Annotated in this window: 53 protein-coding genes, 1 tRNA gene and 1 pseudogene (1 of these 55 running past the window's edge); 42 read left to right on the plus strand and 13 right to left on the minus strand. The window is 61.9% G+C overall.

Annotated features, from left to right (window positions below; all coding sequences use genetic code 11):
- The 4 genes and pseudogenes from AUJ55_00310 to AUJ55_00325 form a co-directional block, all read right to left on the minus strand.
- Positions 1-193, minus strand: a pseudogene (locus AUJ55_00310) (competence/damage-inducible protein A).
- Positions 186-494: a hypothetical protein gene (locus tag AUJ55_00315; GenBank protein OIO61297.1), complete on the minus strand. Its 309-nt coding sequence runs from the start codon at positions 492-494 to the stop codon at positions 186-188. The pseudogene AUJ55_00310 and the gene AUJ55_00315 overlap by 8 nt, the downstream one beginning before the upstream one ends.
- Before the next feature lie 53 nt (positions 495-547).
- Positions 548-1,465 (minus strand): UDP-3-O-[3-hydroxymyristoyl] N-acetylglucosamine deacetylase, encoded by a 918-nt coding sequence (locus AUJ55_00320; GenBank protein OIO61298.1) that lies wholly within the window; start codon positions 1,463-1,465, stop codon positions 548-550.
- A 148-nt stretch (positions 1,466-1,613) separates the two neighbouring features.
- Positions 1,614-3,068: a hypothetical protein gene (locus tag AUJ55_00325; GenBank protein ID OIO61299.1), complete on the minus strand. Its 1,455-nt coding sequence runs from the start codon at positions 3,066-3,068 to the stop codon at positions 1,614-1,616.
- A 243-nt stretch (positions 3,069-3,311) separates the two neighbouring features.
- Between AUJ55_00325 and AUJ55_00330 the strand changes: the two genes are divergently transcribed.
- From AUJ55_00330 to AUJ55_00410, 17 genes are all read left to right on the plus strand, one after another.
- Positions 3,312-4,610, plus strand: a complete 1,299-nt coding sequence (locus AUJ55_00330) for a succinate--CoA ligase (GenBank protein OIO61300.1) — start codon at positions 3,312-3,314, stop codon at positions 4,608-4,610.
- A complete protein-coding gene (locus tag AUJ55_00335) occupies positions 4,594-5,592 on the plus strand; it encodes a succinyl-CoA synthetase subunit alpha (GenBank protein ID OIO61301.1) in 999 nt (332 codons plus the stop codon). The genes AUJ55_00330 and AUJ55_00335 overlap by 17 nt, the downstream gene beginning before the upstream one ends.
- 69 nt (positions 5,593-5,661) lie before the next feature.
- Positions 5,662-6,453 carry a citryl-CoA lyase gene (locus AUJ55_00340; GenBank protein OIO61302.1) on the plus strand — a complete coding sequence of 264 codons (792 nt, stop codon included), beginning with the start codon at positions 5,662-5,664 and terminating at the stop codon, positions 6,451-6,453.
- A 139-nt stretch (positions 6,454-6,592) separates the two neighbouring features.
- Complete coding sequence (locus AUJ55_00345; GenBank protein OIO61303.1) at positions 6,593-6,949, plus strand: NADH-quinone oxidoreductase subunit A; 357 nt, start codon at positions 6,593-6,595, stop codon at positions 6,947-6,949.
- Positions 6,940-7,422, plus strand: coding sequence for an NADH dehydrogenase (locus tag AUJ55_00350; protein ID OIO61304.1), 483 nt, complete (start codon positions 6,940-6,942; stop codon positions 7,420-7,422). The genes AUJ55_00345 and AUJ55_00350 overlap by 10 nt, the downstream gene beginning before the upstream one ends.
- A 12-nt stretch (positions 7,423-7,434) precedes the next feature.
- Positions 7,435-7,986, plus strand: coding sequence for a hypothetical protein (locus AUJ55_00355; GenBank protein OIO61305.1), 552 nt, complete (start codon positions 7,435-7,437; stop codon positions 7,984-7,986).
- 8 nt (positions 7,987-7,994) lie between these two features.
- Positions 7,995-9,167, plus strand: a complete 1,173-nt coding sequence (locus AUJ55_00360; GenBank protein ID OIO61306.1) for an NADH dehydrogenase — start codon at positions 7,995-7,997, stop codon at positions 9,165-9,167.
- A gap of 16 nt (positions 9,168-9,183) precedes the next feature.
- Positions 9,184-9,657: a hypothetical protein gene (locus tag AUJ55_00365; protein ID OIO61307.1), complete on the plus strand. Its 474-nt coding sequence runs from the start codon at positions 9,184-9,186 to the stop codon at positions 9,655-9,657.
- Positions 9,633-10,934 carry an NADH-quinone oxidoreductase subunit F gene (locus tag AUJ55_00370; protein OIO61308.1) on the plus strand — a complete coding sequence of 434 codons (1,302 nt, stop codon included), beginning with the start codon at positions 9,633-9,635 and terminating at the stop codon, positions 10,932-10,934. The genes AUJ55_00365 and AUJ55_00370 overlap by 25 nt, the downstream gene beginning before the upstream one ends.
- Positions 10,934-13,039, plus strand: a complete 2,106-nt coding sequence (locus tag AUJ55_00375) for a hypothetical protein (protein OIO61309.1) — start codon at positions 10,934-10,936, stop codon at positions 13,037-13,039. Before AUJ55_00370 ends, AUJ55_00375 begins: the two co-directional genes overlap by 1 nt.
- A 76-nt stretch (positions 13,040-13,115) precedes the next feature.
- The gene (locus AUJ55_00380) at positions 13,116-14,162 is read left to right on the plus strand and encodes an NADH-quinone oxidoreductase subunit H (GenBank protein OIO61310.1); all 1,047 of its coding nucleotides are present in this window, start codon (positions 13,116-13,118) and stop codon (positions 14,160-14,162) included.
- Between the two features lie 13 nt (positions 14,163-14,175).
- Complete coding sequence (locus AUJ55_00385; GenBank protein ID OIO61311.1) at positions 14,176-14,664, plus strand: NADH-quinone oxidoreductase subunit I; 489 nt, start codon at positions 14,176-14,178, stop codon at positions 14,662-14,664.
- 62 nt (positions 14,665-14,726) lie between these two features.
- On the plus strand, positions 14,727-15,329 hold the full coding sequence (locus AUJ55_00390) for a hypothetical protein (GenBank protein ID OIO61312.1): 603 nt from the start codon (positions 14,727-14,729) through the stop codon (positions 15,327-15,329).
- Positions 15,330-15,337: 8 nt separating this feature from the next.
- Positions 15,338-15,643 carry an NADH-quinone oxidoreductase subunit K gene (locus tag AUJ55_00395; protein ID OIO61313.1) on the plus strand — a complete coding sequence of 102 codons (306 nt, stop codon included), beginning with the start codon at positions 15,338-15,340 and terminating at the stop codon, positions 15,641-15,643.
- A 27-nt stretch (positions 15,644-15,670) separates the two neighbouring features.
- Positions 15,671-17,596 (plus strand): NADH-quinone oxidoreductase subunit L, encoded by a 1,926-nt coding sequence (locus AUJ55_00400; protein ID OIO61314.1) that lies wholly within the window; start codon positions 15,671-15,673, stop codon positions 17,594-17,596.
- 33 nt (positions 17,597-17,629) lie between these two features.
- On the plus strand, positions 17,630-19,129 hold the full coding sequence (locus AUJ55_00405; GenBank protein OIO61315.1) for an NADH-quinone oxidoreductase subunit M: 1,500 nt from the start codon (positions 17,630-17,632) through the stop codon (positions 19,127-19,129).
- Between the two features lie 20 nt (positions 19,130-19,149).
- On the plus strand, positions 19,150-20,631 hold the full coding sequence (locus tag AUJ55_00410) for a hypothetical protein (protein OIO61316.1): 1,482 nt from the start codon (positions 19,150-19,152) through the stop codon (positions 20,629-20,631).
- A 65-nt stretch (positions 20,632-20,696) separates the two neighbouring features.
- Here the strand turns inward: AUJ55_00410 and AUJ55_00415 are convergent, their stop codons facing one another.
- The 3 genes from AUJ55_00415 to AUJ55_00425 are packed head-to-tail and all read right to left on the minus strand — an operon-like array spanning position 20,697 to position 22,855.
- Entirely contained in the window at positions 20,697-22,223 is a 1,527-nt protein-coding gene (locus AUJ55_00415; protein OIO61317.1) for a hypothetical protein, read from the minus strand.
- A 30-nt stretch (positions 22,224-22,253) separates the two neighbouring features.
- On the minus strand, positions 22,254-22,502 hold the full coding sequence (locus AUJ55_00420) for a hypothetical protein (protein OIO61318.1): 249 nt from the start codon (positions 22,500-22,502) through the stop codon (positions 22,254-22,256).
- Positions 22,503-22,516: 14 nt separating this feature from the next.
- The gene (locus AUJ55_00425) at positions 22,517-22,855 is read right to left on the minus strand and encodes a histidine triad nucleotide-binding protein (GenBank protein ID OIO61319.1); all 339 of its coding nucleotides are present in this window, start codon (positions 22,853-22,855) and stop codon (positions 22,517-22,519) included.
- Between the two features lie 73 nt (positions 22,856-22,928).
- On the opposite strand from AUJ55_00425, the gene AUJ55_00430 reads away from it, so the two are divergent.
- From AUJ55_00430 to AUJ55_00455, 6 genes are all read left to right on the plus strand, one after another.
- Positions 22,929-24,290, plus strand: a complete 1,362-nt coding sequence (locus AUJ55_00430; GenBank protein ID OIO61320.1) for a hypothetical protein — start codon at positions 22,929-22,931, stop codon at positions 24,288-24,290.
- Positions 24,291-24,351: 61 nt separating this feature from the next.
- Positions 24,352-25,497 carry a hypothetical protein gene (locus tag AUJ55_00435; protein OIO61321.1) on the plus strand — a complete coding sequence of 382 codons (1,146 nt, stop codon included), beginning with the start codon at positions 24,352-24,354 and terminating at the stop codon, positions 25,495-25,497.
- A 65-nt stretch (positions 25,498-25,562) separates the two neighbouring features.
- Entirely contained in the window at positions 25,563-27,980 is a 2,418-nt protein-coding gene (locus AUJ55_00440) for a DNA gyrase subunit B (protein ID OIO61322.1), read from the plus strand.
- Positions 27,981-28,020: 40 nt separating this feature from the next.
- Positions 28,021-29,559: a murein biosynthesis integral membrane protein MurJ gene (locus tag AUJ55_00445; GenBank protein OIO61323.1), complete on the plus strand. Its 1,539-nt coding sequence runs from the start codon at positions 28,021-28,023 to the stop codon at positions 29,557-29,559.
- 15 nt (positions 29,560-29,574) lie between these two features.
- The gene (locus tag AUJ55_00450) at positions 29,575-34,251 is read left to right on the plus strand and encodes a hypothetical protein (protein ID OIO61324.1); all 4,677 of its coding nucleotides are present in this window, start codon (positions 29,575-29,577) and stop codon (positions 34,249-34,251) included.
- Between the two features lie 337 nt (positions 34,252-34,588).
- Entirely contained in the window at positions 34,589-35,542 is a 954-nt protein-coding gene (locus AUJ55_00455; protein ID OIO61325.1) for a hypothetical protein, read from the plus strand.
- Positions 35,543-35,602: 60 nt separating this feature from the next.
- Here the strand turns inward: AUJ55_00455 and AUJ55_00460 are convergent, their stop codons facing one another.
- Both AUJ55_00460 and AUJ55_00465 read right to left on the minus strand, forming a co-directional pair.
- Positions 35,603-35,896, minus strand: a complete 294-nt coding sequence (locus AUJ55_00460; protein ID OIO61326.1) for a hypothetical protein — start codon at positions 35,894-35,896, stop codon at positions 35,603-35,605.
- A gap of 318 nt (positions 35,897-36,214) precedes the next feature.
- Positions 36,215-36,568 carry a hypothetical protein gene (locus tag AUJ55_00465; GenBank protein ID OIO61327.1) on the minus strand — a complete coding sequence of 118 codons (354 nt, stop codon included), beginning with the start codon at positions 36,566-36,568 and terminating at the stop codon, positions 36,215-36,217.
- A 274-nt stretch (positions 36,569-36,842) separates the two neighbouring features.
- Here AUJ55_00465 and AUJ55_00470 point away from each other — a divergent pair, with 274 nt between their 5' ends.
- The 14 genes from AUJ55_00470 to AUJ55_00535 all read left to right on the plus strand — a co-directional run bounded on the left by AUJ55_00470 (position 36,843) and on the right by AUJ55_00535 (position 50,250).
- On the plus strand, positions 36,843-38,054 hold the full coding sequence (locus AUJ55_00470) for a hypothetical protein (protein OIO61355.1): 1,212 nt from the start codon (positions 36,843-36,845) through the stop codon (positions 38,052-38,054).
- Complete coding sequence (locus tag AUJ55_00475; GenBank protein OIO61328.1) at positions 38,051-38,491, plus strand: deoxyuridine 5'-triphosphate nucleotidohydrolase; 441 nt, start codon at positions 38,051-38,053, stop codon at positions 38,489-38,491. The genes AUJ55_00470 and AUJ55_00475 overlap by 4 nt, the downstream gene beginning before the upstream one ends.
- 51 nt (positions 38,492-38,542) lie before the next feature.
- Entirely contained in the window at positions 38,543-38,956 is a 414-nt protein-coding gene (locus AUJ55_00480; protein ID OIO61329.1) for a hypothetical protein, read from the plus strand.
- A gap of 143 nt (positions 38,957-39,099) precedes the next feature.
- Positions 39,100-40,329, plus strand: a complete 1,230-nt coding sequence (locus tag AUJ55_00485) for a threonine synthase (protein ID OIO61330.1) — start codon at positions 39,100-39,102, stop codon at positions 40,327-40,329.
- A 69-nt stretch (positions 40,330-40,398) separates the two neighbouring features.
- Entirely contained in the window at positions 40,399-40,677 is a 279-nt protein-coding gene (locus AUJ55_00490; protein OIO61331.1) for a molybdopterin synthase sulfur carrier subunit, read from the plus strand.
- Between the two features lie 34 nt (positions 40,678-40,711).
- Entirely contained in the window at positions 40,712-40,951 is a 240-nt protein-coding gene (locus tag AUJ55_00495; protein OIO61332.1) for a FeS-binding protein, read from the plus strand.
- A gap of 28 nt (positions 40,952-40,979) precedes the next feature.
- Positions 40,980-41,912 carry a cysteine synthase A gene (locus AUJ55_00500; GenBank protein OIO61333.1) on the plus strand — a complete coding sequence of 311 codons (933 nt, stop codon included), beginning with the start codon at positions 40,980-40,982 and terminating at the stop codon, positions 41,910-41,912.
- Between the two features lie 33 nt (positions 41,913-41,945).
- A complete protein-coding gene (locus AUJ55_00505; GenBank protein ID OIO61334.1) occupies positions 41,946-42,755 on the plus strand; it encodes an adenylyltransferase in 810 nt (269 codons plus the stop codon).
- Between the two features lie 88 nt (positions 42,756-42,843).
- Positions 42,844-43,647, plus strand: coding sequence for a phosphoadenosine phosphosulfate reductase (locus AUJ55_00510; GenBank protein ID OIO61335.1), 804 nt, complete (start codon positions 42,844-42,846; stop codon positions 43,645-43,647).
- A gap of 70 nt (positions 43,648-43,717) precedes the next feature.
- On the plus strand, positions 43,718-45,961 hold the full coding sequence (locus tag AUJ55_00515; GenBank protein ID OIO61336.1) for a hypothetical protein: 2,244 nt from the start codon (positions 43,718-43,720) through the stop codon (positions 45,959-45,961).
- 111 nt (positions 45,962-46,072) lie between these two features.
- The gene (locus AUJ55_00520; protein ID OIO61337.1) at positions 46,073-47,242 is read left to right on the plus strand and encodes a sulfate adenylyltransferase; all 1,170 of its coding nucleotides are present in this window, start codon (positions 46,073-46,075) and stop codon (positions 47,240-47,242) included.
- Positions 47,243-47,307: 65 nt separating this feature from the next.
- Positions 47,308-48,582, plus strand: coding sequence for a hypothetical protein (locus AUJ55_00525; protein ID OIO61338.1), 1,275 nt, complete (start codon positions 47,308-47,310; stop codon positions 48,580-48,582).
- Between the two features lie 85 nt (positions 48,583-48,667).
- Complete coding sequence (locus tag AUJ55_00530) at positions 48,668-49,717, plus strand: hypothetical protein (GenBank protein OIO61339.1); 1,050 nt, start codon at positions 48,668-48,670, stop codon at positions 49,715-49,717.
- Entirely contained in the window at positions 49,714-50,250 is a 537-nt protein-coding gene (locus tag AUJ55_00535; protein OIO61340.1) for a hypothetical protein, read from the plus strand. Before AUJ55_00530 ends, AUJ55_00535 begins: the two co-directional genes overlap by 4 nt.
- Positions 50,251-50,266: 16 nt before the next feature.
- Here AUJ55_00535 and AUJ55_00540 read toward each other — a convergent pair whose 3' ends face one another.
- The 4 genes from AUJ55_00540 to AUJ55_00555 all read right to left on the minus strand — a co-directional run bounded on the left by AUJ55_00540 (position 50,267) and on the right by AUJ55_00555 (position 53,438).
- Entirely contained in the window at positions 50,267-50,998 is a 732-nt protein-coding gene (locus AUJ55_00540; GenBank protein ID OIO61341.1) for a hypothetical protein, read from the minus strand.
- A 150-nt stretch (positions 50,999-51,148) separates the two neighbouring features.
- Entirely contained in the window at positions 51,149-51,589 is a 441-nt protein-coding gene (locus AUJ55_00545; protein OIO61342.1) for a hypothetical protein, read from the minus strand.
- 563 nt (positions 51,590-52,152) lie between these two features.
- A complete protein-coding gene (locus AUJ55_00550; protein OIO61343.1) occupies positions 52,153-52,716 on the minus strand; it encodes a hypothetical protein in 564 nt (187 codons plus the stop codon).
- 152 nt (positions 52,717-52,868) lie between these two features.
- Positions 52,869-53,438 carry a hypothetical protein gene (locus tag AUJ55_00555; protein OIO61344.1) on the minus strand — a complete coding sequence of 190 codons (570 nt, stop codon included), beginning with the start codon at positions 53,436-53,438 and terminating at the stop codon, positions 52,869-52,871.
- A 172-nt stretch (positions 53,439-53,610) separates the two neighbouring features.
- Between AUJ55_00555 and AUJ55_00560 the strand changes: the two genes are divergently transcribed.
- The 5 genes from AUJ55_00560 to AUJ55_00580 all read left to right on the plus strand — a co-directional run.
- Positions 53,611-53,686, plus strand: a tRNA-Ala gene (locus AUJ55_00560).
- Between the two features lie 105 nt (positions 53,687-53,791).
- Positions 53,792-54,079, plus strand: a complete 288-nt coding sequence (locus AUJ55_00565; protein ID OIO61345.1) for a hypothetical protein — start codon at positions 53,792-53,794, stop codon at positions 54,077-54,079.
- Between the two features lie 10 nt (positions 54,080-54,089).
- Positions 54,090-55,511, plus strand: a complete 1,422-nt coding sequence (locus AUJ55_00570) for an aspartyl/glutamyl-tRNA amidotransferase subunit A (protein ID OIO61346.1) — start codon at positions 54,090-54,092, stop codon at positions 55,509-55,511.
- Positions 55,511-56,962, plus strand: a complete 1,452-nt coding sequence (gene gatB / locus AUJ55_00575) for an aspartyl/glutamyl-tRNA amidotransferase subunit B (GenBank protein OIO61347.1) — start codon at positions 55,511-55,513, stop codon at positions 56,960-56,962. Before AUJ55_00570 ends, gatB begins: the two co-directional genes overlap by 1 nt.
- A 136-nt stretch (positions 56,963-57,098) precedes the next feature.
- On the plus strand, positions 57,099-57,671 hold the 5' portion of the coding sequence (locus AUJ55_00580; protein ID OIO61348.1) for a bifunctional phosphoribosyl-AMP cyclohydrolase/phosphoribosyl-ATP pyrophosphatase. It continues 126 nt past the right edge of the window; only the first 573 of its 699 coding nucleotides appear in the window; the start codon lies at positions 57,099-57,101; its stop codon lies beyond the right edge, outside the window.

Consider the following 57,671-nt stretch of genomic DNA (forward strand, 5'->3'; position numbering starts at 1 on the left):
CCCCCTCCCCCACCCGCGCCGCCGCCACACGTACAGCATCGACGATGGTCTGACGCACGTCGGCGATGGTGCGGACTTCAAGCAATCGCACACCCCTGGCGCGCAGGGCGCGGGCCAGGAAGGCGCTGTTGGTGTCTTGGGTGTAGCCGGCCAGGATCTCGTTACCGATGATTAAAACCACCGCGTCAGTCAAAACGGTTCAACCTCCGTTTGCCGGGGGGAATGTAGACCGAGCAATCGCGCCGCACGATGTACTGGCAAGAGAGCCTGGCCCCGTCGACAAGACGATCAGGGGGAACATGGCGTAGGTCAAGAGGGGTGGGTGCTTCGGCATCGCGGATCGTGACAAAGCACTTGCCGCATTCCCCAGCCCCGCCGCAGTCCGAAGTGATGAAAATTCCCGCTTGGCGGGCTGCGGCGATCAAGCGCGTGCCAGGCTCCACGGCAATGGTTTGGCCGTTGTGCTCAAAGGTGACGATGTTGAGGGGGGGCATTGTGGGGTGCGGCGGTCAGGCAGGAAGGGGGGTCCGTCCGTGGACCGCCTCCATCAAATCGTTTGGGGGTGGAGCGCGGTTTCAGTCTTTGCCGGAGTAGATGTCCCAACCTCTTTGGGAACCTGAACCAGATCATAGGCGCTTTCGTCGGCCAGCAATCCGCGCAGCAGACGATTGTTCAAGGCGTGACCAGAGCGTTCCGCCTCGAAGACCCCGATGACTGGATGACCCAACAGGTACAGATCGCCCACCGAATCGAGAATCTTGTGCCGCACGAATTCGTCGGGATAACGCAGTCCCCCCTCGTTTACGATGCGGTAATCATCAATGACGATGGCGTTATCGAGGCTGCCTCCCTGGGCCAGACCCATCGATTGCAAGGTCTCAACCTCTTTCAGAAACCCGAAGGTGCGTGCTCGGCTGACCTCACGAATAAAACTGGTCTCGTTCAAACGGACTTGGGCCGTCTGGTTACGCAGCATCGGGTGGTTGAAATCGATGGCAAAGCGGATAGAGAACCCCTCCCCCGGAAGGAACGAGGCGACCTTGCCCTCGGCCTCGACTTGGAAGGGCTTCTTGATTTTGATGAACAGGCGCGGCGCTTTTTGCTCCTCGATTCCGGCACACTGAATCAGAAAAACGAATGGGGCACTCGATCCGTCCATGATCGGCACCTCATCCCCATCGATGTCGATGAAAACGTTATCAATCTGCAGTCCGGCCAAGGCGCTCATCAAATGCTCAACCGTGCCGACCCGGCCATGTTCGTTGCCCAGCACGGTGCAAAGCATGGTGTCGACCACATGGTCGGCACGGGCGGGAATCAAGGGCGCGCCGGGAAGATCGACTCGGCGAAACACCACTCCGGTGTTCACGGGGGCGGGGCGCAGGGTCAGGTTCACCTTCCGGCCCGAATGAAGACCGATGCCGGAGGCGCGCATGCTGTTTTTTAAGGTTTTTTGCCGAATCATGGGTTCGTCCCGTCTACCGCATATTCCGCCGAGCACAACATCGGGCGGACAAGAAGGCGGAAGGCTAGCGAAAAAGCCAGCCCAAGCCAATGAAAAACCAAGTGAAGTTGGAGCATAGCGGCCCCAGGATTCAGCAACGCGACCGCAATCACACAGTGTCACGCAGCCTCGCCTGAAGCACCAAAAGCCGCGATTCGGTAAAAGCCTCCATGGTGTAACGCAGCCCTTCACGGGTGTTGCCGCTGCGTTTGCTGCCGCCATAGGGCATGTGGTCGACCCGAAAGGTGGGGATGTCGTTGTGGATCACCCCCCCCACCTCAAGCTGCCGCCAAGCCCGCATCAGCCGCTCGACCGAATCGGTGAACACACCCGCTTGAAGTCCGAAGGGGCTGTCGTTGATGGCGGCTAACCCCGTATCGAAATCGGGCACGGGGATGACCGAAACGATGGGGGCGAAGACCTCTTTGCATACCACGTTTAACGAAGCGTCGGTCCCCGTCAGAACGGCGGGAGCAAGCAGCGCGCCATCGCGGGTGCCGCCGCATACCAACCGTGCACCCGCCGCGACCGCTTCGGCAATCCACGCCCCGGCCTGCCGGGCAGCCTCCACCGAAATCATCGGACCGATCTGGGTGTGAGGATCCAAGGGATCACCTATCGCAAGCGCCCGGGTATTTTCGGCAAGCAACGCCACAAACCGCTCATAGGCTTGGCCCACAACATAGATACGTTGTAACGAGATACAGACTTGGCCCGCATTGGCAAAAGCGCCCAAAACGGCGCGTCGTGCGGCTTGTTCCAGGTCGCTTCCTTCGTCGATCAGCAATCCGGCATTGCCCCCCAGCTCGAGCAGAACCTCTTTGGTGGGGAGTTGACCCTTCATCGCCCAACCGATGGCGGGGGAGCCTGTAAACGAGACCACCCTAACCAGGGGATGGGCGACCAGATGTTGGACACTTTCGTTGGGGCAGGTGACCACATTCACTACACCTGGGGGGAGGCCCGCCTCGTGCAGGATCTCCCCCAGCATCAGTGCCGTCATCGGGGTGCGGGGACTCGGCTTGACCACGCAGGTCGCGCCGCAGGCCAGCGCGGGGGCCACCTTGTGCAGCACCAAATTCAACGGAAAGTTGAAAGGGGTGATGGCGGCGACCACGCCACGCGGGAAACTGGCCACCAATCCCTGGCGTCCCCTGCCCGCCTCGGTCCAATCAAGGTCGAGCCACTGCCCCTCCATGCGCCCGGCCTCCTCACCGGCAACCCTCACAACCTGAATTGACCGGGTCACCTCGGCTTCAGCGTCTGAAATCGGTTTGCCTGCCTCCAAGGCGATACAACGGGCCAAATCGTGAAGCCGAACCTCCAACCCGCGACGAACCCGCTCCAAAATAGAGCGACGCACGTCGTTGGGCGCGCGCGACCAGCTTTGAAACGCGGCATGTGCCGACGCAACTGCGGCGTTCAGGGTCGAAACATCCCCAAGGGCCACCTCTCCCAGGATGGATCCGTCCCACGGCGAGGCGACAGTGAGGGTGCGCTCGGGATCGGGGATGACCCGCGTTCCGTCGAGCCAAAGGGGCAAGGTTAAGGTCAATTCGTTCATCGATTCGCTCCAACGATAATCGCTAAAAAAGTACGCTTTTTTGGGGGGTTCGGACCATTGCTTTCCCTTGACAACCCCAGGTCGGTTCTTAATCTTCCGACTTCTCTTGACAGCCATCACGGAAAATTCAACCTTCACTCGGGAGCGGGTCAAGGGGTGGTGTCAGAGCACGGATGCAACCGGCTTGGCAAACACAAAGCGTACGTTTCTTTTTCATATTTCGAATGGTTCAGGAGTTCGGCCGTGAATCTTTACGAGCACGAAGCGCTGTCCCACATCTACAAGCCGCACGGGGTTCCCCACCCGGCGTACATTGTGGTGACGCAGCCTGGGGACGATGTGGCCAAGTTCGCCGACGAACGCGGCGGCGCCGTGGTCAAGGCGATGGTGTTGGTCGGCAAACGCGGCAAGGCGGGGGCGGTTAAGGTTGTTAAAGACGGCGCCCAGGCCAATGCCGAGGTCGAGCGCATCATGAACATGCTGGTGTACGGCGAAAAGCCGGTTGCCATCATGGTGTGTGAAAAAGCCGACATCGTTGCCGAAATGTACTGCTCGTTTACCTACTCCACCGCCAATCGCGGCCCCGTGGTGACCCTGTCGATGCAGGGCGGCATGGATGTGGAAGAGATCGATCCGGCCAACATCAAGGTGTTCCCCTTGGCCGCCCAACCCGAGTTGCCCGCCTACCAGGTGCGCGACATGCTGGTGGAGATCGGGTTTACCGAGAATTTCGGCGATTTGTTGCGCGAAGCCTCCCTGACCATCTCCAAGATCTACAAGGCCTTCTGGGAGAGTGAATCCCGCCTGCTGGAGATCAACCCCCTAGCGGTCGTGCGGGTGCAGAAGAAGAACCGCAAAACCGGCGAGGTGGAGTCGGCGCTGACCATTCGCGCCCTCGATGCCGTGGTAACCCTGGATGACGACGCCAGCGTCCCCCCTCAAAAATACTTCGGGGAACGTTCGGCCTATATGCGCGACCCGACCCAGCGCGAGATCGATGCGGTGCAGATCGACCGAGACGATCACCGGGGCAAGGCCGGTTCCTACGTCGAGCCCGAAGACATGGGCGGCGACATCGCCATGATGACCTTCGGTGGCGGCGGTTCGGCGGTGACTATTGAGACCTGCTATGACGTGGGTTTGCGTCCGGCAAACTTCACCGATATCGGCGGCAACCCCCCTGCCGAGAAGATGTACAAAATCGGCCGCATCATCCTCTCCAAGCCCGGCATTAAAGGGGTCTTGGTTTGCGGTGGTACCGCCAACAATACCCGCATCGACGTCACCCTCGGCGAGGGTCTGGTCAACGCCATTGATGATCTGGCCAAAGAGGGCAAGCTCGACCGCGACCTGATCTGGGTGGTGCGTCGCGGTGGTCCCGAGGCCGAAAAAGGTCTGCGCTTGCTGGGTGAATGTTTTGCCCGTAACGGCATCAAGGGTCGGATTTTTGACTCCGAACTGCCGCTGACCGAAGCGCCGGTCATCCTGCGCGACCTACTCGTGGAACACACCGGCTATCAGCCGGATGCTTCGGCGAATTGAGGGGGATCATCCGATGAAGGGCACCAGCATTCTTAATAAGAACACCCGCCTCGTCGTGATCGGGGCGACCGGTCGCGAGGCGAGCCAGGTCATCCGCGAGTCCGAAGAACTCTATTCCGGTTTCGTAGCAGCGGGGGTGACCCCCGGTCGTGGCGGCCAGACCGTGGAGCCCAACGTTCCGGTCTACAACACCGTCAAAGAGGCGGTCGCAGCTGACCCCTCCATCAACGCAGCCTTGGTTTATGTCCCCCCTTCCTCGGTGAAGGACGCCGCCCTTGAGGCGCTGGGCAACGGCATCAAGGTGGTTTTCATCGTCACCGAGCACACCCCGGTACGCGATGCAGCCGAGATCTATGAGGCCTCCAAGCGTTATGGTGCCCGCGTGGTCGGTGGCACCTCCTTGGGTTGCATCATCCCTGGTCTGGCCCGCATTGCCGCCATTGGCGGTAAGGACCCTAGTGGCTCCCTGGTTCCCGGTAGTGTGGTGGTGCTCTCGAAGTCGGGCGGACTGACCACCACCACCGCCGAGATGCTCAAGCGTCGTGGTTGGGGCACCTACATGGCCATGGGGATCGGCGGCGACATCATCGCCGGTACCATCTACTCCGATCTGATGGAGGAGTTGGAACAAGATCCCAACTGCAAGGCGTTGGTGATTTTGGGAGAGGTTGGCGGCTCCTATGAAGAGCAGGCCGCTGCGGCGGTTAAGGCCGGAAAATTCACCAAGCCGATGGCCGCCTTCATTGGCGGCGAGTTCCAAGAGCATCAGGAGGGAGTCGCCTTCGGTCACGCCGGTGCGGTGGTGGAGCGCGGTATGGGCAAGGCCTCTGATAAGAAACGGGCGCTGCGCGGCGCCGGCCCCAACGTGCGGGTGGCCAAGTACTACCATAACCTGGTCGATTGCATCGAAGAGCTGGGGGTCCCCCGCGACTTTGCCGATTCGACCGGCGACGAGATCAAGCCGAAGTTCGCCTCGATCTGATTCGAGCCTTCAAAGCCTCAATTTGGCGGGCGGCGTTGCCGCCCGCCTTCTTGTCTAAGGGTGAACCCCATGTCTCTGCATTGGCGCACCGCGATTACCAAAAACGAAGCAGGCGAGATCCACGTCCGCGGCTACGACGTGATGGACTTGGCCGGCAACCTCCGTTTCGGCGAGGCGATCTACCTGATTCTTAAAGGTGAGCTCCCCTCCGCCGGTGAGGCTGCGATGATGGATGCGATCTTCGTCTCCATGATCGATGCCGGTATCGCTCCCCCTTCGGTGGTAGCGGCCCGCACCGTGTTTTCGGGCGGCAACTCCTATAACAGTTCGGTGGCGGCGGGGATTTTGACCCTGGGTGATTACCACGGCGGCGCAATTGAGCAATGCGCCAAAACCTTTGGCGAGGTGGTCGATGCCGCTCCCGAAGGGGCCGACATGAAAGATCTGGCCAAAAAGACCGTGGCGGAATTCGCCGCGATCAAACGCCGTTTCCCTGGGTATGGCCACAAGATCCACAAAGAGGGTGATCCCCGGACCGTACGCCTGCTTGAGGTGGCCAAGAAACACGGTTTCGGCGGTCGCTACATCGACTTTGCGACCGCAGTGGGCGATGAACTTGCGAAGAGCGGCAAACAGTTGCCCTTGAACGTCGATGGCGCCGTCGCGGCGGTTATTTGCGACATGGGATTCGATTGGCGGATGGGAAAAGCCTTCTTCCTGATTGCTCGTGTCCCTGGTCTATGTGCCCACGTCTTCGAGGAGTGGATGCGCGAAAAGCCATTTCGTCGTTTGCCATCCGATCAGCACGAGTACGATGGGACCGAAGACCGTTCCCTGCCCGAAGCGTTTGTGCGCGGCTGATTTGAATTTCCCAGTGTTTGTCTTGCGTTGACCGAGACCAAGCGGAACCGCATGATAGGTTCGTCCGTTCCGGGTCGCTGTAAAAGGCGCGGAAAATCTTGGTTTTGTCTGTTTCGGTTGAAGATGGGGGTCCACAGGTATGCTTGAGCTTTACCTGCCGGTATTTCTCTTTGTAATCCTCGCCACCGTGCTTGGTGTGGTGCCGATTGCCCTTTCGTACGTCGTGGCGCCGCAAAAGCCCGACCGCGAAAAGCTTTCGCCCTACGAGTGCGGCTTCGAAGCCTTCGAGGACGCGCGGACGAAATTCGATGTGCGGTTCTATCTGATCGCCATCCTCTTCATCGTCTTCGATCTCGAAACGGCGTTCCTCTTCCCGTGGGCGGTGGTCTTCACCGACATCGGGATCTTCGGCTTCGTCGAGATGGTGCTCTTCCTGGTGATCTTGATCGTCGGCTACGCCTGGGCCTGGAAGAAGGGGGCTTTGGAATGGGAATAACTGAAGGGGTGTTTGAGCAGGGCTTTGTGACCACCACGGTCGACAAAGTCATCAATTGGGGTCGCACCAGCGCCCTTTGGCCGATGACCTTCGGTCTGGCCTGCTGCGCGGTGGAATTCATGCACGCTGGCGCCGCTCGGTATGACTTTGATCGGTTCGGCATCATCCCCCGTCCGAGTCCTCGCCAGTCCGATGTGATGCTGGTGGCCGGTACTTTGGTCAACAAGATGGCCCCCGCCCTGCGCCGGGTCTACGACCAGATGCCCGAGCCCCGCTGGGTGATCTCTATGGGTTCATGCGCCAACGGCGGCGGCTATTACCACTACTCCTATTCGGTCGTTCGTGGTTGCGACCGGGTGGTTCCCGTTGATATCTACGTGCCGGGTTGCCCCCCGACGGCCGAAGCGCTGCTGTACGGTTTTATTCAGCTGCAGCGCAAGGTCCGACGTACCGAAACGATCGCGCGCATCTGAGGCGGAGGAGCAATGGCAGATTATCAGGCCTTGGCCAAAGTGATTAAGAATCGGTTCGGCGACGCCGTGACCGTTTCGATTCATCGTGGCGATGAACTCAATGTGGAGGTGAGCAAGGAGCAATGGGAGCCCCTTGCCCGCTTCTTGCGCGACGACCCCAGTTGCCGCTTCGAGATCCTTACCGACCTGTGCGGCGTCGATTTTCCCCAGCGCGAACAGCGCTTCGAGGTGGTCGTTCATCTGCTGTCGATCAGCCTGAATCAGCGTATCCGTTTCAAAACCAAGGCTGGCGAATGGGATCCCGTCTCCACCCTGGTCGAGACTTGGAACAACGCCAACTGGTTTGAGCGCGAAGCCTTCGATCTGTTCGGCATTCTGTTCGAGGGCCATCCCGACTTGCGCCGTCTGCTCACCGATTACGGCTTCGAGGGGCACCCCTTGCGCAAGGACTTCCCTCTCTCCGGCGAGGTGGAATGCCACTGGGACGAGCAGCAGCTGCGGATGGTGTACACCCCGGTTCAGATCAAGCCCCGGGAACTTCGCTTCCAGGACTATCAGGACTGAGGTAAGCCATGTCCCAGATCAAAAACTACACCCTGAACTTCGGTCCCCAGCATCCTTCGGCCCACGGGGTGCTGCGTTTGGTGCTTGAGCTCGACGGCGAGGTCGTGGTGCGCGCCGATCCTCATATCGGCTTGCTCCATCGCGGTACCGAAAAGCTCATGGAGCACAAGACCTACCTGCAAAACCTCCCCTACTTTGATCGCTTTGACTATGTCTCGATGATGGCCAACGAGCATGTCTACTGTTTGGCGGTCGAAAAGATGTTGGGGATTCAGATTCCGGAGCGGGCCTCTTACATCCGGGTCATCTACTCCGAGATCACCCGTATCCTGAACCACCTGATGTGGGTTGGCGCCCATGCGCTCGATATAGGCGCCATGGCGGTCTTCCTCTACTGCTTCCGGGAGCGTGAAACCCTGTTCGACTTCTACGAGGCGGTCAGTGGGGCGCGGATGCACGCCGCCTACTTCCGTCCCGGAGGGGTGGCCAAAGATCTTCCCGAGGGGCTGGCCGAGCGTATTTGGCAGTTCACCGAGGAATTTCCTGGCTATATCGATGAATACGATGGCCTGTTGACTGAGAACCGCATTTGGAAGCAGCGCACCGTGGGAATCGGTGTGGTTTCTAAGGAGCGGGCTTTGTCGATGGGCTTCACCGGCCCGATGCTGCGCGCTTCCGGGGTGGCTTGGGATCTGCGCAAGGATCAGCCCTACGAGGTCTACGACCGGCTCGACTTCGACATTCCGGTGACCGAGGGGGGTGACTCCTACGACCGGTACCTGATTCGCATGGAGGAGATGCGCCAGTCCAACCGCATCATTCGCCAATGCCTGGAGCAGATGAAGCCTGGCCCCGTGAAAATCGACGACCACACCATCGTTCCTCCGACCCGCGGTCGCATCAAAGAGGACATGGAGGCGCTCATCGAGCACTTCAAGCTCTACACCGAGGGGTATTCGGTGCCGGCCGGGGAGACCTACGCCGCCGTCGAACATCCCAAAGGTGAGATGGGGGTCTACATTGTGGCCGACGGGAGCAATCGCCCCTATCGGATCAAGGTGCGCAACCCCGACTTCGTCCACCTGATGGCGACCGACGAATTGTGCCGGGGCCACATGGTGGCCGACGTAGTCACGGTCATCGGCACCCTGGACGTGGTGTTTGGATCGATCGACCGCTGATCGACTGAGGAGCGACGTGGGTTCACATCAGCCGAGCCAGCATTGGCAGGGGGAGCGACTCCAACAGGCGCAAACGGTGGTCGCCCGTTTTCCCCGCCCCTCCTCTGCTGTGATCCCCCTGTTACATGAGGCTCAAGATCGGGACGGCGCCATCGGCGTCGAGGCGGTGGAGTCGATTGCCGCCCTGACCGGGGAGCGCCCCCTTGATGTGTGGGAGGTGGTGTCGTTCTACACCATGTTCCGAACCGGTGAGGTGCCCAACCATGTGCTTTCGGTTTGCACCAATATCGCCTGCTGGCTGCGCGGTGGGATCGAGCTGCACGAAGCGTTGAGCCGTGCGGTAGCCGAAGGTGTCTTGGTGGAAGAGGTGGAGTGCCTCGGGGCATGCGGCGGCGCGCCGGTTGTGGCGGTCAATGGTCGTTACGTCGAGAACGTAGCGCTGCGCGGAAGTGAAGAGGTGATGGCATGGTTGGAAGGGGAGCTCAAGTGAGCGATCCCCGTCCCCAACAGGTCAACGGCCTGCTGCTGCGCCATCACCGGCCCGACGTGGCGCCGACCCTGGCTGGATACCGCTCCGATGGCGGCGGGGTAGGACTAGAAAAAGCCCGCGCCATGGATCCGCGCGATGTCATCAACGAGGTCAAGACCTCGGGGCTGCGCGGTCGCGGCGGTGCTGGGTTTCCCACCGGTTTGAAATGGGGATTCATCCCCCGGGATGGTGAAGGTCCCCGCTATGTGGTGTGCAACGCCGACGAGGGGGAGCCTGGAACCTTTAAAGACCGGGATATCCTGCGCTTCGATCCCTTCCGTTTGCTGGAGGGTCTGGCGATTGCGGGACATGCCATTGGGGCGCAGCTCGGGTTTATCTACATTCGAGGCGAATACCTGTTTGAAGCCCAGGTGGTCGGGCGAGCCATCGAAGAGGCCCGTGCGGGGGGGATGTTCGGCGAGTGTTTCGACGTGCTGATCTACCGGGGTGCCGGGGCCTACATCTGCGGTGAGGAGACAGCGCTGCTCAATTCGTTGGAGGGCAAGAAGGGTCAGCCACGGCTTAAACCCCCCTTCCCCGCGACCAGCGGTTTGTACGGGCGACCGACCCTGGTCAACAACGTCGAAACCCTGACCTGTTTGCCCGACATCATGGCTTTCGGGGGCGAGTGGTACGCCGGAATCGGTACTCCCAAGAACAGCGGAACCAAGATTTTTTCGTTGTCGGGCCATGTGCGTCGGCCCGGTAATTACGAGTTGCCCCTCGGAACCACTCTGCGCACCCTGGTTGAGGACTGCGGCCAGGGGGTGCTCGACGGTCGCAACGTTCAGGCGATCATCCCCGGGGGCGGTTCGGCGCCGATGTTGACTGCCGCGCACCTTGACACCCCAATGACCTACGATGACATGACCCGCTTGGGGACCATGCTCGGGTCGGGCGGTGTGGTGGTGATCTCCGACAGCGCCTGTATTGTCGGGGCGGTGACTCGACTGGCTAAGTTCTACGCCCACGAATCGTGCGGACAGTGTGTCCCCTGCCGCGAGGGGACCGGTTGGATGGCGCGGTTGCTGGCCCGCATCGAGGCCGGTATGGGGAGCGAGGAAGACCTCGAAAACCTAGAGCGTCTCACCGGAATGGTTCCGGGGATCACGATTTGCGCGTTGTCGGATGCGGCGGTGGGACCGGTAAAGTCGGCCCTGACCTACTTTCGTTCCGCCTTCGAGCGCCATGTGCGGGAGCATAGCTGTCCTCAGCGCCGTGCGGCGGGGGGACGGTAATGGCCACCATCAGTGTGAATGGCCGCGAGGTCATCGTTCGCGACGGTTTGCCGTTGATCGAGGCGTGTCGACAGGCGGGGGTGGAGCTGCCCCATTTTTGTCATCACCCCGATCTCAAACCGGCGGGTAATTGCCGGATGTGTCTGGTGTCGGTCGACCGCATCCCGCGACCGGTGACCGCATGTTCGTTGCCGGTTTCCGATGGCATGGTGGTGAAAACCTCGACGCCCGAACTTGAAAACGCTCGGCGTGGGGTGCTGGAGCTGTTGCTCATCCACCATCCGCTCGATTGCCCGGTGTGCGATCAGGCCGGAGCCTGCCGGTTGCAGGATTACGGCATGGGGATGGGGCCGCAGCGCACCCGGTATCACGAGGAGCGCCGCCGGGTAGCCGATAAGGATTTTGGGCCTTTGGTGGGGACCGACCTGTCGCGTTGCATTTTGTGCGCCCGTTGCGCCCGATTTATGGATGAGATCGCCGAAAGCGACGAACTTGGCATCATCAACCGGGGAGACCGCTCCGAGTTGGTGAAAGAGAGTCCGGGCGGATTCGACAGCAACCTGTCGGGCAACATCATCGACATCTGCCCGGTGGGCGCCTTAATCGACCGCCCCAGCCGGTTCCGCGCCCTGAGTTATCAGCTGCGTGGTCGAGAGAGCCATTGCACCCAATGCTCGTTGGGATGCCGGATCAAACCCGGGGTGTTGGAGGGGGAGATTCTGCGGGTGAGCGCCGTTCAGGCCCCGGCAATCAACGGTCATTGGATGTGCGACCGTGGGCGGTTTGCCCACCTGGGCATGAATCGGGACCGGGTCCTAACACCAAAGATCCGTGGGCGGGACGGTTGGCGAGAGACCTCCCTCGAAGAGGCGGCTCTTCATGTCGACCGCGGTCTGCGTGCCCTTGATACGGTTGGGTTGATCGGCGGCGGGCGGATGGATGTCGGCTCGGCTTGGCTGCTGCAACAGTGGATGCGTCAAGGGCTGGAATCGGGCAATCTCGATTGCCGGATTGGAAGGGGAAGCCATGAGGACGACGGCGAAGCGATCTCGCTGGGCGACTACGGGTTGCCTCTGGGATTGCCCAAAATCGAACAAGCACCTGCGATTCTGATCGTTGGCTCAGGACTTAGCCGCGACCTGCCGATGCTCAATGATCGGGTACGACGGGCACAGAGGGCAGGGGCTTGGGTTGGTTCCTTAAGCGATGCCGCAAGTGAAACGCATATGCTCGCCGGTTTGATCGGCGCCATGCGTAGTCGGATCGGATCCGAGGCGATGGCACAGTGGGGTGAGCAATCGGGGCATCCGCCCGAGGGGTTGCCCGTCGAAGGGCAGCTGCTGGTGCTGGTGACCCGCGAGGTCGAAGCCCACCGGCAGGGTGCGTTGATTCGCCGTCTGCTCCGCTCTTGGTCTGACCGCGATGCCCAGTTGTTGGTGGGGTATCCCCATCCGGCCATGGGCCGCACCGCGGGGGTGCTGGCCGGTTTGCTCCCCTGGATGGGACCGGCAGGTCGGTTGCTGCCACGCAAGGGCAAGGGGATGGGTTTTGCCGAGATGACCCGACCCGCGCAGGAGGGGGGGGTCGAAGGTCTCGTGTTAGCGGGGGTCGACGGTTTCGGGGATGGTATCGACCCCGAATCTCTGGTTGCGATGGTGCAGTCCCGCCCGTTCACGGTGGTGTTGGCCTCCCACTGGGAGCCTTGGATGGAGCAGACTCAGGTGGTGTTGCCTTGGGCCACCCCCGAAGAAAACGGGGGGGACTTTGTCTCCATCGAGGGGCGGGGGCTTCGGCTTGATCCGGTGGTTCCTGCAAAAGGGGCCTCGCGACTCAGGGTACTCAACGCCCTGTTCAAGGCGGGCAACCGCAAGGATTGGAGCTTGAGCGAACTGAAGAACGAAACCGAAGGGCTGCTGTTGGGGATTGGAGAGCCCATCGAGTTGGATGAATGTGCCCCCGGCCTGGGCGAGGCGACCGCCTCAGCTTTGTGGCCGGAGGTTCCAGAAGAGATTGTGGTAGGACTGGGTGGGGCGGCGCCGCTGCGCAGCCCCGAGATTCGTCGGGTCGATGTGCTGGCCGAGGCGATGCAGCGCGGTTTGATTTGACGTAGAGCCACCTATCGGCATCTGCCGATGGCATGAATCGACAGACGAATCTGTTTCGGGCTTGAAGGAGCTATCGATGTCCTACTCCGAGTTGTTCGGTAACGGCGTGTTGCCCACCATCTGGGCCATTCTGAAAATCCTCGTCGTGGCCTTGCCGATCATGGGTGTGGTTGCCTATTTGACCTTGGCCGAACGCAAGGTGATCGCCTACATGCACATCCGCTTGGGGCCGAATCGAGTGGGGCCCAAGGGGCTGCTGCAACCGATTGCCGACGCCATCAAGCTGATTACCAAAGAGACGATCATTCCGACCTCAGCCAACCGGATCGTGTTTGTGTTGGCGCCGATCATCGCCTTGATTCCGGCCTTGATGGCTTGGGCGGTTATCCCCTTCACCGAAACCACCCTTTTTGGGTTGTTTCCTGAAAGTCGGGCCCTTTCGATTACCGATCTGAACGCTGGGGTGCTTTACGTCTTGGCTATCTCGGGGCTGGGGGTCTACGGCCTGATCATCGCCGGTTGGGCGTCAAACTCGGTGTACGCCATCTTCGGCGCCATGCGTTCGGCCGCGTTGATGATTAGTTACGAAGTTGCGATGGGTTTCACCATCATCCCGGTCATCATGCTGGCCGGTTCGATGAATCTGGTCGACATTGTCCACGCCCAACAGGGGGGGCTGCTCAATTGGTACTTCATCCCCTTGTTCCCGATGTTCATCGTCTACTTCATCTCGGTGGTGGCCGAAACCAACCGCGCCCCCTTCGACGTGGCGGAAGGCGAATCGGAGATCGTGGCCGGGTTCCACGTCGAGTACTCCGCCATGATGTTCGGCCTGTTCTTCTTGGCCGAATACGCCAACATGATCCTGGTGTCGGCGCTGGCGACGTTGCTCTTCCTGGGCGGTTGGATGCCGATCCTCGATGTCGCCCCCTTCAACCTGATACCTGGCTTCATCTGGTTTGCGTTGAAGACCGCTATGTTCCTGTTCATCTTCCTCTGGCTGCGGGCCACGTTCCCCCGCTACCGGTACGACCAGATCATGCGTCTGGGCTGGAAGGTTTTCCTCCCGTGGTCGCTGGCCTGGATTTTCGTGACCGGCGTCGGCATCCACCTGTTCCGTTGATTGGAGGACGCCGATGAGCCTCTTGAACCGTTGGACCAAAACGTTCCTGATGACCGAGCTGCTGCACGGGTTGTCGATCACGGGGCGCTACTTCTTCAAAAAGAAGTTCACGATTCAATACCCTGAGGAGCGGACCCCCCTCTCCCCCCGTTTCCGCGGCCTGCATGCCCTGCGCCGCTACGAGGATGGGGAGGAGCGTTGCATCGCCTGTAAATTGTGCGAGGCGGTCTGTCCGGCGCTGGCGATCTCGATCGAATCCGAGGAGCGGGACGACGGCAGTCGTCGTACCACCCGTTACGACATCGACCTGAACCTGTGCATCTTCTGCGGCCTGTGTCAGGAGGCCTGTCCAGTCGATGCAGTGGTCGAGACCCAGGATTTCGAATACGCCTGCGATGACCGTAAGAAGCTCTACTACACCAAGAAGATGCTGCTGGAGGTGGGTGACCGGATGGAGGCCTCCATCGCCCGCAACATCGCCCTGGATGAGCCCTACCGATGAGTCCAGTCGTTTCCGGTACCCTTTTGGCCCCTTGTCGTCACAAGGTCCGCTAAGGAGCCTGCATGTTCAGCGAATATTTCTTTTATCTGTTTTCTGCGGTGATGGCCGTGTCGGGATTCATGGTGATCACCGTGCGCAACACGGTGCATGCCGTGATGTGGCTGATTGTGGTCTTCCTCAACGCAGCGGGGTTGTTCTTCCTGCTCGAACAGGAGTTCATCGCCCTGATCCTGATCCTGGTCTACATCGGGGCGGTGGTGGTGCTGCTGCTCTTCGTGGTGATGATGCTCGACGTCAACATTTCGAAGGTGCGTGAGGGCTTCACCCACTACCTGCCCTTGGCGGTCACCTTGGGCATCTTCCTAGTGGCTGAGGTGGCGTTGGTGGTGGGCGATAGCCTGATCTCCCCCGAGGCGCTGCCCATTCCGGCCCCCAAGGGAGCCGATTATTCAAATACGACCGAGGTGGGTTTGCAGCTCTATACCACCTACCTGTTCCCCTTCGAGGTCGCCTCAGTGATCCTCCTGGTCGCCCTGATCGGCGCGGTGGTCTTAACCCACCGTCCCGCCCAAAAAGGTGCGAAGTACCAGAAGATTTCGGAACAGGTTGCGGCCGGGCCTGCGCGTCTGCGCAAGGTCTCCTCCAAGCAAAAGATCAACGCGTAAGGGGAGTCATCATGGCGCTGTCCAGCTATTTGTTGGTCGCGGGGGTGCTCTTCGCCATTGGGGTGATCGGCATCTTCCTGAACCGGAAAAACATCATCGTTTTGCTGATGGCCATCGAGCTGATTCTGCTGGCGGTCAACATCAATCTTGCCGCCTTCTCCCACTTCCATCAGGACGTAGTGGGCCAGATCTTCGTCTTCTTTGTGTTGGTGGTGGCGGCTGCGGAAGCGGCGATCGGCCTGGGCATCATCGTGGCGATCTTCCGGACCAAGCAGACCATCGAGATCGAACGCCTTGCCGATCTGAAGGGTTGATCGGGCAGACCGGGAGCCAATGAGAACATGAGCCAGTCCACCCTCTATTTACTGATTCCACTGATTCCGCTGCTTGCGGGGACCATTGTGGGGCTCTTCGGATCCCTCAAGCCGGTTCTGCCTAAGGCGCTCGCCCACTGGTTGACCTGTGGCGGCATGGGGCTTTCCGCGATCCTGGCTTGGGTTGCCTTCTTCGATATCGTCGGGGGCAATCTCTTCCACGGTGTGGTCTACACCTGGGCAATCTCAGGTGACCTGCAAATCGATGTCGCCTTCCTCGCCGATCGGCTGACGGCGGTCATGCTGATTACGGTGACCACCCTATCGTTCTTCATCCACGTCTACACCATCGGCTACATGGAGAAAGACCCGGGGTACGCACGGTTCTTCAGCTACATCTCCCTGTTCACCTTCTTCATGTTGATTCTGGTGCTGGCGGATAACTTCTTGGTCTTGTTCTTCGGTTGGGAGGGGGTGGGGCTGGTCTCCTACCTGCTGATCGGATTTTGGTACAAGCGCGAAAGCGCCAACTACGCAGCGTTTAAGGCCTTCATCGTCAACCGGGTCGGCGACTTTGGTCTGGCCTTGGGGATCATGGCGATCTACCTCTACTTTGGCACCCTGGAGTACAGCTTCGTCTTCGAGCACGCGGCGGAGTACATCGGCTCGACGGTCAACATTCCTCTCTTCGGTGAATCCGAAATCATCACCGCAATCTGCCTACTGCTCTTTGTTGGGGCCATGGGTAAGTCGGCTCAGGTCCCCCTGCATGTTTGGCTGCCCGATTCGATGGAGGGCCCAACCCCCATCTCGGCACTGATTCATGCCGCCACCATGGTGACCGCCGGTGTGTTTTTGGTCGCCCGCTGTTCCCCGATGTTTGAACTGTCTCAGGTAGCGCTCGACACCGTGGCGGTGATCGGCGCCCTGACCGCCTTTCTGATGGCGGCCATTGGCCTGGTGCAGAACGACATCAAACGGGTCATCGCCTACTCGACCTGTTCGCAGCTCGGCTACATGTTTTTTGCGTGCGGCGTGTCGGCTTACGCAGCGGGTATCTTTCACCTGATGGCCCACGGCTTCTTCAAGGCGTTGCTCTTCTTGGGGGCCGGTTCGGTTATCCACGCCATGAGCGACGAGCAAGACATGCGCAAGATGGGCGGCCTGCGTAAGTACATGCCATTCACCTTCTACACCTTTGCCATCGCCTCGTTGGCCCTGGCCTTCGCCCCCTCGAAAGAGGTGATCCTCGCCTCGGCTTTTTCGGCCCACACCGCCGCAGGTCAGTTCGCCTGGACCCTCGGGGTGCTGGCGGCGCTGATGACCGCCTTCTACACCTTCCGCATGCTTTTCATGACCTTCTGGGGCAGCGAGCGGATGGATGAGGAGACCAAACACCACCTGCACGAGTCACCCAAGGTCATTACCGTGCCCTTGGTGATCCTGGCGGTGGGGGCGCTCTTGGCTTTCTACTTCGGTCACGGTTTGGTTGAGGCCGACTGGTTCGGCGAGGCGATTGTGGTCGCCGCTGGTCACGAGGCGCTGGAGCACGGTCATCACCTGGCCTTCGGCTTGACCTACCTGCCCGCCCTCCTCGGGGCGATGGGGATTGCGCTGGCCTACTACATGTACGTGGTCAACACGGCGCTGCCTGGCGTCATTGCCACGGTAGCCCGTCCAGCCTACGAGCTCCTTCAGAACAAGTACTACTGGGATGAGCTGTACGTGGCGATGTTTATGGTTCCCTCGCAGCGCCTGGGGTCGTTCTTGGCCCATAAGGTGGATATGGGGGGCATCGACCGCGCGGTGGATGGCATGGCGGCATTCGTTGGGGTTTGGGCGGCGCGGCAGATGGGCCGCTTCCAAACCGGGCTGCTGTATCAGTACGCCTTCGTAATGATTCTCGGCCTGTTTGTCACCGCCAGTTACTTTGTCTTCTTCCACCACGGCTGATCGGGTCCAACCGGGACGATTCTGGAGAAAACGATGAATAATGCGTTCCAGCTGCCCATCCTGAGCATCTCCATCTGGTTCCCCATTCTTATGGGGATCCTGCTGATGGCGTTGGTGCGGGGTAACGGGGAGGCGGCCAAACGGAATGCTCGTTGGATGGCGCTGATTATTTCCATCTTCGAGTTTCTGATCACCCTGCCACTGGTCTTGAAGTTTGACCGGAGTACCTCGGCCTTTCAGTTTGAGGAGTCCGCTCAGTGGATTCCCGATTACGGGATCAACTATGTCCTGGGGGTTGATGGCATCTCGGTGATGTTCATCCTGCTGACCTCGTTCGTGACCATCTTTGCTATCCTGGCCTCGTTAGAGGTTATCCAGGATCGGGTGAAGGAGTTCATGGTCTCCTTCCTGATTATGGAAGGGTTGATGATCGGGGTTTTTGCCGCCCTCGACGCCGTGATCTTCTACATCTTCTGGGAGGCGATGCTGATCCCGATGTTCATCATCATCGGGGTCTGGGGTGGGCCGAAGCGTATCTACGCAACGGTGAAGTTCTTCCTCTACACCTTCGCCGGTTCGGTTTTGATGCTGGTCGCCTTGATGTACATGTACTTCCAGGCGGGTCAGACCATGTCGATTCCCGCCTTGATGGATGTGCCGCTAACCCTGACCGAGCAATGCTGGTTGTTCGTCGCGCTGCTGATCGCTTTCGCGGTTAAGGTGCCGATGTTCCCGGTCCATACCTGGTTGCCCCATGCCCACGTTCAGGCCCCTACCGCCGGTTCGGTAATCCTGGCGGCGATCATGCTGAAGATGGGCGGATACGGCTTCCTGCGGTTCTCGCTGCCGATGTTCCCCGATGCGTCGACCTATCTGGCTGACGTGGTCATCGTGTTGTCGCTGATCGCTGTCATCTACACCGCTTACGTGGCGATGATGCAGACCGACATGAAGCGGCTGGTGGCCTATTCCTCGATTTCGCACATGGGGATCGTCACCCTCGGTTTCTTTGTGTTCACCCAGCAGGGGATCGAGGGTGGGATCATGCAGATGATCTCCCACGGTTTTGTTTCGGCAGCGCTGTTCTTGATCGTCGGGGTGATGTACGACCGGCTCCACACCCGTGAAATCGGGGCCTACGGTGGCGTGGTCAACTCCATGCCCGCTTTTGCTGCCCTGGCGATGGTCTTTTTCATGGGTAACGTCGGGCTTCCCGGTACCACCGGGTTCGTCGGCGAAATCATGGTGCTGATCGGCACCTTCCAGGTGAACAAGTTGGCGGCGGTTCTGGCGACCACGACGTTGGTGCTTTCGGCGATGTATACCCTGTGGTTGTTCAAACGGGTGCTCTTCGGCGACATCGTCCACGAAGGGGTCCGTACCCTGAAGGATCTCAGCACCCGCGAGTGGTGGGTTTTGGCCCCGCTGGCCGTCGTCACCATCTATTACGGTCTGTTCCCCAACGCCATCTTCGACATCATGCACGTCTCGGTGGAGCACCTGATCGATCAGGTTGCCACCGGCAAAATGTGATGCGAGAGGAATAAGCTCCGATGCCAAACGATTTTCCGATTCCGAGTCTTGCCCCCCTCGCCCCCGAGCTCTTTTTGCTGGCCGCGGCGTGCATCCTGCTGCTTGCCGATCTTTGGATCCCCAAGGATCGCAAGGGGATCACCGGTTACATTGCACTGGGGATCGTGGTCGTCGCTGCCGCCTTGACCCTGCTGCAATTTGGCGACCCGGCGGTGACCACCTTTGCCGCTCGCACCGGTGCACAAGGGATGGTGGTGATCGACACCTTCTCCAATGTGTTCAAGATCATCCTCTACGGAGCGACGATCCTGACGATTTTGATCGGCATGGACTTCCTTGAGGCCGAAAAACAGCATCATGGCGAGTACTATGTGCTCTTGCTGTTCGCCCTGCTCGGCCTGATGTTCATGGTTTCGGCCAACGACCTGTTGGTGGTTTACCTTGGCCTGGAGCTCTCGGCATTGTCGATTTATGTGCTGGTCGGCTACTTCCGCGAAGAAAAGCGTTCCACCGAGGCCGCCCTGAAGTACTTCGTGCTCGGCTCGCTGGCATCCGGCTTTGTGCTTTACGGCATGAGCCTGATCTACGGCGCCACTGGGGCGACGATGCTGCCAAGCATTGCGGCGGCCATCGGCGGATTTGAAGGGCATCACCTCATCCTGAGCTTTGGGCTGGTTTTCTTCCTGGCCGGGTTCCTGTTCAAGATTTCGGCTGCCCCCTTCCACATGTGGACTCCCGATGCCTTCGAGGGGGCTCCCACTCCGATTACCGCGTTCATGGCGGTCGCCCCCAAGGCGGCAGCATTGGCGGTGATGATGCGGGTGCTGGTCGATGCGCTGCCCAGCATGTCGGATCAATGGAGCTCGATCTTGATGGTGGTGGCGGTGCTGACCATGTTTGTCGGCAACGTTGCGGCCATTGCCCAGACCTCGGTCAAGCGGATGCTGGCCTATTCCTCCATCGCCCACATCGGTTTTGCGCTGTTGGGTTTGGTGGCGGCCAACGAGCTGGGCTATATGTCGGTTGTGCTCTACATGGTGGTCTACCTGCTGATGAACTTCGGCGCTTTCGGCGGGCTGATTATGCTGCGCCGAGGCCAGATCAGCGGCGAAAAGCTGGACGATTTCAGCGGATTGGCTGCCGAGCGTCCAGGTGTTGGTCTGATGCTGCTAATTCTCTTCTTCTCGTTGGCGGGGGTACCCCCCACCGTGGGCTTCATCGGCAAGCTCTACCCGATTCTTGCGGTGGTCCAGGCCGGTCACATCTACGTGGCGGTGCTGGCGGTGCTCGCCTCGGTGATCGGCGCTTTCTTCTACCTGCGGGTGGTGTGGTACATCTACTTCAACAAGCCCGAGGTGAAGTTCGAGAACGTCAACCTCTCCCCCGCCATGGCCGGTGTGATCGGTCTGTCGGCGGTGACGGTCCTGTGGTTTGGCATCGCGCCCTCCACCTTGGTCACCTTGTCGACTGCAGCGGTCAATGGCGGTTTGATTTTGCCTTGAGGCGGATGCAAGCGAGCCAAAAGGGGCCTTCGGGCCCCTTTTTTTATGACCTCAAGCGGCGGTTGTTAGGGATTGGTGATGGAGGCAAGGGAGGCCTTGGGGCGGAATTGCAGCGCCTCGGCGATGTGGGTGGCGGTGATGCGTTCCTCTCCACTCAGGTCGGCCAGGGTCCAGGCAACTCGGATGAGCCGGTGCAGCGCTCTGCCCGAAAGGTGAAAGCGATGGGCCGCTTGAGTGAGTAATCCCTTGGCTTCGGGGGCCAGCGGTTCGGGAAGCAACAGCTCGACCGGAACGGCGGCGTTGTTAAGCCCCGCGCCCCAACGCATTTGTTGACGTGCCCTGGCTTGGGTGATGAGGGGCAAGGGATCGGGTTCGTCGAGGTTGGCGCTTACCCCATCAAGCAGCTGTTCAGGCGGGATGCGGTTGACGGTGCAGAACAGATCGATGCGGTCGAGGAAGGGGCCCGAGAGTCGCTGAGCGTAGCGGTCAACCTCGAAAGGGGCGCAGCGACAAGCGATCTGTTCGTCCCCCAGGTGGCCACAGGGGCAGGGATTCATAGCGGCGACCAACTGAAACCGGCTGGGGAAGGTGACCCGCTGCGCCGACCGGGAGATCGTCACCTCCCCCCCCTCCAGCGGCTGTCGCAGCGCCTCCAAGGTGGAGCGGCGAAACTCCGGTAGCTCGTCCAAAAAAAGAATACCCCGATGTGATAGCGAGACCTCACCGGGTTGAGGGGGGTTGCCACCTCCGACCAGGGCGATGTCGGAGGCGGTATGGTGGGGGGCACGAAACGGGGGTTGGGTGGCGGTGGCGGGATCCAGCGCTATGCCCGCCGCCGAGCGGATTGCCAGCGATTCGATCAGCGGCTCGCCGCTCAAAGGGGGAAGCAGGTCGATCAAGGCGCGGGCCAGCAGGGTTTTGCCGGTGCCGGGGGGGCCGGAGAGCAGCAGGTTATGGCCCCCGGCGGCGGCCAAGGTGAGTGCCCGCTTGGCCATCAACTGCCCCCGGATATGTCCCAGGGGGTTCACCTCACCGAGCTCCCCTTCCGGAGAGAGGGCCTCTTGTCCAACCTCTTCGGGGGGCTCTCCCCGCACGATGAAGCCGACCGCATCACCCAAACTGCCCACCGGCTCGAAGGGGAGCCCCGCCACCAGGGAAGCCTCGAAGCGATTGGCCTGGGGCATGATGAGAATGCTACCGCGCCGCTGCGCCATCAAAGCGGCGGGTAGAATGCCCGGCACCCCCCGCACCGAACCGTCCAGGGCCAGTTCGCCCGCGATGATCGCCCCCTGCAATCTCTTGGCGGGTAGGTGGCGAATGGCGGCGAGGAGTCCCAGCGCAATGGGCAGGTCGAGCTGGCTTCCCTCTTTAACCAGATCGGCGGGGGCTAGATTGATCGTGATGCGCAGCGGCGGCAGGTCGACCCCGGTAGTGGTCAGGGCGCTGCGCAGTCGCTCGCGCGATTCGCGCACCGCCCGTTCGGCCAGCCCCACAATGGTGATGCCGACGACCCCACGGCTGGCGTGGACCTCGACGGTGACCGGAACCGCCTGGGCTCCCTGCACAACGTAAGATTCGAGTTTGGCATACATGGCAAAGTCCCTTTCGCCCTGGTCGGGGGGTTACGCCTGAGAACCACCCTCTTCCAGCGCTTTGAGCCGTTTTTCTAGCTCGGCGATGCGCCGAGTTGCCTGAGCCAACAGCGCCTGCTGCACCTCAAGCTCCTCGCGGGTGACGACATCGAATTCCGACAGCTTCAGGGTGACAATCTGGCGAATGCGCCGCTCGATCTCGTCGCGGGTATCACCCAGGCGATCGAAGCCTGCGGCGATTCCCTTGACCAGCTCGTCCAGCATGGGATTGGGAATCATGAAAGCCTCTTGAATCAGAAGGTCAGCGGTTTGCCGCCAAGAATATGCAGGTGGAGGTGGAACACGACCTGCCCCCCCCACTGATTAACGTTAACCACGGTGCGGTACCCCTTTTCGGCGATTCCCTGTTCACGCGCCATGCGGGCGGCGCAGGCCAGCATCGCCCCGAGCAGGACGGGATCACTGGCCGCCTCGTTGAGGGTCGGATGATGCGCCTTGGGCAGCACGAGCAGGTGGACCGGCGCCTTGGGGGCAATATCTTTGATGACGACCAGACGATCATCCTCAAAGACCTTCTCACTGGGGATGGTCCCGGCGATGATACGACAGAAGATACAATCTTGATGGTCCATGGAATTCCTCTTGTGGACGCGACCTACGATTCGAGGCGGTGACTGGTGCAAGTTGAGCTGATCGAGCGAGCCGATGGCTGATACCCCGGAACAGATTTGGGATCAAGCCCGCAAGCTTCTACTCGACCGGATCGACCCCGATCAATTCGAGCGTTGGATCGCCCCAATCCAGCCCGCCATGACGGGCGACGCCCTGGAGCTTGCGGTCCCCAACCCCTTCTATCTGCGTTGGATCAAGGAGCGTTACCTGCGCCAGATCGAGCGCTGTCTAGAGGAGAGCGGCTGGGCCGGGGTGGTCGGGCTGGTGGTGGGGAGCAAACCAACCCCTGCGGCGCCCCCCCCAAAAAGGCAGGATAAGCCACCCAAGGCTAGCGAAAGAATGGAGCCGCGGGCCGCCCCCGTCCAGGAGTGGGACAGTGGCCTGAATCCTCATTTAACCTTCGATCGCTACGTCACCGGCCCCAGCAATTTGCTGGCAACCTCGGCGGCCCGAGCGGTCGCGCAACAGCCCGGTACCCTTTACAATCCCCTCTTTATTTGCGGCCCGGTCGGGATGGGGAAAACCCACCTGATTTCGGCTCTGGGCAACCAGATCAAGGCCAACTTCCCGACCTTCCGGGTGCTCTACGTCGGGGCCGAGACCTTTTTCAACGAATTGGTCCAGGCGATCCGCAACAACACCACCTTCGAGTTCAAGCAGAAGTACCGGCAGATGGATGTGCTGCTGCTCGACGATGTGCATCTGTTTCCGGGGCGCGAAGGGATGCAGCAGGAGTTTTTTCATACCTTCAATGCCCTGTACGAAGGTAAGAAGCAGATCATCATCTCCTCGGATCGTTATCCACAGGAGCTTGATCGTTTAGAAGACCGCATACGCTCCCGGTTTGCTTGGGGGCTGGTGGCCGATGTCAAACCGGCGGAGTACGAAACCCGGCTGGCGATCTTGACCCGCAAGGTTGATGAAGACCAAGTCGTTATCCCGCTTGAGGTGTTGAAGTTCATCGCGCTGAACATCAAAAGCAGCGTGCGCGAACTTGAAGGGGCCTACACCCGGGTACACGCCCATATGAAGATTCTCTCGATCACCCCGACGATCGAGGACGCCAAAACCTGGCTTGAAGACATCTTGCCCCGCGACAGCGATCCGGTTTCGGTGCGGCAGATTCAAAAGGTGGTGGCCGATTATTACCAGGTACGGATGAACGATCTGGTTTCGGCCTCCCGTAAAAAACGGATTACTCAACCCCGGCAGGTGGCGATGTTCCTGGCCAAGGAGCTGACCCGGGAGTCCTACCCCGACATCGGGCAGGAATTCGGCGGACGCAACCACGCTACGGTGATTCATTCGATCCGGGTGGTGCAGGGACGCATCAAAGAGGACTCCGCCTTCGGGGCGGAGATCGAACAACTCAGGCAGATGATTATCGGCCGTTAAGAGCCGACCGACCTGCCACACACACAACTCCATTGGGGGGAACATGGCGTCGATACTGACAATGACGGCAGGTAGGGAGCAGCTTCTTCCCTACCTCAATCTACTCAACAAAACTGCCGACATCCGCCATCCCAACCGGCTGCTCGGTTCGGTCTACATTGAGGTCATGGAGGGGGCTAGCCTGCGTATGACCGCCAGCAACGGCAGTCACAGCCTGCGGGTGGCCACGGTGGTCGAGATGGAAGGTGCCGGTAGCCCTGCCCCCTTCTGCGTCGATGCCGACCTGCTCTACCGCCTGTTTTCGGGCATCCCCTCTGGCGCCACCGTGCAGCTTCACCTTGAGGGGGACGAAGCCGGACGGGTGAGCGGTGTCCAGCTGGGATGGAGCGGCAACAAGGCCAAATATCGCATCGCCGCGATTTCTGGGGACCAATTCCCCGCCCTGGCTTATCCCGAAGAGGTCTTCGTCCGCGCCATCGAGCCGGCCGCTTTTGCCCAGATGCTGCGCACCGTCGGTTTTGCCATGATGAAGGATCCCAACCGGGAGGCCTTCCACGGTTCTTTGGTGCAGTTTGCCCAAGGCGGGGACCGGGTGGTGGCGACCAACATGCACCTGCTGGCGATGTCGCAGCGGGGTTTGGGGTTGAGTGACGAGGCGCAAATCCAATCGATTGTCCCCTACAACGCGGTGGGAGAGATCGTCGCGGTGGGGGAGATGGCCAAAGAGGGGAGCGGTCGCGTTACCATGGACCAAGACCATCTGCTCTTTCGGGTCGAGCGGCAGGGCGACACCGTCGATTTCGTTACCTCGGTGGTCAACAAACCCTTCCCCGAGTTTCAGCACCTCTTCCCGGCGGGGGAGGCTAACCGGCTGCTGCTGTCACGCGACGACCTCTACGATGCGGTTAAACGTTTGAAAATCCTCTACTCGGTCGACCACCCTGCCATTACCTTCGAGGCCCAAGGTGACCAATTGAGCATCCACGCTGTCTCGGCCCAGAACGACGAGGGGCAAGAGGTTCTCTCGTTGCTGGAATCGGCCCCCGAGGTGCGGATCTCGTTCAACGGCGACTATATTGCCCAGATCGTCGAGCGCATCGACGAGGCGACCGTGGAGCTGCGGTTTGCCTCGGTCACCGGCCCGACCTTGATTCGGGGGGCCGACAACGAAGACCGGCAGTTCATTTTGCAACCGCTCGAAATCTAATCCCGGTTTTTCACCGCCATGAGGCACTGTCCCCCAGGAGGATTTTGGACCATGCGAGGTAACGAATGACCCAGGAATATTCCGCCAATCAGATTCAGGTGCTTAAAGGGCTGGAGGCGGTTCGCAAACGCCCCGGCATGTACATCGGCGATACCGACGACGGTAGCGGCCTGCACCACATGGTCTTCGAGGTGGTCGACAATTCCATCGACGAGGCGCTGGCCGGTCATTGCACCGACGTCGAGGTCATCATCCACGGCGACAACTCGGTGACGATCAGCGACAACGGTCGCGGTATGCCGGTCGACATCCACAAGGAGGAGGGGCGTTCGGCGGCCGAGGTCATCATGACGGTGCTGCATGCCGGCGGAAAATTCGACCAGAACTCCTACAAGGTTTCGGGGGGTCTGCACGGGGTCGGGGTTTCGGTGGTCAACGCCCTGAGTGAGGCGCTCACCCTGCGGGTCGAACGGGGGGGGCACTCGTACTTGCAGGAGTACGCCGGAGGCGATCCCCTCTACCCGATGAAAGAGGTCGGCAACTCGAAGAAAACCGGCACTTCGATCACCTTCAAGCCCGACGGTAAGATTTTCACCAAAACCGAGTTTTCGTACGAGGTGCTCGCTTCGCGCCTGCGCGAGCTGGCCTTCCTCAACCGGGGGGTGTCGATCTACCTGAAGGACGAGCGCACCGATAAAGAGATCAAGTTCCAGTTCGACGGCGGTATCGCCTCGTTCGTCGATTACCTGGGGCGCAACAAAGAGCGGATTCACCCAGACATCATCAGCTTTTTGGTCGAACAGGGGCCGATCAGCGTCGAGGTATCGTTGCTCTGGACCACCACCTACAACGAGCAGGTGCTCTGCTACACCAACAACATTCCGCAGAAGGACGGCGGTACCCATTTGACCGGCTTCAAGGCGGCGATCACCCGCACCATCACCAACTACGCCACCAACCAAGGGCTGCTCAAGAACGCCAAGGTGCAGGTCAGCGGCGACGACTGCCGCGAGGGGCTGATTGCGGTGATCTCGGTGAAGGTGCCCGATCCTAAGTTCAGCTCTCAAACCAAAGAAAAACTGGTCTCTTCCGAGGTCCGTCCTGTGGTCGAAGGGGTCACGAGCGAGTCGTTGGCGACCTACCTAGAAGAACACCCCCAGGCTGCCAAAGCGGTGGTCGGCAAAGTGGTCGAGGCGGCCACGGTACGCGAGGCGGCCCGCAAGGCGCGTGAGTTAACCCGGCGCAAGACGGCGCTCGATGTCTCCAACCTGCCAGGCAAGCTCGCCGACTGCCAGGAACGCGATCCGGCCCAGTCCGAACTCTACCTCGTCGAGGGTGATTCGGCCGGCGGCTCAGCCAAGCAGGGGCGCAACCGCAAGTTCCAGGCGATCCTTCCCCTCAAGGGCAAGATCCTCAACGTCGAGAAGGCCCGCTTCGACAAGATGCTGTCGTCGCAAGAGGTCGGCACCTTAATTACGGCGCTGGGAACCGGCATCGGCCGGGACGATTTCGATCCGGATAAATGTCGCTACCACCGCATCATCATCATGACCGACGCCGACGTTGACGGCTCCCACATCCGCACCCTGCTGCTGACCTTCTTCTATCGGCAGATGGCCCCCCTGATTGAGCGCGGCTACCTCTACATCGCCCAGCCGCCCCTCTACAAGGTGAAGAAGGGCAAGGTGGAGCGTTATATCAAGGATGACGCCGCCCTCGACCAGTTTTTGCTCGAACTGGGGGTCTCGGGGCTGGAGTTGGTGGCCGCCGACGGCAAGATCCATGCGGATCAAGAGCTGCGCCAGCTCGCCACCCGATCGCGTCACATCGAGGCGACATTGCGCTCCCTTTCGCGCACCCACGACGCGGCGATTCTCAGCCAAGTGGTGCGCCAGGGCGACTGGGTGAGTTTGCTGAAGTCGGGCGACGTCGAGGCGGTGGAAGCGCGGCTTGAGGGGCTGCGCCCCACCATCGAGGGGCAAACCCTCAACACCAAGTTCACTTGGAGCACCCCAAGCCTCGACATCGAGGGGCACGTCAAGGTGAACCTCTACCGCGAGACCGCCGGATCCCGCTCCCATTGCCCCCTCGACGTGCACATTTTGTCGATCAGCGATCTGATTCGGGCCTCTGAGTCGTACGCCACCCTGACCCAGACCCTGGGCAGCGGCGCCATCCTGCGCAAGATCGAGGGTGGCAACGAGGTAGCGACGATCCTCGACCCCATCGAGCTGGGCGACATCGTCGCTAAAGAGGGCAACCGTGGCTTGGGGATCCAGCGGTACAAAGGGCTGGGGGAGATGAACCCCGAGCAGCTCTGGGAGACCACTATGAATCCCGACGCCCGCACCCTGTTGCAGGTCAGGGTCGAGGATGTGGTCGAGACCGACGGGGTCTTCACCACCCTGATGGGCGACGCGGTCGAGCCGCGCCGTCAGTTCATCGAGGGCAACGCCTTGCAGGTGCGCAACCTCGACGTTTGATCGCCCGCGGCGCCGGGATTACTCGGCGCCGCGGCCTTGAATGGGGCAATCGGTACATATGGCCAAGGGGATCGGTCTTCGGGCCGTCATCGTCAGTCTGGGCACCCTGGCCAGTCGGATCCTCGGGTTTGTCCGCGATCTGGTCATCGCCCGCATCTTCGGGGCCGACGCCCTCACCGACGCCTTCTTCGTCGCCTTCCGCATCCCCAATCTGCTGCGCCGCCTCTTTGCCGAGGGGGCCTTCGCTGGCGCCTGGGTGCCGGTGTTATCGACCACAAAAACCCAGGAGGGGCTTGATTCCGCCTTCGCCCTGATCCGCAGCACCCTGACCTATCTGGCGCTGATCACCACCGCCATCACCCTGCTTTCTTGGGTCGCCATGCCCTGGGTGATTGCCGTTTTTGCCCCCGGATTCGATGACCCCCACCAGTTCGACGAGGCGGTCGCCATGGGGCGGATCGTTTTCCCCTACCTGATCTTCATCGTGTTGGTCGCCGCCAGCGGCGGCATCCTCAACACCTTCGACCGCTTTGCCGTCCCCGCCTGGACCCCGATTTGGCTCAACGTGGCGATGATCGCCATGAGTTTTTGGGGTTTGGAGTGGTTTCCCGAACCGATCCACGCCCTGGCCTGGGGGGTGGTGATCGGCGGGTTTTTTCAGTTGGTCTTTCAGATTCGCCCCCTGCTGAAACTCGGTTTGTCGCTGCGGCCCACCCTGGTGGTGCATAACGCCATGGGGCGGCTGCTCAAGCTGATGGCCCCCATGGCTTTCGGTGCCGGGGTCTACCAGATCAACCTGCTGGTCTCGACCATGCTGGCCTCGCTGGTGGGGGCGGGGGCGATTTCGTGGCTCTACTACGCCGACCGGCTGCTGCAATTCCCGTTGGGGATCATCGCCATTGCCATCGGCACGGCGGTGCTGCCCTTGATGAGCCGGGCGGCGGCAACGGGGAGCGAAGAGCTGCTGCGCGATCACTACCGCTCCGGGATGCACCTGGTGCAGGTCTGGACCCTTCCCGCTGCGGTGGGTCTGGGGTTGTTGGCCGACCCGATTGTCCGGCTCTTGTTTGGTAGCGGTGCCTTCAATGCCCAGGCGGTGACCATGACCGCCTGGGCGCTGATCGCCTACGTCCCCGGTTTGGTGGCGTTATCGCTGGTCAAGGTGATGACCCCGGTCTTCTACAGCCACGAGCAGACCAAGCGCCCCACCGTGATCGGCATCGGAGTGATGATCGCCAACATGGCGATTTCGGTGCCGCTCATGTTGCTCTGGGGCCACATTGGGCTGGCGCTGGCGACCTCGATCTCGGGCTGGATTCAGGTGGTCTGGCTGTGGTGGGAGATCAACCGCGACTTCCCCCATTTGAAAACCTCCCCCCTGATTTTGATCGGCCACCTGCGTCCCTGGATCGGAACGGCGCTAATGGGGGCACTGGTACTGGTGGGGATGGGACGGGTGCATCTGGCGATTTTGATCCCGGTTGCCGGACTGCTTTACCTGGGTACTCTGCTGCTGTTGCGCGATCCCGCCCTCGATCTGCTCAAATCCAAGTTGCTCAAGGGAGCCCCGAGCCGCTAACGATCAGGAGTGTGCATGTCCGACCACCCCGCCGCCGATCTTGAAGCGCTGCTCACCGCCGCCCTGCCGGTGGGCCATCCGGTGTTGGGTGCGATCAGTGCACAAGGACTGCTCAACTTCATCGCCCCCCCCTTCCCCGAAGACGACCCCTACCCGGTCCGCATCCACCTGGTTCCCCACGGCGAGGGGGCCAGCTACCTGCTGCAAGTTCACACCCCCGACCGCCCCTTTTTGATGGATGTCATCACCGGATTCCTGGCCCGTCAGCACCTCGGCATCAGCGGTATGGTCCACCGGGTGGTCAAGGTGGTGCGGGGGGAGGAGGGGGTGGCAGTCGAGCCGGGTCCCCAGGTCGAGGGGGGGCGGGGGGAGTTCGTTCTGGCTGCGGTGCTGCATCAAGAACAGCAAGAGGTGTTGGAGATCGAGGTAACGATCTGCGACCTAAGCGCCACCCTCAAGGCGGTGGCGGCTGCGGTTGACGACCACGGCGCCATGGAGCATCTGCTGCTGCATCTGAGCCGCAGCTGGGGTCGCAAGGAGGTGCGTTGGTCCCGTTTTGCCCGCTGGTTGGTCGACGGCAACTACGTCTTTATGGGGGCACGTCGCTACCGTTGGAACGGACGGCAATGGGTGCCGGGCAAGGGTAAGGAGGATGCCCTGGGGGGATTTACCCCGGCCCTGCCCGAGGGGACGTTGGAGCGGGTGTACCCAGGGGTGCTGGCGCTGCTCACCGAGTATCTGGCCAAGTGGTGGCCCGTGCGCACAGCCCCGATGCTCCTCGATTTTACCAGGGCAGCCTCTGCGGCCAACTACATCGACGGCTGGATCGATCCGATTTTGCTGGCCGATCCCGACGGCCAATCCTGTTGGCTGCTGCTCGGGCGACTGGCCCGCGCTGCCACCGTCACCCGTCCCTCTGGGATTCCCCTGCTGGCCGAGCGGATGAACCGGGTGCTGCAAAACGTCGGCGAAAGGGGTGAGACCTACCGGGGCCGCACTTTGCGGGCGCTCTTCAACCATATGCCGCTGCGCGAGCTGCTCTATTCCAGCGCCGAGGACATACAGCCTCTTCTGGAGGCGGCCATCGCTCTGACCGGCGATGTCGATTTGCGCCTGCATCTGCGCCGAGGGGGTTGCTGCGACTACGTGGCGTTAACCCTGTTCATCCCCAGGGGGCGCTACTCGGCGGCGTTGGAGCGGCGGCTGCAAAGCCGGGTGGAGCACGCCTTTGGGCTGAAGGTCGTCCGCACCCAATCGGCCCTGGCCGACACATTCGCCGCATTAACTTGCTTCATGCCCGGTCCCATCGACACGGCGCTGCGCGAGGTCGATTTGGAGCGGCTGCGTCTGAGCATGATCGAGGCGGTGAAAACCTGGGGGGACCGTTTCAAAGAGGCGATCTTTGAGCGCTTCCCTCGGCGCCAGGCGCTGCCGCTGTTGATGCGCTACCTCAACGCTTTTCCCGAGTCGTTTCAGGCCCGTGTCCCCCCCGGTCAGGCAGTCGAAGGGCTGGCGGGAATCGAGGATTTTCTCATCGACGGCTTCCCCCAGGTGTTGCTGGGGCAGGGGGCCGGTACCGTCTGGGCCCTGAGCGCCATCCTCCCCGAGCGCCGTCCCCTGGGAGAGGTGATCGCCGCCATCGGTCGGGTCGGATTGACGGTTCAAGAGGAGATCTTCACCAGGCTCGAAATCGAAGGGCGCACCGTCTGTGTGTGGCGTTTCGAGTTGGTCGACGATCCCGCCCTTGCCTCCCTGGAGGCCAACGGTGCCACGGTCGCCTCGGTGCTGACCGAGGTGTTGGCAGGACGGATGATGGACGATCCCCTCAACGCCTTGGCGCTGAATGGTGGATTGACCCCCCGCTGTCTGGTGCGGCTGCGCGGGTTGCTGCGGTTGGTTGCCCAGCTCAACCCCGCCATTGGGCCCCTCTTTTCCACCGCGATCCTCACCGGCGATCCCGCCCTGGCCCGAGCAGTCCTTGATGGTCTGGCGGCGAGATTCGATCCAGCCCACCTCGACGAGCAGGGTTGGGAGGAGGCCAAATCCCGATTTAACGAGGCGCTTGGTCGCATTCGCCTGCTGCGCGAGGACCGGGCGATGCGGGCGCTGTGGCAGGTGTTGGAGTTGGTGGTGCGCACCGACGCCTTTCATCCCGAGGCGGGGGAGGGGGTCGCCTTCAAATGCTTGGGGGGCGATCTGCCAACCCCTTTCAGCCCCCATCCCTGGAAGCTGGTCTTCGTCCACGACCAGCGTATGGACGCCGTCCATCTGCGCGGCGGTCCGGTGGCTCGGGGGGGGCTACGCTGGAGCGACCGGGGTGATTTCTACGTCGAGGTGCTGGGGCTGATGGCGACCCAGATGGTCAAGAACGCCATCATTGTGCCGGTCGGGGCCAAGGGGGGGTTTTACCTGCACGGGGGGCAAAAGGGTGCCAAACAGGTGCGCGAGGCCTACCGTCGCTTCGTTGCTGCCCTGCTGCGCTTGAGCGACAACCGAATTGGGGAGGAGATTGTTCCCCCCGAGGGGATCGTCCGGCGGGATGATGACGATCCCTACCTGGTGGTGGCGGCCGACAAGGGGACCGCGACCTTCTCGGATCTGGCCAACGAGGTGGCGCTGGAACGGGGGTTTTGGCTGGGCGACGCCTTCGCCTCGGGGGGCTCCCACGGCTACGACCACAAAGAGATCGGGATTACCGCTCGGGGCGCTTGGGAATCGGTGCGCCACCTCTTCCGCCTGATCGGGCTCGACCCGCAGGCCGACACCCTGACCGTGGTCGGGATTGGCTCCCCCGCCGGGGATGTCTTCGGTAATGGCATGTTGCTGTCGCGCAGCCTCAAGCTGATCGGCGCCTTCACCGGCAAAACCATCTTCATCGACCCCGATCCCGACCCCGAGCGCTCCTGGCTTGAGCGCAGGCGGCTCTTCGAAACCTGCCAAAGCTGGGAGGCTTACGACACCCACCAAATCAGCCCCGGCGGCGGCATTTTCGACCGCAGCGCCAAGGCGATCGACCTGCCCGAACCCTTCGCCAGATTCCTTGGCATCGAAACCCAGATTTCGGGGGAGGCGCTAATACAGGCGCTGCTCCAGGCGCCGGTCGACCTGCTCTACAACGGCGGGATCGGCACCTACATCAAAGCGGCTGCCGAACCCCACGAAGCGGTGATGGACAAGGTGAACGATCCGGTTCGGGTGAACGCCGAGCAGGTGCGGGCCAGCGTGCTGGTCGAGGGGGGCAATCTAGGGCTGACCATGCGGGCGCGGATCGTCCTGGACCGGCAAGGGGTTTTGCTCAACACCGACGCGCTCGACAACTCGGGCGGGGTCAACATGAGCGATCACGAGGTCAATCTAAAGATCTTGGCCATGGATCTGCTCCAGCGCGGGATCTGGCGCAACGTCGAGGAGCGCAACATCCGGCTGAAAAGCTGGGAGGGGGAGGTGGCGGCCCAGGTTCTGGACGACAACGCCCAAATGGTTCGGGCCATCACCTTGGACGGGCGGCGCAGCCGCGCCAAGAGGCGGTTCTGGCGCGGCTCTCTGGCCCGCTGGTTCGAACAGGGGGTGCTGGAGGAGGGGGAGGAGGGGATCTCCGAGGGGGCGGTGGGCGCCTGGCTCGAAGAGGAGCGGGGGATTCCCCGGCCCCTGTTGGCGGTACTGCTGGGCAAGTTGATCCACCACACCGCCGAAATCCTGGGGCGCAATCGGGAGTGGATCGACCGGGCCAGCCAGCAACCGCTGCTGCTCGATTACTTCCCCAAAGAGGTCGTGCGGCTTTACCCCGAGGCGGTCGAACGCCACCCCCTGGGTTGGGAGATCACCGCCACCGTGGTGGCCAAACGGATCCATTTTAATGGCGGGGCACGGGCGCTGGAGCGGATCCAGCGCGGGACCGATCTATCGCTGCCCGACGCGGTGCGGGCTTGGTTGGTGGCCGAGGCGCTGCTGCCGATTCACGACTACCGAGCCGCTCTGAATGCCCTGGAGGGTCAGGTATCCCCCGACCTGTGGTTGGAGGCGCGGATGCGGGGCGAGGACGGGGTGGTCCATGTGGCGGCTGCGTTGGCCCGAATCGGCGATCCGCTGCGCATTCAGTTCGATTTGGCCCACCACTACCGCCAAGTTGTGAGCGACTACTTCGACACCCTGTTCGAGCGGTTGGTCGCTTTGGGACGCAGCGATCTGCGTGCGGAATGTGACGATCTGGTTGCGGCGGGGATCCCCGAGGCGGTCGCCTGCCACGCAGTATGTTGGCCCGACATGGAGCGGGTGGGGCGCATCATCCTGATCAAAGAGGATGTCCACCTCCCCTTCGGCGACGTTGCCGGGCTCTGGCTCCACCTCCATGCCCGTTTTGCCATGGACGACCTCCAACGGTGGGTCGACGCCCTGCAAGCCCGCGATTCGTGGGGGGAACAGGCCCGTGAGCGCTTGCTCCTGCGCCTGGAGCGACTTCCGGCCCGCTTGCTCGTCAAGGTGCTGGGATTCAAACGCTCCCACGAGAGTATCGAACACGCTTTGGACGCCTTCTTGGAGGAGCATCGCCCTTTGATCAAACAGTTCGACATCAACCTGACCGCTTTCCGCAGCGATGAGGGGAAGGTGGGCATTTTGGGATTGGAGTTGTTGGTGGAGGATTTGGAGGGGTTGGTGGAGCGGAGCCAGGACGTACATGAACTGGGGCGCTAGGAGTCTGTCGGGCTTGAGCGTCCGTAGCGAGCCGAGTGGGGAATCGAGGCCAAATTTTCACGGTTTTGAGGATCATAGTGGTGGCTATGTGACGAAAAACCGGGGGAATTTGGACCGATTACCCGCCGGCGCAGTAGGACGATCTCAAGTCCGACAGACTCCTAGATGCCAAACGTCGGAATAGCCCTGTGATGGGGATCAACTTTTAAATTGACTCGCTTATCGAGAGGTTGAATGGTGCGCCCCTCAAAGTAGGAATGGACGGGTTGTTTTCTCAAGCAACGAACAGGGGTGGAATATGGAACGGACGACGGGAGTGAACAGCTGGGCGAGCGCAATGCTGGTGGTGGGATTATTGACGGTGGCGGGATGCAACAGCGGAGGGGGTTCGAGCAGTTCGACGAGTTCAACCATTACCTACTCGGGTTCAACTCAACCTGCGCAGATCGATACCACCAATGCCGGGACGGTGGCAGGGACCAGTGCAGGGGGAGCGGGGGCAGCCTCGGCGGTCGCGGCTGGGGCGGTTGCGACCCCCTCGTCGTCGGGTTCCGCATCCCACATCGGCCATCTTGTCGCCTCGTTGGCAAAGGAGAGGTACCAAACGTTTCCCCGTGGAACGGGTCCGGCAGGGGTGACCTACAACCAGACGATCCCCGGCGCTGTGAGCGGTTCGATGACCGTCTCGGGGAGTGTGAACGCCACCACCCAGGTGGGTACGGTCACCATCGCATTCAATCAATACAACGATGGAGTTGGGAGCATGGACGGCAGCATGACCGTGCAGGTTGTCGGCTACGACATTGCAAGCGACACCATGACCGATGCGACCATTCAGTTCGATCATTTGACCGTAAAGGATTCGGTGGACTGGTTTTCGATGAATGGTTCGATTGTCGATCGCGTCAATTTGACCAGCCAAACCGAGACCATGACCTCCAATCTCGACATGGTCGATCACTACCTCGGCGAATCGGTACGCTTTCAGAACTTCGTCATTGTTGACGTGTACGATTCTTTCCTCTTTCCGACCACCTACACCGAGACGGAGAACGGTCGGGTTTACATCTCCTCTTTTGGCTACGTCGACCTCACGACCGCTGCGCCCTTGGTCTACACCGAGGCGACTCAGGCCAATCCCGATTCGGGGGGGCCGATCACCATGACAGGCGCCAACAACAGTGCGGTTCGGCTTACCCCGGTGGACGCCACCAACGTTTTCGAAGAGGTTGATGCCAATGGCGACGGGGTCTTTGAGTTCAGCCAGACGGTAGCGTGGTCGAATTTGTGACGCTGTTGTAGCCAACGATGTGCCGTGCGGACCGCCTCCGATATTCGGAGGCGGTTTCGTTTATGGGGTCTTGAAGTGGTAATGCTCCCGATCCAGGTGGGCAGCGATGTCGGCCAGATCGGTTTCGGTCAGGTGTTTGCCCCCCGCGTCGGCGGGGCAGAAGCGTTTGGCGAAGGTGATAACCTCGCTCCGATTCTGGGCCGTCAGGCCGTTGTTGAAGGCCTCGCCTTGCATGACGTGGCAAACCTGGGCACATGAGGCCTCGAAAAGGGGAGCGCCCCGGTCGGGGTCGGGATCGGCGAAGGCTAGGCCAGGTAGGGTCAGAGCGGTCAGGGTCAGGGCGGCGAAACGCATGATGGAACCTCCGGTGGGGGTTGCACTCGATGGGGCGGCAACCATGATAAGCGCCCCCGGCTGGAAACAACGTTCTCTTTTTCTTTTTGGCGAATAGGAGTCTTCGATGGCGACTCAAGTCGGTCAAATCTATGTGTGCCCCTATTGCGGCAACGTGGTCGAGGTCAAGAAGGCGGGCGGCGGCACCCTGGTGTGCTGTGGCGCCCCCATGGCCATGCAGGCGGCTTGATCGTCTTTGCTCCTTGGCCTATTCAAAAAAAGCCCGGGAGTGATCCCGGGCTTTTTTTGTTGCTGCGTGGGTCGGGTGGAGGCGGTTGATTAGCCGCGTTGCTCCATGCCGGCACCGGCTTTGGTCGCCTGAGCGGCCACCATGGTGGCGTTACCGGCAACCACCTTGTGCCAGGTCCCCTTGGGGGCCAGGACGACCGAACCGGCCTTCACCGCCACCGATTCCTCGGCGCCGCCCTCTTCTTGCAAGTAGAAGGTCCCCTCGCCCTGCATGAAGTAGAAAACCTGATCGCCGTTGGGGTGACGGTGCCAATCCAAAACGCTGTTGGCCTCGAAGTAGTACACGTCAGAGGCCAAATCGTCGGTCATGAGCAGGTTGATCTTGGGCACCGAACCGGGGGTGACGTTGATCGAATCGAGCAAGTTATGGACTTTGAGCGCCATGGTGAGCCTCCTGAAAAAAGTGAATGCGGGTCAAAAACTTTGGGATGAGTGAAAAGCGGGCGCAAGGATGTATTATCCGACTTGATCGGTCAACTATTCAGGCGTGCACCCCGATCCAATGGGTGGTGAACGGCGATAACCCTGAGCAGCCAAAGGATAAAATCCTATTTACAGATGGTTTGAGTTAAACCGCCCCTTTGTCTATCCTTCGCCCCTTTTTCTGCAGCCCATGTGCATGGAGTCCGCGCCGCTTATGTCCGACGCCCCTTTTAACCTGAGCTGGCCCCCCCGCCGCGTGGTGGTGGTGCTCTGTGGTGGGGTGGCGATCATCAAAGCATTGGAGGTCATCCGGCGGTTGCGCGACGAGGGGGTCGCGGTCACGCCGATCATGACCGCCTCGGCCCAGCGTTTTGTCAGCCCCTTGCTGGTGCAGGCATTGGCCGACGCGTCGGTCGAGCGTGAGCTGTTCGATGCCGCATCGGAACAGCGCATGGGGCACATCCGGCTGACCCGCGACGCCGCTGCGATTTTGGTTATGCCGACCACCGCCGACATGATGGCGCGACTGGCGCAGGGCCGAGCCGACGATTTGGCCACGGCGGCGATTTTGGCGGCGCAGTGTCCGGTGGTGCTGGCTCCGGCGATGAACCCGGCGATGTGGTCGGCCCCACCGACCCGACGCAATGTGACCACCTTGCAACAAGACGGACGGATCATCATCCCCCCCGCCAGGGGCATGATGGCCTGCGGCGAAGAGGGGGAGGGGCGGTTCCCCGAAGCGCAAGAGGTGATCGAGGAGCTGCGCGCAGCCCTAACCCCCAAGGTGCTCCGAGGGCGCAAGGTGGTGGTGACCGCCGGTCCGACGCGGGAGTGGCTCGATCCGGTCCGCTTCATCAGCAACCCCTCCAGCGGCGCCATGGGGGTGGCGGTGGCGCAGGCGGCTCGGGCCGCAGGGGCCCACGTGGTGTTGATCCACGGGCCACTTACGGTGGCGCTGCCAGCCGGGATCGAAACGGTGGCAGTTGAATCAGCCCGGGACATGGCCGTGGCGGTTGAGGGTCAAGCACCCGACAGCGACATCGGCATCTTCGTCGCGGCGGTCTCCGATTTTCGGGTTGCCGACCCGAAAGGGGCCAAGATGGCCCGAAGCGATCATCCCGAGGTACTGGCGTTGGTCGAAAACCCCGACATTCTGGCCATGGCCGGAAAGAAAAACTGGTTCAAACTGCGCATCGGTTTTGCCGCCCAGACCGAGGATGTGGCCGAAAAGGCGACCGAAAAATGTCGTCGCAAACAGGCCCACTTGGTGGCGGGCAATCAAGTCGGTGCCGGGCTGGGATTTGGGGTCGGGGCCAATCGGCTCGAAGTGGTCGACCGCGAGGGCACCGTTTCCGCCTGGGGCCCCGAAGACAAACGGGGGCTTGCCGAGCGTTTGATCGCCTTGGCCGCCCAGCGATTGGAACGGATTGAGGAGGCAGGGGCATGAGGGTTCGGGTCGAGGTGATCAAGCTGCGAGACGACGCGACGATCCCCGCCCCCGCCACCGAGCATGCGGCGGGTGTCGATCTGACCGCCGCCATGGACGATCTCATCGTTCTTGCCCCCATGGAGCGGGTGGCTGTTCCGACCGGACTTGCCATCGCCCTTCCGCCGGGGTTCGAGGGTCAGGTTCGTCCCAGGTCGGGACTGGCGCTGAAACATGGGATTACGGTGCTCAACGCGCCGGGGACCATCGATGCCGATTACCGCGGCGAGGTGAAGGTCATCCTCGTCAATCTGGGGCAAACGGTTGAAACGATCCGTCCCGGCGAGCGGATTGCCCAGTTGGTGGTGGCGCCGGTCTCCACACCGAATTGGATCGAGGTTGAGGCACTGTCCGAAACCGTCCGGGGATCGGGCGGATTTGGTCATACCGGGCGCTGAGCGGCGCCAAATAGGGGGAAGTCGTACGGTATGCAAGCATCGCGAAAACTCATGGCAACCTACACGGTCTTGCTGGAACTCGCCTATCGCGGCGGTACCGATCCGCGGCGGTTGCGCGATTTGCTCGAGGCCAACAATCTTTCGCCCCGCTACTTAGAGCCGGTGGTCCAGGCGCTGGTCAAAGAGGGGATTCTTGTCAGTCATCGCGGTCCCAAGGGGGGCTACGCCCTGGCTAAGAGCCGTCAAGAGGTCAACCTGGGTCAGGTTGCCCGTTTGGTGGCTGGGGTCGACCGGGAGGTCGACGAACAAGAGAGCGATCTGTTTGGGGTGGTGAAGGGGATCGTGCAAGAGGCCGAGGTCAAGGCGATGGTTTATCTGGACGGTTTAACGCTGCAGGACCTGTGCAATCTGGCCTACCGCAGCGGCATCCACAACCCGTGGGCTATGGGTGATACGCCGATTTAGCTAAAAAATATTGTTGAATAAAAAAACAACAACATATTTTTTACGCAAAACTTTTTGACAAACCCATTTTCAATCCGTTTAATTCCATCTCGGACAACGCTTGCGCTGTCGGATGGCCAACGAACCATGCTGTGGAGTAGCGAATGAGTTCTTTCGTGCGGGGGCTGCGTTGCCGTGAGTGTGGCGCCGAATACCCGGTTAATCCGGTCCATGTCTGCGAGTTCTGTTTTGGTCCCTTGGAGGTCGTTTACGACTATGAGGGGATGAAAGGGAAGATCAGCCGGGAGTCGATTGAATCCCGGCCTCAGACGATGTGGCGCTATCGCGAACTGTTGCCGGTCGATCAGGACCCGACCGTGGGTCGTCAGGTCGGCTGGACCCCTCTGGTCCACGCCAAGCGGCTGGGCAAGAAGCTGGGTCTGAACCACCTCTACATCAAATTCGACGGGATCTGCTATCCGACCCTGTCGTTCAAGGATCGGGTGGTTTCGGTGGCGCTCTCCAAAGCGGTTGAGTTCGGTTTCGACACCGTCGCCTGCGCCTCAACCGGCAACCTGGCCAACTCGGTGGCGGCCAACGCCGCCGCCTCGGGGCTGAAGTCCTACGTCTTCATCCCCCACGATCTGGAGCAGGGCAAGGTCCTTGGCTCGGCGATCTACGGCACCAACATGGTTGGAATCAAGGGGAGCTATGACGAGGTGAACCGGTTGTGCTCCGAGATCGCTGGCAACTACGGCTGGGGTTTCGTGAACATCAACCTGCGCCCCTTCTACGCCGAAGGGAGCAAGTCGCTGGCTTTTGAGTCGTTCGAGCAGTTGGGGTGGCGGATTCCCGACCACTTCATCGCCCCGATGGCCTCCGGCAGCCTGCTGACCAAGATCTGGAAGGCGCGCGAAGAGATGATTAAGTTGGGGCTGACTGCCGACACCCCGATGAAGATGCACGGGGCTCAGGCCGACGGTTGCGGCCCCATCGTCCGCGCCGTCGAGGCGGGAACCGAGCTCATCAAACCGGAGCGGCCAAGCACCATCGCCAAGTCGCTGGCGATTGGCAATCCGGCCGACGGCTTCTACGCCCAGCGCATCATCCGCGAGTCGGGGGGCGATGGTGCCTTGGTCAACGACGATGAAATCGTCGAGGCGATGCGCCTGGTCGCCGAAACCGAGGGGCTATTCACCGAGACTGCCGGTGGGGTGACCATCGGCACCTTGGTGAAGCTGGCCGAGCGGGGTCGCTTCAAACCCGACGAGGTGGTGGTTGTGGCGATCACCGGCAACGGCCTCAAGACCCAAGAGGCGATTGCCGACAAGTTGCAAAAGCCAACCCTGATCGAGCCCAAGTTGGCCGCGTTCGACGCGATCATGCAGGGTTAAATCAACCGACTATTCCAGCCCCAAGGGCTGCTCCCATTGACGAACCAAGCATCGAGAAGGAGTACAACCATGGCCGTTTCCGTTCGCATTCCCACCCCCTTGCGCAAGCTGACACAAGACGCCGACACCGTGAGCGGCGAGGGGGCAACCATCGCCGAGGTTCTGGGCGACCTGAACAATCAGTTCCCCGGCCTGAAAGAGCGTTTGTACGATGAGAGCGGGGCGCTGCGTCGCTTCGTCAACGTCTACCTCAACGACGAAGACATCCGTTTCCTCAATGGCGATGCCACCGAGGTCAAGGCGGGTGATGAGCTTTCCATCGTTCCGGCCATCGCGGGCGGGTGTTGATCACTCCCGGTAGTACCCGAACGAGGGGACTGAGATGAACAAGAAGATCTACCTAACCTTCCCCCCCGAGCAGATCTCGGAGCCGGTCATCTACAACATCGGCCACAAATTCGAGGTGGTGACCAACATCCGCACCGCCTCGATCTCCCCCCAGGTTGGGGTGGTGGGGTTGGAGTTGTCGGGGGAGCCTGACCAAATCGAGGCGGCCATCGCCTACATCGAGTCCCTGGGCATTTTGGTGGAGCCTATCGAACTCGACGTCATCGAAGGCTGAGTCGCTCACGCATTCATCGGAGTTCGTCATGAGCCAGATTTACGATTCGATCGTCGACACTGTGGGCAACACCCCCTTGATCCGCCTCAACCGGGTGACCGAGGGGTTGGGGGCCACCGTGCTCGCCAAGGTGGAGTTCTTCAATCCCCTGGCGTCGGTGAAGGATCGCATCGCTCTGGCGATGATCGAGGCGGCTGAGCGCTCCGGCGATCTCAAGCCGGGCGGGCTGCTGGTGGAGCCGACCTCCGGCAATACCGGGATCGCGCTCGCTTTTGTGGCAGCGGCCAAGGGTTACCGGTTGATCCTGACCATGCCCGAATCGATGAGCCAGGAGCGGCGCAAGATGCTGGCGCTGTTGGGGGCCGAACTGGTGCTCACCCCCGCCGCTTTGGGGATGAAGGGCGCGGTCGAGAAGGCCAAAGAGATCACGGCCCAGACTCCGGGGGCGGTGATGCCCCAGCAGTTCGAGAACGCCGCCAACCCCGCAGCCCACGAGCGCACCACCGCCGAAGAGCTGTGGCGCGACACCGACGGCAACATCGACGCCCTGGTGGCGGGGGTGGGAACCGGCGGCACCATCACCGGGGTGAGCCGGGTGATCAAAACCCGCCGCGAGGGTTTTCAGGCCATTGCGGTGGAGCCCGCCGATTCGCCGGTGCTCGAAGGGGGTGCTCCGGGGCCGCACAAGATTCAGGGGATCGGCGCCGGATTCGTGCCGGGTGTGTTGCAGCGCGATCTGATCGACGAGGTCTTGCCGATCACCAACGACGAGGCCTTCGCCATGGCGCGAAGGATGGCGCGTGAGGAGGGTATTCCGTGCGGAATCTCCAGCGGAGCGGCGGTCGCCGCAGCGCTGAAGGTGGCCGCCCGGGACTCCATGGCGGGCAAAACCATCGTGGTGATTATTCCCAGCTTTGCCGAACGGTATCTTTCCACCGACCTCTTCGCAGGCTTGGCCTGACGGTCGGGGCTTCAAACGAAAGTCATAAAAAAAATGAACTTCACCGAAGAGCAAATCGAGCGCTACTCGCGCCACATCATCCTTCCCGAGATCGGCGGCCACGGTCAGGCCAAGCTGCTGGGGGCCAAGGTTTTCATGATCGGCGCCGGCGGCCTGGGCTCCCCGGTCGGGCTCTATCTGGCGGCTGCCGGGGTTGGCACCCTGGGAATTGCCGATGCCGACCACGTCGACCTGTCGAACCTGCAACGGCAAATTGCCCACCGCACCGACACCGTCGGGGTCGATAAGGTCGAGTCGATCAAGCGGACCATCAACGCCATCAATCCCGATGTGAACGTGGTGACCTACCCCGAACGCATCACCGCCGACAACATCCTGTCGATCATCCGCGACTACGACATCGTGGTGGACGGCTGTGACAACTTCCCGACCCGGTTTTTGGTCAACGACGCCTGCTTCTTCGAAAAGAAGACCCTGGTCTCGGGGGCGATCTTCCGTTGGGATGGTCAGGTGACCACCTTCCGTCCTCACCAGGACGAAAACGGCCCCTGTTACCGCTGTCTCTACCCTGAGCCCCCCCCTCCTGGGCTGGTCCCCTCGTGTTCGGAGGCTGGGATTTTGGGCGCCATCGCCGGGATCATCGGCACCATCCAGGCGGCCGAGGTGGTCAAAGAGATTCTTGGGGTTGGCCGCTCGCTGTCGGGCAGCTTGATGATTTACGACGCCTTGGATGCCCACTGGCGCAAGGTGAAGGTCCGCAAGGATCCCCATTGCCCCCTGTGTGGTCCCAACCCCACGGTGCGTGAGCTCATCACCTACGACCAGGCCTGTACCATCGGTTAAACAGTCGAATCCATACCGCAAAGGCGGGGCGCCTCGTGCGCCCCTCTTTTGTACCCTAGCCATAAGTAAATTTTAGAGGCCAATTAAAATGATCTCTTCAAATAAGCTACACAACGACTTCGAGCAGTTCGTCGCCCACCTCAACGCTCAGGAGGGGGAGATCGTCTTCGCCTCCTCCCTGGGGGCCGAGGATGTGGTCATCCACCACCTGCTGGCTCAGGTGAAACGGCCGGTGCGCATCATCACCCTAGATACCGGGCGGGTCTTCCCCGAGGTCTATTCCCTGATCCCCAAGCTCGAAGAGAAGTACAACCAGAAGATCGAGATCGTCTTCCCCGAGCGCAGCGATGTGGACGAATTTGTCGGCAAGTACGGCATCAACGGCTTCTACCATTCGGTCGAGGCCCGCAAGGGGTGCTGCCAGGCTCGCAAAATCAAGCCGCTGCGCCGCGCCCTGGCCGGAGCCGGGGCTTGGATCACCGGGGTGCGTCGGGAGCAGAACGACCACCGCAGCACCATCGAGATGAAAGAGGACGACACCGTCTTCGGGCTGACCAAGTTCAACCCGCTCATCAATTGGAGCCAGGACGACGTTTGGGACTTCATTCGCGCTCAAGGCATCCCCTACAACCCGATGCACGACCGCGGTTTCCCCTCCATCGGCTGCCAGCCCTGCACCCGGGCGGTGGGGGAGGACGAGGATCCCCGCGCCGGGCGTTGGTGGTGGGAGTGCCGCAATTCGGGCAAGGCCGAGTGCGGTCTGCATTGGAACCCCGAGACCGGCAAGGCGGAGGCGACCTGCAAGGATCGCCCCCATGCCGCCGCAGCTAAGAAGGAGGAAAAACCCTCCTTGACCAAGCTGCAACCGGTCCATTTCGGCGCCCATTGGTAAACACGGTCGGGGTTTGTGTCTGACATGCCCGATGCAGGCCCCCACCGCTTTCCCTCTCCAGGAGGTTGAAATGACAACACCCGTCTGGGTCGATCGCGACGAGATCGACCGACTTGAACATACCCGCGTTGCTTCTCTGAACGGCAACGTCAGCGACGCGGTTTGGAACACCGAACGTCTGAAGCAGGGGATCTACGGTCAGCGTCAACCCGACGTGCACATGGTTCGCGCCAAACTGCCGGGGGGATCGATCTCCCCTCGGCAGCTGCGCGGTCTGGCCGATATCGTCGAGGCCGAGGCGATTGATGAGCCGCTGCTCCACGTCACCACCCGGCAGGATCTGCAATTCCACTACATCCGCCCCGAACGGCTCGCCCCGGTGCTGCACAAAATGGGCGACTTGGGGCTGATTTCGCGCGAGGCCTGCGGCCACACGGTGCGCAATGTGACCACCTGCGCCCTGGCGGGGCGTTGCCCCCGTACTCGGGTCGACGGCCACGAGGTGGTCAGCGCCGTCATCCTGCATTTTTTGCGGCACCCCCTGGGGCAGAACCTGCCGCGCAAATTCAAGATCGCGGTGGCGGGGTGTGAGTCGGACTGCGCCCTGGCCCCGATCAACGATGTTGGCCTGACCCCCACCGAGGATGGCTTCTTCCTGGCCGCTGCGGGTGGTTTGGGGCAGGCCCCCAAACCGGCGATCCCGCTGGGAAGCCTGCGCGACGAGGAGGTCTACCCCGCCATCGAGGCGCTGCTGCGCATTCACCATCGCCACTCCGACCGGGAGCGCCGAGCCCGCGCCCGGCTCAAATTTGTGGTCGAGTCGATGGGGAGTGAGGCCTTCCAGGAGCTTTACTGGGAGGAGCGGGAGAACGTCGCCCCCTTCCATAGCGCCCAAGGGGGCGAAAGCTGGGCGCGTCGTACCCCCGATTTAACTGCGCCGGTCCCAGGTGTCAGCGGTTGGACCAAGCAGATCGACGGCAAGTGGGCTCGCGGCGTGGCGCTGCACAAGGGCGATCTCACACCCGCCCAGGCGCGGCAACTGGCCGACTTGGTCAGCGGTTTGGGGCTCGACGAGATTGTCCTGACCCAGGCTCAGAATCTGGTGATTGTCGATGTACCCGAAGCGCACAAAGGGGTGATCGACGAGGGGGTATTCGGCATTGAGGCTTTGATCCCCGCCGACATCGGGGTTTGCCCCGGTGCGGCGACCTGCCGTTTGGGCATCACCCGCTCCCGCGATCTGGCCGATTCCGTCGCCGATCTGCCCTTGGGCGATCTCAAGGTGCGGATCTCCGGTTGTGCCAACGGCTGCGGCCACCACGCCATCGCCGACTTCGGTCTGCATGGCTTGGCCCGCAAGCGCGACGGCCATTCGATTCCTGCCTACCAGATTCACGTGGGCGGTTCGGCCAGCGGCACCATGGTTCCGGGTCGCTCCTTGCCCCTGGTGGCGGCGGTTCATGCCCGCGAGGCGCTCAGCCGGTTGGTGGCCGCGTACAACATTGAGCGGCGCGAGGGGGAGTCGGTGCGGGGTTGGGCCGAACGGATTGGCCCCGAAACCCTTGAAGGTTTGGTGGCCGAGTTCGCCCCCGGCGAGGGGGAGCTCGAAGGGTTGCTCTTCGACTGGGGCTCCTTCGACCGCTTCTCGACCAAAGAGGTGGGCAAGGGGGAGTGCGCCGCCGCCCTGGTTTCGATGATCGGCGCCCACATGGGCGAGGCGATCTACGAGTTGGGCCATGCCCAAACCCTGGCCGCCAAGGGGAGCGTCGCCGCCATCGAATTCGCCCATCGCGGCGTGGTGGCGGCGGTCCGCGCCCTGCTCACCTTGCGCGGTGAGGAGGAGGGCTCGTGGCAGTTCGGCGAGGAGGAGGCGCTGGCCGCCTTCGAGCGGGGACTGCAAAACACCGAGATGGTGCGCATCCACTTCACCCAGCTTTATGCCGCGCTGCGCCGCGCCCATCGGGGCGAGGTCGAACCCTTCGTGGCGATTGCCGCCAAGGTGATCGAGACGGTGCGCCGTGCGGTCGAAAGTCGCGACGGCAGCGACAATCTGCAACCCCCACCGCCCCCCAAGGTGGAGGCGGTCGCCCCCGAGACGGTGCTCGATCTCAAGGGGGTCGGCTGTCCGATCAACTTCGTTAAAACCAAGCTGCGGCTGGAGATGATGCCGGCCGCCAGCAAACTCACCGTCCTGCTCGACGACGGCCCCCCCATCGAAAACGTCCCCCTGAGTTTGGAGGGGGAGGGGCACGCCATCGAGGTCAAAGAGCCGTTTGAGGATCGTTGGAAAATCGTGGTGCGTAAGAAGGGGTAATTCCGGTCATACGGGGGGGCGGGAGCGCCGATCCAGCCTACTCGGTCCCGGAATGACGGCGCCATGTTTGCGACCTAAACGCCTGTATGGCCCAGAAAACAGAGGAACACCATGCAATTGATTCCCCCCCACGGCGGACGCCTGATCAACCGTTGGGCCGACCTTGAAGATGTGCAGGTCCAGGCGATCCTGGGCCGACCCAATCCACTGAAGATCGAACTCGACGACGTGCGGCTGTGCGATCTGGAGTGTCTGGCCGACGGCGCCCTCTCCCCCCTCGAAGGGTTTATGGGGGAGAAGGAATACCATCAGGTGCTCGATGTGATGGAGCTGCCCGAGGGGCTGGTTTGGCCCTTCCCCATCGTTTTGCCGGTGACCCAGGCGGTGGCGAAGCAAACCGAGCCGGGGCAGAAGGTGCTTTTGACCGGCGCCGGGCAAACCCTGGGTTGGATCGAAGTGAGCGGGTACTTCAAACGCAACCCCACCAAGGAGGCCAACCGGATCTACGGCACCCTGGAGGAGGATCACCCCGGCGTGAAGCGGGTGATGTCGGAGCCGGAGTACGCCCTGGCGGGATCGGTGACGGTGGTCCGTCTGCCCGAGCGACCCTTCCCGGAGCAACGACTCACTCCGGTCCAGACGCGGGCCGAGTTCGTCAAGCGGGGCTGGAAAACGGTGGTCGCTTTTCAGACCCGCAATCCGATCCATCGGGCCCACGAATACATCACCAAGTGCGCCCTTGAGGTGGTCGACGGGTTGCTCATCCACCCACTGGTGGGGACAACCAAAAGCGACGACATCCCGGCCGATGTGCGCATGAAGTGCTACGAGCGGTTGATGCGCGATTACTACCCAGCCGACCGCACCATGCTCTCGGTTTTTCCGGCGGCGATGCGTTACGCCGGGCCGCGTGAGGCGCTCTTCCACGCCATCGTGCGCAAGAACTACGGCTGTACCCACTTGATCGTGGGACGCGACCACGCCGGGGTGGGCGACTACTACCATCCGTTTGCCGCCCATGCGATTTTTGACCGTTTCGAGCCGGGCGACATCGGTATCATCCCGCTGCGTTTCGACGCCACCTTCTATTGCAAGCAGTGTGCAGCGATGGCGTCGTACAAAACCTGCCCCCACGATGGGGAGCACCATGTCGCCCTGTCGGGGACCAAGGTGCGCAAGATGCTCGGCGAGGGGGTCCACCCCCCGGCGGAGTTCTCCCGCCCCGAGGTGGCGGCGATTTTGGTCGAGTCCTACCGGCAACGGTTCGATCCCGGGATTTGAGGAATTGCTCCTGGTGACGCAGACAAGGCCGGCCGCAAGGTCGGCTTTTTTTTGGGAGAAATGCCATGAGCAAAAATCATGGTTTGTTCATCGCGGCGTTGATCGCCGTCGTCCTCTGGTTCGCCCAGCCCTGGATCGCTCCGGCCTGGAGCGCAACCTCGTGGCATGCCCTGGTCATCGCCCTGTTCGTCATGGCGTTGTGGGTGGGGCAGTTTTTACCGTTGCCGGTCACCGGTCTGCTCGCGGTCACCCTGATCGTGGTGGCCGGGGTTCTCCCCGCCAAGGCCGCCTTTGCCGCGTTTGCCCAGCCGACCCTGTTTTTCATCATCGGCGCCCTGGCGCTGGCGGTGGGGGTGGAGGAGAGCGGCCTGGGGCGCACCATCGCCTGCAAGGTCTTCCACGCCGCCAAACCGACGGTGGGGGGGGTGCGGCGCGCCACCCTATGGGGGAGCGCGGCGCTGGCGCTGGTGATTCCCGAACACGCGGTCGCCGCCGTGGTGATCCCCATGGCGACCCAGATCATCCCCAAGGGGAGCAAACACCCCAGCATCATCCTGGCCGCCGCTCTGGGGGCGGTGATCGGGGGGATCGTCACCTTCCTGGGGGGCGCCCGGAATATTCTGGCGGTGTCGATCCTTGAGGAATTCCAGGGGACGGGGATCGCCCACGGCACCTGGATCCTCGACGCCCTGCCGGTGGCGGCCTTGATTCTGCTGCTGGCCGATCTGCTGCTGACCCGTTTGGAACCGGGTTCGACCCCTTTGACCCTTCCCGAACATTGCCCAACGACTGCGCAGGGAAAACGTATGGCTTGGGTCATGGCCGCCGCGATTGCCGCCTGGGCTTTTTGGGGCGAAACGGTGGGGCTGGCCCCCATCGCCCTGGCCGCCACGGTGGCGATGGTGGTCTTCAAGGCGGCCAAGTGGGAGGCGGTTTCTAAGCATCTGCCCTGGGGGGTGGTGCTGATGTTCGGCGGGGCGCTGGCCATGGGGGGGGCGCTGGCCCAAAGCGGGGCGGCGGCCAACATCGCCGCCTACACCCCCGATTCGGTGGGTCTTGCCGCCGCCATGTCGATGATTTTGACCCAGGGGATCAGCAACGCCGCCGCCGTGGCGACCTTGCTGCCCATCCTGTTGCCCGGCTCTTCCGATCCCATCGCCACGACCCTGGCCATCGCCCTGGGTGGAGGGCTCGCCTTCGCCCTGCCGATGGGCGCGCCCGCCATTGCCATTGCCTGGGCGACCGGGCAGGTGACGATGGGACAACTGGTGCGCATCGGGGTCACCTTGGGGATCGCCTCGTGGTTCATCCTCATGGGGGCAGCCGCTTGGTGGTGGTGAGGTAGGTCGGACAGGTCGGACCTGTCCGACCCTCCCCTTTCGAGGTTATCCTGACCCCCCGTCACGGATTCCCCCGGAGCCCACCATGGACCTCTACCGTCCCCGCGATACCTCGGGCCTGAAGCCCATCCTCTACTTCCACGCCATGGCCCACCTCGGCATCGAGGGGTTGGTGATCGTCGAACCGAGCGACCGTTTCGTCAGCGTCGGCTTCTTCGACGACACCGCCAAGATCGTCGATCTCGACCGCTGCCACGCCCTGGGTTTGCCGGTGATGCGCCGCGAGGTGGGGGGCGGGGCGGTGCTCCTCGGTCCCGGCCAGGTCTTCTACCACCTGGTGATGCAGCGGGGCAGCCACGGCATTCCGGTGCAGGTCGACGAGGCCTACAAGGTGCTCTCCATCCCCCCCATCGAGACCTATGCCCACTTCGGGGTCGAGGCGCGCTACCGCCCGATCAACGACCTCATCACCCCCGAGGGGCGCAAGATTTCGGGGCAGGGGGCGGCCGACATCGGCAAATGCTTCGTCTTCGTTGGCTCGATCCTGCGCCATTTCGACGTCGCGACGATGACCCAGGTGCTGCGGGTCCCCGACGAGAAATTCCGCGACAAAATCTTCAAAACCATGGATGAAAACATGAGCTGGCTGGAGCGGGAGAGTCAGGCCCGCCCCACCTCGCGGGAGGTGGGCGACGTGCTGGCCGCCTCTTTTGGCCGATTGCTTGGTCCGCTGCATGAAAAGGTGCTCCCCCCCGAGGCGATCACACTGGCCGAGCAACTGGGGGGGGAATTCACCAGCGACGAGTTTTTGTTCGAAGAGACCCCCCGCCGCCACGAGGCGATCAAGATTCGGGAGGGGGTCTATCTGCGCCAGGGGATGCACAAGGCGCGGGGGGGATTGATCTGGGCCGAGGTCGAGGTGGCGGAGGATCGCATCGCGGCGCTCAAGATCGGTGGCGACTTCACCTTCATCCCCAAGGGGGACTTTGCGCCGCTGCAAGACCACCTGATCGGCGCCCCCTTCGAGGTGGAAACGGTGGCCAGCAGCATCGCCCGTTTCATGGCCGAACGTGCCGTCGAAACGCCGGGGGTGCTTCCCTGCGATTTTGCCCAAGCGATTGTGGGGCAAGGATGATCGGCAAGCTGATCTTCATCGCGCTGCTGCTGGTGTTTGGGGCGGCGATGTTCATGGCGGGGATGTGGGCTCCAGAGACGGTGCGGGGACCGGTCTCGTCGGGACTGAGCAAGGTGTTGCCCGCCACCGCGTTGCCGGGGGCTCGCCCGAGCGGTCCGAACCTCGTTACCTCAGGCACTCCGAGTGGGCAAGAGGCCACCACCGATCAAGAAACCCCACCCCCTCGCTACGATACCCTGCTCCCTCCGGTGCCACCCCCAGAACCCGGAGATTATGTCATCCAGCTGGGGCTCTACGCTTCGGGCGAAGCGGCGGACGCGTTGGCGGCCAAGGCGGCGAGGTTGGGGCTGGAGACGGCCCAGGTCGAGGTGGTTGATCGCCACGCAGAGCACTGGATCGTGTTGATCGCCGGTAGCTTCAAGGGCCCTGCCGAGGCTCAGGGGATGCAGGTCGAATGGGCCCAGATGCTGAATTTGCCGCCGCCGCTACCGCTCCTGTTGCTCCCTCCTCCACCCCCTCCGGCAGGCTCCTGAGCGAGACGGCAACAAATCACTCCCAATCCATCCCTCCACCCGATTCATCCGAACCACCCTGCGGGGGGGCGGGATCAACGACCCACTGTTGCCACAACTCAGGATGGAGCACCACCCAGACCCCGCCAATTGCGACCACCAAGGTGAGCAGTGCCACCCACAGAGGGCGCAACTGGGGGGCGGTGGCATGGGGGGGGAGTTGGGCGGCGGTTTTGAAGCCGCTGATCATGGTGGCGATCAGGTCGTCCCCATGTTTGCGATGGAAGAGCACCGCCGAAACGTGGGTGACAACCACACCGAGGATGCCCCAGTACAGGATCGAATGCAGGGTCGTCAGCTGGCCTGAAACGGTGGATGAGACCAAGTGTTTCAAAGGGCCGGAGACGATAACGTCGTCGCTGGCGAAGAGTCCGGCGGTGCACTGCGCCAGCAGCAAGGTGAGCAGCAGCAGCACCGACCACCCTCCCACCGGGTTGTGGCCAACACTCAAGGGGGGGTGGCCTGTCAGGGTGGCACGCAGGGCGGGAAGCACGGTGTGTGGCCCTTGAATCAGCGGCAGCAACCGGGCCGTTTCGCTGCCCCACACCCCCCACATCAGCCGGAAGAACAGCAGCGTCAACACCGCAAATCCCCCCCACTGATGCCAGGTCAACATCGTGTCGCCGAAGCGCTGGGTGAACCAGGCCGAGAGGACGAGGGCGACCAAGAGCCAATGGAACAGGCGGGTGGGGAGATCCCAGATCTTCATGGCGGGCCTAACGGGGGTTGAAGCGGAAGACCAAGGCCGTCTCACGCGAAGGGCGCGAAGGGTACGAAGAAGAGCAACACCAAAACAAAAACCGAGGTTTCTTGGTTGACTTCGCGCCCTTCGCGCGAGACGACTTTTTAAGTCGTTACGTCACTTGCTTTTGAAGTCGTCGTGGCAGGCTTTGCAGCTTCCACCCAGACGTTTGAATGCGTCGATTTGGGCCTGGCGGTCGTCGCCCTGCGCGGCCTGAACCATGGCGTCGGTGGCAGCGGCGGCATCCTGGCCCGCCTTTTTGAACTTCTCGGGTTGTTCCCAAATGGCGGGGGCCGCCTTGGTTTCGCCGGTTCCGGAGCCGGGGGGGAAGGCGTTGCCAAGGTGGGCGAAGGCATCCTTGATCCCTTGGGCGTGGAAAAGCACATCCTTGGTGGCGCCGTGGCCGAGGAAGAGGATCGAATGCAGCGCCGTCATGTGGCCGGAGGCAATCTTAAAGATGCCGTGGCGATGGACGATGTCGGGGTTGGTCTCGCCAGCCCAGGCGGGAGCGGCAAACAAGGCGGTTGCAACGCAGATGGCAGCGACGAAACGTTTCAAGGGTATTCCTCCTGATGGGTCGAAATTGAAGCCGTCAGGGCTTCAAGGCAAGGGGCAACGGGGCCCCGAGAGGGCGATGATCCCCAAGGTTCTCTCCGAGGATCGGATGGTGGGAATCCCATTCTATGGGGTGGCGATGCGGGGATTCCCGATTGCAGGTCTGGATTTGCACGCGCTGTGAACGACAAAAGGCATCGAAAGATGCCTTTTGTCGTTCACAGCGTGAAGGGGGTGGGCCCGATCTTTTCTTAAATTTGCCCGAGAGGTCTAAGGAAGCGCTGATTGATTGGCGCTTCCGATCGGCCCAGGGATGGGCCGCCAAAATAGCGCAGTCGTAGGAGGCGACCTAAGTCGCCGAAGCTCTGCTGATTTTGCAAGCGAAGCCAAAACCATCGCCGCCTCATGGCGCCGACTTTTGGTTTTTGCGTCGCGTGCCGATTCAAGGCAGGAGCCTTTCATCAGCGTTTCCCTGAAGGCGGCTACGTTCACGCAAACAAAAAATACCGGTGTACGGTGAGAGCCAGCGCGGGGGGGAGGTTTGTTCGGAAGACGGGTCGGGTTGCCTAAAACCGAATTCCCAGATCGAACGCAGCGGTCACCACCCGGATCTTTCCCCCCGAATTGGGGAAATAGGTGGTTTCGTAACCCTGGGTGGGACGTGCGCCCAAGGCGAGGTTGAGCACCACGGTCGATCCTTGATAACCAAAGCCCAGGATCCCCTCGACCCCGCCGGCATTGTAACTGGCCGTGCCGACCACCCCTGAGATGTGGTCGGAATAGCCCCCCAGACCGATGTAACCGTTCCACCCCTGGCGCCAATTCGTCCCCAGCAAAAGCGACAACTCCCCCCCAGTCATTTTGACGCTGCTTCCCCCCAATGGGCTGGCTTTGCTGCCACCGCTCCCCTTGAGCATGTAGTAGCGCAACTGAAAGGCGAGGTTGTCGCTGGCGGGAATCAAAGCCTGAAGCCCAGGGCCGTTCAGCAGGTCGGTGGTGTTGGCGCTGCTGGTGTCGACCACCTGCATCGCCATACCCGAAACCCCAATCGAGGTGGCGGGAATCTCTCGGGCTTGAGCAGTGGCGGCGCTGCCGAGGATCAGCAGCAAAGCAATGGCGGAGCGGGACATGGCGGCACCTGTTCGTCAAAAAGCGTCAAGAATGGGACGGCGCATGAAACGTGGATGGGGTGGGTGGGGCAGTGACGATGATTGCAGGGGGATGCTACGGGGTATCTTCAGCCGGGCCAAGGAACCCCGGCCCGGCTGAAGATCAAGCGGGATCAGAAGAAGAAGGACAGATCCAAGGAGGCCGATGAGGCAGCCGTATTGCCGGTCCCGAAGAAGATGTCAGTGTCGTATTTGCTGGCGGACCGAATCGCTACAGAAAAATCGATGGCGAGGAAGCCGCCGTTATAGCCAAGCCCAAGCACCCCCATGCCGCCGGAGAAGGAGTTCGAGCTGGCACCCGAGGTCGAATTGCCGAATTTTTCAGAAAATCCACCCGCCCCAACATACAGATTGCCCCCCTGGGCCCAATTCGTGCCGAAGAGAATGGCGAAATCGGCGCCCGTGAGGGTGATGTTATTGCTGCTCAGAATGGTCCCTTTGCCGTCCTGAACCCCTTTTAGGGAATAGAAGTGTGCCCGCAGAGCTATGGTTTCATCGAAGGGGAGGGTGCCCACGAGGGCGCCGCCCGAGAAGGTGTCGGTCGTCGAAATAATGTCGGTGTTGACGATGGCGACGGCATAACTGCCGATACCGATCGAGGCGCGCGGGCCATCCTCGGCTTGAGCCGAGAGCGGCGCTGCGAGAGCGAGAAGGACTGCGGCGGTCGTGGCGATTCGTTTCATGATCTCTCTCCTTGTCTATGAACAGCTGTGCATGGCGCCGACGGCGCTACGTTCAAATGTGAGAAAATCCTAAACACGTTGGGGCCTTGCTGCCAAGGTGGATCCCTTACACCCCCCATCTTGACGCTGCCACCCCTTCCTGCTTTCATTCGCGCCCTTTTTTGCAGGGCATGGGGCCGTAGCTCAGTTGGTAGAGCGTCTCGTTCGCAATGAGAAGGTCAGGGGTTCGATTCCCCTCGGCTCCACCATATTTACAAAATCCCAGAAGAGCACCGACATCCCTCGGTGCTTTTTTTGTTTTCGGCTCCTACAAAACTCGGAGCCACTCCTCGTACCGCACAAAGGAGGTCCCCGTGGCACTGGACGTCCAACGGGTTGCCCAGGTGGCGACCCTCTCCCGTTTGGCTTTGAGTCAAGAGGAGCAGACCCGCATGGCGGGGCAGCTCTCCGCCATCCTCGAATACATCGACCACCTGCAAGAGGTCGATACCGACGGGGTCTCCCCCTCCGCCGCCAACATCGACCGGCAGACCCCCATGCGCGAGGACGTCGTCAGCAACGGAGACATCCGCGACAAGCTGATCGAACGGGCCCCGGCCAGCGTCGAGGGCTGTTTCCTCGTTCCGCCGGTCATCGAATAAAGGAGCCGCCATGTTCAACTCGATCCAGGCTGCCCTGACCGCTCTGAACAAGGGCGAGCTCTCCAGCCGCGAGCTGACCCAGCATTACCTGGGCCGCATCGCCGCCCACAACGACCGCCTCAATGCCTACATCACCGTGACCGCCGAATCGGCACTGGCCCAAGCCGATGCCGCCGACGCCGCCCGCAAGGCGGGGAGCGCCGGGCCGCTGGCCGGGATCCCCATCGCGCAGAAAGACATCTTCGTCACCGAGGGGGTACGAACCACCTGCGGCTCGAAGATGCTGGGCCACTGGAATCCCCCCTACACCGCCACCGTGGTCGAAAAGCTCAATGCCGCCGGGACCGTGATGCTGGGCAAGGCCAACATGGATGAGTTCGCCATGGGCTCCTCCAACGAGACCAGCGCCTTCGGCCCGGTGCGCAATCCCCTGGACGAAACCCGCATCCCCGGCGGTTCGTCGGGGGGCTCGGCGGCGGCGGTAGCGGGCGATTTGGCCTTGGCCGCCACCGGCACCGACACCGGCGGCTCGATCCGACAGCCCGCCGCCTGCTGCGGCGTGGTGGGGCTCAAGCCGACCTATGGCCGCTCGTCGCGCTACGGCATGATCGCCTTTGCCTCCTCGCTGGATCAGGCCGGTCCCATCGCCAAGACGGTGGCCGACTGCGGTTTGCTGCTCAATGCCATGGCGGGGCACGACCCCAAGGATTCGACCTCCATCGACCGCGAGGGTGAGGATTTCACCGCCCTGATTGGCCGCGACATCAAGGGGATGAAGATCGGGCTGCCCAAGGAGTATTTTGGGGCCGGAGTCGCCCCCGATGTCGCCCGGCAGATTCAGGCGGCCGCCAAGGCTTTGGCCGACCAGGGGGCCGAGATCGTCGAGGTCAGCCTGCCCCACACCGAGTACGCGGTCCCCGCCTACTACATCATCGCCCCCGCCGAATGCTCTTCGAATTTGGCCCGTTTCGACGGGGTGCGCTTCGGCCATCGCGCGCAGGGGGCCAAGAACCTGCTGGAGATGTACGTCAAATCGCGCTCCGAGGGTTTCGGCAGCGAGGTCAAGCGGCGGATCATGCTTGGCACCTACGCCCTGTCTTCGGGTTACTACGACGCCTATTACCTCAAGGCGCAGAAGGTGCGCACCCGCATCCGCGAGGATTTCGAGGCCGCCTTTGCCCAGGTCGATTTGCTCCTGACCCCCACCGCCCCCACCACCGCCTTCAAGATCGGCGAGAAGGTGGACGACCCGCTGACCATGTACCTGTCGGACATCGCCACGATTCCGGCAAGTTTGGCCGGGGTGCCGGCCATCGCGGTCCCTTTCGGCAAGGGGATTGATGGGATGCCCATCGGGGCTCAGCTGATTGGCCCCCACTGGGGCGAGGCGAAGCTGCTTCAGGTGGCGGCCGTGCTTGAGGGGGTGGCGTGATGTGGACTTATGAGGGTTACGAGGTCGTGATTGGGCTGGAGGTCCATACCCAGCTTCTGACCCACACCAAGATCTTCTGCGGCTGCTCCACCGCCTTCGGGGCGGCCCCCAACACCCAGACCTGCCCGGTCTGCACCGGCCAGCCCGGCGCGCTGCCGGTCTTCAACAAGGGTGTGGCCGAGATGGCGATCCGGCTGGGTTTGGCCACCGACAGCCAAATCCGGCGCGAGTCGGTTTTCGCCCGCAAGAATTACTTCTACCCCGATCTGCCCAAGGGCTACCAGATCAGCCAGTACGAGCTCCCCATTTGCGAACACGGCCACCTCGACATCGACTTGGAGGGCGGCGAAAGCAAGCGGATCGGCATCACCCGGGCCCACCTTGAAGAGGATGCCGGCAAGTCGCTGCACGAGTTGACCCTTGATGGGACCGCCATCGATCTCAACCGCGCCTGCGTGCCGCTGATCGAGATCGTCTCCGAGCCGGAGCTGCGCTCCCCCGAGGAGGCGGTCGCCTACTTGAAGAAGCTGCATGCCATCGTGCGTTACATCGGCATCTGCGACGGCAACATGCAAGAGGGTTCCTTCCGGGTCGACGCCAACGTTTCGGTGATGCGCATCGGCGCCACCGTCTTCGGCACCCGCTGCGAGCTCAAAAACATGAACTCCTTCCGCAACGTGCAGCGGGCCATCGAGTTCGAGGTCGCCCGTCAGGTCGAACTGATCGAGGACGGCGGCAAGGTCATTCAAGAGACCCGCCTCTACGACGCGGCCAAGAACGAGACCCGTTCGATGCGCGGCAAGGAGGAGGCCCACGATTACCGCTACTTCCCCGATCCCGATTTGATCCCGCTGCGTTTGAGTCAGGCGATGATCGAGTTTGAGAAAGCCCGCCTGCCCGAGCTGCCCGATGCCAAACGCGACCGCTTCATCGGCGATTATGGGCTGTCCCGCTACGACGCCGGGGTGCTGACCAGCGAGCAAGCGTTGGCCGACTACTACGAGGCGGTGGTGGCCGGTAAGCGCGACGCCAAGCTCTGCGCCAACTGGGTGACCGGCGACCTGCTCGGCAACCTCAACAAGGCGGGGCTCGACATCGCCCAAAGCCCGGTGAGCAGCGCCAACCTCGGTCTGATGATCGACCGGATTGCCGACGCCACCATCTCGGGCAAGATCGCCAAAGAGGTCTTCGAGGCGATGATGGCCGGTGAACACGGCGGTAACCCCGACGCCATCATCGAGGCCAAGGGTCTGAAGCAGGTGACCGACACCGGCCCCATCGACGCCGCCATCGACGAGGCAATGGCCGAGAACCCCGGCCAGCTTGCCGACTACCGCAGTGGCAAGGACAAGCTCTTTGGTTTCTTCGTTGGTCAGGTGATGAAGAAGATGCGGGGCAAGGGCAATCCGGCGCTGGTCAACGAGCGTTTGAAGGTCAAACTCGACGGTTGAGGGCGGTTGCAGGGGTGGTTGGTGGATGCGCTTTCGCTTATCCACCCTACCCCATTTTCGGCAATGTGTAGGGCGGATAAACGAAAGCGCATCCACCTCTACCCAGCCCTCCCGTTATTTCCCAGGCGAGGCCCCCATGAATCTGCCCGAACCCAACGACGTGCTGATCGAATCGCTGGCTTGGCCCGAATCGGGGCTGTTGCCCGCCATTGCCCAGGATGCGGCCACCGGGCGGGTGCTGATGCTTGCCTGGGTGGACCGCGAGGCGGTGCGCGAAACCTTGGGGACCGGTTTTGCTTGGTACTTCAGCCGTTCGCGGGGCAAGCTCTGGCAAAAGGGGGAGTCGAGCGGTCACACCCAGCGCATCATCGAGCTGCGCACCGACTGCGACAAAGACACCCTGCTTTATGTGGTCGAGCAGGTCGGTCCCGCCTGCCATACGGGGCGTGTCGACTGTTTCTTCGAAGCCCCTACCGCCCAAGGGTGGCAAGCGGTCGAACCGTTGCCCACCACCCCCCTGGCCCCCCTGGCCCAGTTGCAGGGGACGATTCACGAGCGCCGGGGCGCCGACCCCGAAACCTCATGGACCGCTACGCTCTTTGCCCAAGGGCGGGAGAAAATCCTGCAAAAGGTGGGGGAGGAAGCGGTGGAGTTTGTGCTCGCCTCATCGTTGGGAACCCCCGAAAAGGCAGTGAGCGAGGCGGCCGAC

This window comes from Proteobacteria bacterium CG1_02_64_396 (assembly GCA_001872725.1).
Classification (GTDB): Bacteria; Pseudomonadota; MNWR01; order CG1-02-64-396; family CG1-02-64-396; genus CG1-02-64-396.

Bases quoted from the DNA above. Each gene is read 5' to 3' on its own strand.
- AUJ55_00315 (OIO61297.1), bottom strand. From the start codon at position 494: ATGCCCCCCCTCAACATCGTCACCTTTGAGCACAACGGCCAAACCATT.
- AUJ55_00320 (OIO61298.1), bottom strand. From the start codon at position 1,465: ATGATTCGGCAAAAAACCTTAAAAAACAGCATGCGCGCCTCCGGCATC.
- AUJ55_00325 (OIO61299.1), bottom strand. From the start codon at position 3,068: ATGAACGAATTGACCTTAACCTTGCCCCTTTGGCTCGACGGAACGCGG.
- AUJ55_00335 (OIO61301.1), top strand. From the start codon at position 4,594: ATGCTTCGGCGAATTGAGGGGGATCATCCGATGAAGGGCACCAGCATT.
- AUJ55_00340 (OIO61302.1), top strand. From the start codon at position 5,662: ATGTCTCTGCATTGGCGCACCGCGATTACCAAAAACGAAGCAGGCGAG.
- AUJ55_00345 (OIO61303.1), top strand. From the start codon at position 6,593: ATGCTTGAGCTTTACCTGCCGGTATTTCTCTTTGTAATCCTCGCCACC.
- AUJ55_00350 (OIO61304.1), top strand. From the start codon at position 6,940: ATGGGAATAACTGAAGGGGTGTTTGAGCAGGGCTTTGTGACCACCACG.
- AUJ55_00355 (OIO61305.1), top strand. From the start codon at position 7,435: ATGGCAGATTATCAGGCCTTGGCCAAAGTGATTAAGAATCGGTTCGGC.
- AUJ55_00360 (OIO61306.1), top strand. From the start codon at position 7,995: ATGTCCCAGATCAAAAACTACACCCTGAACTTCGGTCCCCAGCATCCT.
- AUJ55_00370 (OIO61308.1), top strand. From the start codon at position 9,633: ATGGTTGGAAGGGGAGCTCAAGTGAGCGATCCCCGTCCCCAACAGGTC.
- AUJ55_00375 (OIO61309.1), top strand. From the start codon at position 10,934: ATGGCCACCATCAGTGTGAATGGCCGCGAGGTCATCGTTCGCGACGGT.
- AUJ55_00380 (OIO61310.1), top strand. From the start codon at position 13,116: ATGTCCTACTCCGAGTTGTTCGGTAACGGCGTGTTGCCCACCATCTGG.
- AUJ55_00385 (OIO61311.1), top strand. From the start codon at position 14,176: ATGAGCCTCTTGAACCGTTGGACCAAAACGTTCCTGATGACCGAGCTG.
- AUJ55_00390 (OIO61312.1), top strand. From the start codon at position 14,727: ATGTTCAGCGAATATTTCTTTTATCTGTTTTCTGCGGTGATGGCCGTG.
- AUJ55_00400 (OIO61314.1), top strand. From the start codon at position 15,671: ATGAGCCAGTCCACCCTCTATTTACTGATTCCACTGATTCCGCTGCTT.
- AUJ55_00405 (OIO61315.1), top strand. From the start codon at position 17,630: ATGAATAATGCGTTCCAGCTGCCCATCCTGAGCATCTCCATCTGGTTC.
- AUJ55_00410 (OIO61316.1), top strand. From the start codon at position 19,150: ATGCCAAACGATTTTCCGATTCCGAGTCTTGCCCCCCTCGCCCCCGAG.
- AUJ55_00415 (OIO61317.1), bottom strand. From the start codon at position 22,223: ATGTATGCCAAACTCGAATCTTACGTTGTGCAGGGAGCCCAGGCGGTT.
- AUJ55_00420 (OIO61318.1), bottom strand. From the start codon at position 22,502: ATGATTCCCAATCCCATGCTGGACGAGCTGGTCAAGGGAATCGCCGCA.
- AUJ55_00425 (OIO61319.1), bottom strand. From the start codon at position 22,855: ATGGACCATCAAGATTGTATCTTCTGTCGTATCATCGCCGGGACCATC.
- AUJ55_00430 (OIO61320.1), top strand. From the start codon at position 22,929: ATGGCTGATACCCCGGAACAGATTTGGGATCAAGCCCGCAAGCTTCTA.
- AUJ55_00435 (OIO61321.1), top strand. From the start codon at position 24,352: ATGACGGCAGGTAGGGAGCAGCTTCTTCCCTACCTCAATCTACTCAAC.
- AUJ55_00440 (OIO61322.1), top strand. From the start codon at position 25,563: ATGACCCAGGAATATTCCGCCAATCAGATTCAGGTGCTTAAAGGGCTG.
- AUJ55_00445 (OIO61323.1), top strand. From the start codon at position 28,021: ATGGGGCAATCGGTACATATGGCCAAGGGGATCGGTCTTCGGGCCGTC.
- AUJ55_00450 (OIO61324.1), top strand. From the start codon at position 29,575: ATGTCCGACCACCCCGCCGCCGATCTTGAAGCGCTGCTCACCGCCGCC.
- AUJ55_00455 (OIO61325.1), top strand. From the start codon at position 34,589: ATGCTGGTGGTGGGATTATTGACGGTGGCGGGATGCAACAGCGGAGGG.
- AUJ55_00460 (OIO61326.1), bottom strand. From the start codon at position 35,896: ATGCGTTTCGCCGCCCTGACCCTGACCGCTCTGACCCTACCTGGCCTA.
- AUJ55_00465 (OIO61327.1), bottom strand. From the start codon at position 36,568: ATGGCGCTCAAAGTCCATAACTTGCTCGATTCGATCAACGTCACCCCC.
- AUJ55_00475 (OIO61328.1), top strand. From the start codon at position 38,051: ATGAGGGTTCGGGTCGAGGTGATCAAGCTGCGAGACGACGCGACGATC.
- AUJ55_00480 (OIO61329.1), top strand. From the start codon at position 38,543: ATGGCAACCTACACGGTCTTGCTGGAACTCGCCTATCGCGGCGGTACC.
- AUJ55_00485 (OIO61330.1), top strand. From the start codon at position 39,100: ATGAGTTCTTTCGTGCGGGGGCTGCGTTGCCGTGAGTGTGGCGCCGAA.
- AUJ55_00490 (OIO61331.1), top strand. From the start codon at position 40,399: ATGGCCGTTTCCGTTCGCATTCCCACCCCCTTGCGCAAGCTGACACAA.
- AUJ55_00495 (OIO61332.1), top strand. From the start codon at position 40,712: ATGAACAAGAAGATCTACCTAACCTTCCCCCCCGAGCAGATCTCGGAG.
- AUJ55_00500 (OIO61333.1), top strand. From the start codon at position 40,980: ATGAGCCAGATTTACGATTCGATCGTCGACACTGTGGGCAACACCCCC.
- AUJ55_00505 (OIO61334.1), top strand. From the start codon at position 41,946: ATGAACTTCACCGAAGAGCAAATCGAGCGCTACTCGCGCCACATCATC.
- AUJ55_00510 (OIO61335.1), top strand. From the start codon at position 42,844: ATGATCTCTTCAAATAAGCTACACAACGACTTCGAGCAGTTCGTCGCC.
- AUJ55_00515 (OIO61336.1), top strand. From the start codon at position 43,718: ATGACAACACCCGTCTGGGTCGATCGCGACGAGATCGACCGACTTGAA.
- AUJ55_00520 (OIO61337.1), top strand. From the start codon at position 46,073: ATGCAATTGATTCCCCCCCACGGCGGACGCCTGATCAACCGTTGGGCC.
- AUJ55_00525 (OIO61338.1), top strand. From the start codon at position 47,308: ATGAGCAAAAATCATGGTTTGTTCATCGCGGCGTTGATCGCCGTCGTC.
- AUJ55_00530 (OIO61339.1), top strand. From the start codon at position 48,668: ATGGACCTCTACCGTCCCCGCGATACCTCGGGCCTGAAGCCCATCCTC.
- AUJ55_00535 (OIO61340.1), top strand. From the start codon at position 49,714: ATGATCGGCAAGCTGATCTTCATCGCGCTGCTGCTGGTGTTTGGGGCG.
- AUJ55_00540 (OIO61341.1), bottom strand. From the start codon at position 50,998: ATGAAGATCTGGGATCTCCCCACCCGCCTGTTCCATTGGCTCTTGGTC.
- AUJ55_00550 (OIO61343.1), bottom strand. From the start codon at position 52,716: ATGTCCCGCTCCGCCATTGCTTTGCTGCTGATCCTCGGCAGCGCCGCC.
- AUJ55_00555 (OIO61344.1), bottom strand. From the start codon at position 53,438: ATGAAACGAATCGCCACGACCGCCGCAGTCCTTCTCGCTCTCGCAGCG.
- AUJ55_00570 (OIO61346.1), top strand. From the start codon at position 54,090: ATGTTCAACTCGATCCAGGCTGCCCTGACCGCTCTGAACAAGGGCGAG.
- gatB (OIO61347.1), top strand. From the start codon at position 55,511: ATGTGGACTTATGAGGGTTACGAGGTCGTGATTGGGCTGGAGGTCCAT.